The 55347-nt window shown below is 59.3% G+C and carries 56 protein-coding genes, 1 tRNA gene and 1 pseudogene (2 of these 58 cut by a window edge); 27 read left to right on the top strand and 31 right to left on the bottom strand.

The window, feature by feature from the left end; all coding sequences use genetic code 11:
- A protein-coding gene (gene rimB, locus ACYZUC_RS18960; protein WP_008040149.1) for a retropepsin-like aspartic endopeptidase RimB crosses the window boundary here: on the bottom strand, window positions 1–411 show its 5' portion. It extends 69 nt beyond the left edge of the window; the window shows 411 of its 480 coding nt (coding positions 1–411); its start codon is at window positions 409–411; its stop codon lies beyond the left edge, outside the window.
- Window positions 412–626: 215 nt separating this feature from the next.
- Between rimB and ACYZUC_RS18955 the strand changes: the two genes are divergently transcribed.
- Window positions 627–1034: an RNA-binding S4 domain-containing protein gene (locus tag ACYZUC_RS18955; protein WP_008025063.1), complete on the top strand. Its 408-nt coding sequence runs from the start codon at window positions 627–629 to the stop codon at window positions 1032–1034.
- Window positions 1035–1205: 171 nt separating this feature from the next.
- On the opposite strand, the pseudogene ACYZUC_RS18950 reads toward ACYZUC_RS18955, so the two are convergent.
- Window positions 1206–1434, bottom strand: a pseudogene (locus tag ACYZUC_RS18950) (phosphatase PAP2 family protein); the annotation flags it as partial.
- A 102-nt stretch (window positions 1435–1536) separates the two neighbouring features.
- Between ACYZUC_RS18950 and hslO the strand changes: the two are divergent.
- Together hslO and ACYZUC_RS18940 are read left to right on the top strand one after the other, a co-directional pair.
- Window positions 1537–2439, top strand: coding sequence for an Hsp33 family molecular chaperone HslO (gene hslO / locus ACYZUC_RS18945; protein WP_008025061.1), 903 nt, complete (start codon window positions 1537–1539; stop codon window positions 2437–2439).
- Window positions 2440–2618: 179 nt separating this feature from the next.
- Window positions 2619–4160, top strand: a complete 1542-nt coding sequence (locus tag ACYZUC_RS18940) for a phosphoenolpyruvate carboxykinase (RefSeq protein WP_461989653.1) — start codon at window positions 2619–2621, stop codon at window positions 4158–4160.
- Between the two features lie 131 nt (window positions 4161–4291).
- Here ACYZUC_RS18940 and ACYZUC_RS18935 read toward each other — a convergent pair whose 3' ends face one another.
- The 4 genes from ACYZUC_RS18935 to ACYZUC_RS18920 all read right to left on the bottom strand — a co-directional run bounded on the left by ACYZUC_RS18935 (window position 4292) and on the right by ACYZUC_RS18920 (window position 6031).
- Window positions 4292–4657: a DUF1493 family protein gene (locus ACYZUC_RS18935; protein WP_461989652.1), complete on the bottom strand. Its 366-nt coding sequence runs from the start codon at window positions 4655–4657 to the stop codon at window positions 4292–4294.
- A 219-nt stretch (window positions 4658–4876) separates the two neighbouring features.
- Window positions 4877–5176: a hypothetical protein gene (locus ACYZUC_RS18930; protein WP_280162667.1), complete on the bottom strand. Its 300-nt coding sequence runs from the start codon at window positions 5174–5176 to the stop codon at window positions 4877–4879.
- Window positions 5177–5508: 332 nt separating this feature from the next.
- Entirely contained in the window at window positions 5509–5709 is a 201-nt protein-coding gene (relB, locus tag ACYZUC_RS18925) for a type II toxin-antitoxin system RelB family antitoxin (protein ID WP_081501747.1), read from the bottom strand.
- A 46-nt stretch (window positions 5710–5755) separates the two neighbouring features.
- Window positions 5756–6031: a hypothetical protein gene (locus ACYZUC_RS18920; RefSeq protein WP_008025051.1), complete on the bottom strand. Its 276-nt coding sequence runs from the start codon at window positions 6029–6031 to the stop codon at window positions 5756–5758.
- Between the two features lie 297 nt (window positions 6032–6328).
- Here ACYZUC_RS18920 and ACYZUC_RS18915 point away from each other — a divergent pair, with 297 nt between their 5' ends.
- From ACYZUC_RS18915 to ACYZUC_RS18900, 4 genes are all read left to right on the top strand, one after another.
- Window positions 6329–6832, top strand: coding sequence for a polysaccharide deacetylase (locus tag ACYZUC_RS18915; RefSeq protein WP_461989651.1), 504 nt, complete (start codon window positions 6329–6331; stop codon window positions 6830–6832).
- Window positions 6833–7119: 287 nt separating this feature from the next.
- Window positions 7120–9054, top strand: a complete 1935-nt coding sequence (locus ACYZUC_RS18910) for a RecQ family ATP-dependent DNA helicase (RefSeq protein ID WP_461989650.1) — start codon at window positions 7120–7122, stop codon at window positions 9052–9054.
- Between the two features lie 228 nt (window positions 9055–9282).
- The gene (locus ACYZUC_RS18905) at window positions 9283–10509 is read left to right on the top strand and encodes a 3-hydroxyacyl-CoA dehydrogenase (protein ID WP_461989649.1); all 1227 of its coding nucleotides are present in this window, start codon (window positions 9283–9285) and stop codon (window positions 10507–10509) included.
- A 180-nt stretch (window positions 10510–10689) separates the two neighbouring features.
- Window positions 10690–11121: an acyl-CoA thioesterase gene (locus ACYZUC_RS18900; protein ID WP_461989648.1), complete on the top strand. Its 432-nt coding sequence runs from the start codon at window positions 10690–10692 to the stop codon at window positions 11119–11121.
- Between the two features lie 69 nt (window positions 11122–11190).
- Here the strand turns inward: ACYZUC_RS18900 and ACYZUC_RS18895 are convergent, their stop codons facing one another.
- The 4 genes from ACYZUC_RS18895 to ACYZUC_RS18880 form a co-directional block, all read right to left on the bottom strand.
- On the bottom strand, window positions 11191–11673 hold the full coding sequence (locus ACYZUC_RS18895; protein WP_461989647.1) for a glycine zipper domain-containing protein: 483 nt from the start codon (window positions 11671–11673) through the stop codon (window positions 11191–11193).
- Between the two features lie 352 nt (window positions 11674–12025).
- The gene (locus ACYZUC_RS18890) at window positions 12026–14374 is read right to left on the bottom strand and encodes an FdhF/YdeP family oxidoreductase (RefSeq protein WP_461989646.1); all 2349 of its coding nucleotides are present in this window, start codon (window positions 14372–14374) and stop codon (window positions 12026–12028) included.
- Window positions 14371–15210, bottom strand: coding sequence for a formate dehydrogenase accessory sulfurtransferase FdhD (gene fdhD, locus ACYZUC_RS18885; protein ID WP_207285590.1), 840 nt, complete (start codon window positions 15208–15210; stop codon window positions 14371–14373). The genes ACYZUC_RS18890 and fdhD overlap by 4 nt, the downstream gene beginning before the upstream one ends.
- 94 nt (window positions 15211–15304) lie before the next feature.
- Window positions 15305–16192, bottom strand: coding sequence for a LysR family transcriptional regulator (locus ACYZUC_RS18880; RefSeq protein WP_461989645.1), 888 nt, complete (start codon window positions 16190–16192; stop codon window positions 15305–15307).
- 135 nt (window positions 16193–16327) lie between these two features.
- Here ACYZUC_RS18880 and lysM point away from each other — a divergent pair, with 135 nt between their 5' ends.
- Window positions 16328–16768, top strand: coding sequence for a peptidoglycan-binding protein LysM (gene lysM / locus ACYZUC_RS18875; RefSeq protein WP_461989644.1), 441 nt, complete (start codon window positions 16328–16330; stop codon window positions 16766–16768).
- Window positions 16769–16887: 119 nt separating this feature from the next.
- Here lysM and yrfG read toward each other — a convergent pair whose 3' ends face one another.
- Window positions 16888–17550, bottom strand: coding sequence for a GMP/IMP nucleotidase (yrfG, locus tag ACYZUC_RS18870; RefSeq protein ID WP_223434911.1), 663 nt, complete (start codon window positions 17548–17550; stop codon window positions 16888–16890).
- Between the two features lie 90 nt (window positions 17551–17640).
- Here yrfG and nudE point away from each other — a divergent pair, with 90 nt between their 5' ends.
- Window positions 17641–18207: an ADP compounds hydrolase NudE gene (gene nudE, locus ACYZUC_RS18865; protein ID WP_008040117.1), complete on the top strand. Its 567-nt coding sequence runs from the start codon at window positions 17641–17643 to the stop codon at window positions 18205–18207.
- On the top strand, window positions 18204–19031 hold the full coding sequence (cysQ, locus tag ACYZUC_RS18860; protein ID WP_461989643.1) for a 3'(2'),5'-bisphosphate nucleotidase CysQ: 828 nt from the start codon (window positions 18204–18206) through the stop codon (window positions 19029–19031). Before nudE ends, cysQ begins: the two co-directional genes overlap by 4 nt.
- A 123-nt stretch (window positions 19032–19154) precedes the next feature.
- Here cysQ and ACYZUC_RS18855 read toward each other — a convergent pair whose 3' ends face one another.
- From ACYZUC_RS18855 to rfbB, 7 genes are read right to left on the bottom strand one after another with little or no spacing between them, the layout of a single operon-like run.
- On the bottom strand, window positions 19155–19610 hold the full coding sequence (locus ACYZUC_RS18855) for a thioesterase domain-containing protein (RefSeq protein ID WP_414911098.1): 456 nt from the start codon (window positions 19608–19610) through the stop codon (window positions 19155–19157).
- 40 nt (window positions 19611–19650) lie between these two features.
- Entirely contained in the window at window positions 19651–21036 is a 1386-nt protein-coding gene (locus tag ACYZUC_RS18850; protein WP_461989642.1) for a sigma-54-dependent transcriptional regulator, read from the bottom strand.
- The gene (locus ACYZUC_RS18845) at window positions 21033–22841 is read right to left on the bottom strand and encodes a sensor histidine kinase (RefSeq protein WP_461989641.1); all 1809 of its coding nucleotides are present in this window, start codon (window positions 22839–22841) and stop codon (window positions 21033–21035) included. The genes ACYZUC_RS18850 and ACYZUC_RS18845 overlap by 4 nt, the downstream gene beginning before the upstream one ends.
- 36 nt (window positions 22842–22877) lie before the next feature.
- Window positions 22878–23747: a dTDP-4-dehydrorhamnose reductase gene (rfbD, locus tag ACYZUC_RS18840; RefSeq protein ID WP_461996732.1), complete on the bottom strand. Its 870-nt coding sequence runs from the start codon at window positions 23745–23747 to the stop codon at window positions 22878–22880.
- A gap of 8 nt (window positions 23748–23755) precedes the next feature.
- Entirely contained in the window at window positions 23756–24301 is a 546-nt protein-coding gene (rfbC, locus tag ACYZUC_RS18835; RefSeq protein WP_461989640.1) for a dTDP-4-dehydrorhamnose 3,5-epimerase, read from the bottom strand.
- The gene (gene rfbA, locus ACYZUC_RS18830; RefSeq protein WP_461989639.1) at window positions 24298–25173 is read right to left on the bottom strand and encodes a glucose-1-phosphate thymidylyltransferase RfbA; all 876 of its coding nucleotides are present in this window, start codon (window positions 25171–25173) and stop codon (window positions 24298–24300) included. The genes rfbC and rfbA overlap by 4 nt, the downstream gene beginning before the upstream one ends.
- A complete protein-coding gene (gene rfbB, locus ACYZUC_RS18825; RefSeq protein WP_461989638.1) occupies window positions 25170–26252 on the bottom strand; it encodes a dTDP-glucose 4,6-dehydratase in 1083 nt (360 codons plus the stop codon). The genes rfbA and rfbB overlap by 4 nt, the downstream gene beginning before the upstream one ends.
- Window positions 26253–26429: 177 nt before the next feature.
- On the opposite strand from rfbB, the gene ACYZUC_RS18820 reads away from it, so the two are divergent.
- From ACYZUC_RS18820 to ACYZUC_RS18805, 4 genes are all read left to right on the top strand, one after another.
- Window positions 26430–29342 (top strand): aminotransferase, encoded by a 2913-nt coding sequence (locus ACYZUC_RS18820; protein WP_461989637.1) that lies wholly within the window; start codon window positions 26430–26432, stop codon window positions 29340–29342.
- A gap of 288 nt (window positions 29343–29630) precedes the next feature.
- A complete protein-coding gene (aguB, locus tag ACYZUC_RS18815; protein ID WP_008025021.1) occupies window positions 29631–30509 on the top strand; it encodes an N-carbamoylputrescine amidase in 879 nt (292 codons plus the stop codon).
- A gap of 4 nt (window positions 30510–30513) precedes the next feature.
- A complete protein-coding gene (gene aguA / locus ACYZUC_RS18810; RefSeq protein ID WP_461989636.1) occupies window positions 30514–31620 on the top strand; it encodes an agmatine deiminase in 1107 nt (368 codons plus the stop codon).
- Between the two features lie 245 nt (window positions 31621–31865).
- Window positions 31866–32081 carry a hypothetical protein gene (locus tag ACYZUC_RS18805; protein ID WP_008040104.1) on the top strand — a complete coding sequence of 72 codons (216 nt, stop codon included), beginning with the start codon at window positions 31866–31868 and terminating at the stop codon, window positions 32079–32081.
- 210 nt (window positions 32082–32291) lie between these two features.
- Here the strand turns inward: ACYZUC_RS18805 and ACYZUC_RS18800 are convergent, their stop codons facing one another.
- Complete coding sequence (locus ACYZUC_RS18800) at window positions 32292–34385, bottom strand: TonB-dependent receptor (RefSeq protein ID WP_461989635.1); 2094 nt, start codon at window positions 34383–34385, stop codon at window positions 32292–32294.
- 260 nt (window positions 34386–34645) lie between these two features.
- Between ACYZUC_RS18800 and ACYZUC_RS18795 the strand changes: the two genes are divergently transcribed.
- From ACYZUC_RS18795 to ACYZUC_RS18760, 8 genes are all read left to right on the top strand, one after another.
- Window positions 34646–35317 carry a DsbA family protein gene (locus ACYZUC_RS18795; protein ID WP_461989634.1) on the top strand — a complete coding sequence of 224 codons (672 nt, stop codon included), beginning with the start codon at window positions 34646–34648 and terminating at the stop codon, window positions 35315–35317.
- An 18-nt stretch (window positions 35318–35335) separates the two neighbouring features.
- Window positions 35336–35731 carry a nuclear transport factor 2 family protein gene (locus tag ACYZUC_RS18790; protein ID WP_461989633.1) on the top strand — a complete coding sequence of 132 codons (396 nt, stop codon included), beginning with the start codon at window positions 35336–35338 and terminating at the stop codon, window positions 35729–35731.
- A 239-nt stretch (window positions 35732–35970) separates the two neighbouring features.
- Entirely contained in the window at window positions 35971–37257 is a 1287-nt protein-coding gene (locus ACYZUC_RS18785; RefSeq protein WP_008025011.1) for an OprD family porin, read from the top strand.
- A 286-nt stretch (window positions 37258–37543) separates the two neighbouring features.
- Window positions 37544–38557, top strand: coding sequence for a 2-keto-3-deoxygluconate permease (locus tag ACYZUC_RS18780; protein ID WP_192226783.1), 1014 nt, complete (start codon window positions 37544–37546; stop codon window positions 38555–38557).
- Window positions 38554–39834 carry a four-carbon acid sugar kinase family protein gene (locus ACYZUC_RS18775; RefSeq protein ID WP_461989632.1) on the top strand — a complete coding sequence of 427 codons (1281 nt, stop codon included), beginning with the start codon at window positions 38554–38556 and terminating at the stop codon, window positions 39832–39834. The genes ACYZUC_RS18780 and ACYZUC_RS18775 overlap by 4 nt, the downstream gene beginning before the upstream one ends.
- A 5-nt stretch (window positions 39835–39839) precedes the next feature.
- Window positions 39840–40841, top strand: a complete 1002-nt coding sequence (gene pdxA, locus ACYZUC_RS18770; RefSeq protein ID WP_032828579.1) for a 4-hydroxythreonine-4-phosphate dehydrogenase PdxA — start codon at window positions 39840–39842, stop codon at window positions 40839–40841.
- Between the two features lie 55 nt (window positions 40842–40896).
- Window positions 40897–41670, top strand: a complete 774-nt coding sequence (locus ACYZUC_RS18765) for a DeoR/GlpR family DNA-binding transcription regulator (protein ID WP_192226787.1) — start codon at window positions 40897–40899, stop codon at window positions 41668–41670.
- A gap of 257 nt (window positions 41671–41927) precedes the next feature.
- Window positions 41928–42275, top strand: a complete 348-nt coding sequence (locus ACYZUC_RS18760) for a type II toxin-antitoxin system RelE/ParE family toxin (RefSeq protein WP_461989631.1) — start codon at window positions 41928–41930, stop codon at window positions 42273–42275.
- On the opposite strand, the gene ACYZUC_RS18755 is transcribed toward ACYZUC_RS18760, so the two are convergent.
- Window positions 42272–42595, bottom strand: coding sequence for a helix-turn-helix domain-containing protein (locus ACYZUC_RS18755; protein WP_461989630.1), 324 nt, complete (start codon window positions 42593–42595; stop codon window positions 42272–42274). The genes ACYZUC_RS18760 and ACYZUC_RS18755 overlap by 4 nt on opposite strands.
- 226 nt (window positions 42596–42821) lie before the next feature.
- Between ACYZUC_RS18755 and ACYZUC_RS18750 the strand changes: the two genes are divergently transcribed.
- Genes ACYZUC_RS18750 through ACYZUC_RS18740 form a run of 3 tightly spaced genes read left to right on the top strand, consistent with a single transcriptional unit; the run spans window position 42822 to window position 44450 of the window.
- Window positions 42822–43043 carry a tautomerase family protein gene (locus tag ACYZUC_RS18750; RefSeq protein WP_008025002.1) on the top strand — a complete coding sequence of 74 codons (222 nt, stop codon included), beginning with the start codon at window positions 42822–42824 and terminating at the stop codon, window positions 43041–43043.
- On the top strand, window positions 43040–43696 hold the full coding sequence (locus ACYZUC_RS18745; RefSeq protein ID WP_461989629.1) for a DsbA family oxidoreductase: 657 nt from the start codon (window positions 43040–43042) through the stop codon (window positions 43694–43696). The genes ACYZUC_RS18750 and ACYZUC_RS18745 overlap by 4 nt, the downstream gene beginning before the upstream one ends.
- Window positions 43697–43739: 43 nt before the next feature.
- The gene (locus ACYZUC_RS18740; RefSeq protein ID WP_008024998.1) at window positions 43740–44450 is read left to right on the top strand and encodes an SDR family NAD(P)-dependent oxidoreductase; all 711 of its coding nucleotides are present in this window, start codon (window positions 43740–43742) and stop codon (window positions 44448–44450) included.
- Between the two features lie 330 nt (window positions 44451–44780).
- On the opposite strand, the gene ACYZUC_RS18735 is transcribed toward ACYZUC_RS18740, so the two are convergent.
- From ACYZUC_RS18735 to ACYZUC_RS18700, 8 genes are all read right to left on the bottom strand, one after another.
- The gene (locus tag ACYZUC_RS18735; RefSeq protein ID WP_461989628.1) at window positions 44781–45503 is read right to left on the bottom strand and encodes a hypothetical protein; all 723 of its coding nucleotides are present in this window, start codon (window positions 45501–45503) and stop codon (window positions 44781–44783) included.
- A gap of 301 nt (window positions 45504–45804) precedes the next feature.
- Window positions 45805–45880 (bottom strand) — tRNA-Thr (locus tag ACYZUC_RS18730).
- A gap of 119 nt (window positions 45881–45999) precedes the next feature.
- Window positions 46000–47241, bottom strand: coding sequence for a nucleoside deaminase (locus tag ACYZUC_RS18725; protein ID WP_461989627.1), 1242 nt, complete (start codon window positions 47239–47241; stop codon window positions 46000–46002).
- A gap of 299 nt (window positions 47242–47540) precedes the next feature.
- Window positions 47541–48770, bottom strand: coding sequence for a methyltransferase (locus ACYZUC_RS18720; RefSeq protein WP_461989626.1), 1230 nt, complete (start codon window positions 48768–48770; stop codon window positions 47541–47543).
- Window positions 48751–49440 (bottom strand): ABC transporter permease, encoded by a 690-nt coding sequence (locus ACYZUC_RS18715; RefSeq protein WP_461989625.1) that lies wholly within the window; start codon window positions 49438–49440, stop codon window positions 48751–48753. Before ACYZUC_RS18715 ends, ACYZUC_RS18720 begins: the two co-directional genes overlap by 20 nt.
- Entirely contained in the window at window positions 49437–50132 is a 696-nt protein-coding gene (locus ACYZUC_RS18710) for an ABC transporter permease (protein WP_461989624.1), read from the bottom strand. Before ACYZUC_RS18710 ends, ACYZUC_RS18715 begins: the two co-directional genes overlap by 4 nt.
- A 78-nt stretch (window positions 50133–50210) precedes the next feature.
- Entirely contained in the window at window positions 50211–50957 is a 747-nt protein-coding gene (locus ACYZUC_RS18705) for an ABC transporter substrate-binding protein (RefSeq protein WP_461989623.1), read from the bottom strand.
- A 13-nt stretch (window positions 50958–50970) separates the two neighbouring features.
- Window positions 50971–51744 (bottom strand): ABC transporter ATP-binding protein, encoded by a 774-nt coding sequence (locus ACYZUC_RS18700; RefSeq protein ID WP_007897462.1) that lies wholly within the window; start codon window positions 51742–51744, stop codon window positions 50971–50973.
- A 553-nt stretch (window positions 51745–52297) separates the two neighbouring features.
- Here ACYZUC_RS18700 and gabP point away from each other — a divergent pair.
- Window positions 52298–53689, top strand: a complete 1392-nt coding sequence (gene gabP / locus ACYZUC_RS18695) for a GABA permease (protein WP_461989622.1) — start codon at window positions 52298–52300, stop codon at window positions 53687–53689.
- Window positions 53690–54058: 369 nt separating this feature from the next.
- A complete protein-coding gene (locus ACYZUC_RS18690; protein WP_017336019.1) occupies window positions 54059–54385 on the top strand; it encodes a hypothetical protein in 327 nt (108 codons plus the stop codon).
- A 77-nt stretch (window positions 54386–54462) separates the two neighbouring features.
- On the opposite strand, the gene vapC is transcribed toward ACYZUC_RS18690, so the two are convergent.
- From vapC to ACYZUC_RS18675, 3 genes are all read right to left on the bottom strand, one after another.
- Window positions 54463–54870: a type II toxin-antitoxin system tRNA(fMet)-specific endonuclease VapC gene (gene vapC, locus ACYZUC_RS18685; protein ID WP_008041030.1), complete on the bottom strand. Its 408-nt coding sequence runs from the start codon at window positions 54868–54870 to the stop codon at window positions 54463–54465.
- Window positions 54870–55100 carry a type II toxin-antitoxin system VapB family antitoxin gene (gene vapB / locus ACYZUC_RS18680; RefSeq protein ID WP_008041029.1) on the bottom strand — a complete coding sequence of 77 codons (231 nt, stop codon included), beginning with the start codon at window positions 55098–55100 and terminating at the stop codon, window positions 54870–54872. The genes vapC and vapB overlap by 1 nt, the downstream gene beginning before the upstream one ends.
- A gap of 179 nt (window positions 55101–55279) precedes the next feature.
- Window positions 55280–55347: the end of a hypothetical protein gene (locus tag ACYZUC_RS18675; protein WP_461989621.1), read on the bottom strand. The gene runs 385 nt beyond the window's last position; only the last 68 of its 453 coding nucleotides appear in the window; its start codon lies off the right edge, out of view — the gene reads right to left on this strand; its stop codon occupies window positions 55280–55282.

Genomic DNA, 55347 nt, shown 5'->3' with positions numbered 1-55347 from the left:
ATTGACCACCAGTTGGCCGTCGATCAGGGCTTTGGAGCCGAGTAGCAGGCGATAACGCATGGATTTACGGCAGGCAAGGGTGAACTCGACGGGCCAGACCCGATCACCGAGGGCCAGGGTCGTGCTGACCACGTAACGCTTCTGCGCCTGGCCGTTGGAGCTTTTGATGGATTTCATCGTCACCAGCGGTGCTTCGCAGCGCCGGTGTCGCAACTGCACCACCGTGCCCAGGTGCGCGGTGAAGCGCACCCACTGTTCGCCGTCGCGCTCGAACGGCTCGATGTCAGTGGCATGCAGGCTGGAGGTGCTGGCACCGGTGTCGATTTTTGCCCGCAGGCCCGCGACTCCCAAACCCGGGAGCGCCACCCACTCGCGCAGACCGACAACGGTCAAATGGTCAAATGTCTTCAAAGGTACTCAACCGGTGGATACCGCTGGGGCCGCACGCGGCCGGATTCGCGGTATTCACGCAGAATAATGGTTAAAAGGCGACAGATATCTACAGCCCGGAATGCCACCCCCTGCAAGCGAGGTGTGGCGTGCGCATTGTAGTACGGGTCGGTGGAAATCCAGGCACGACAGAAACGGTAGTACAGTTCACCAATATTTCAGAATGAGGAAATTCCATGGCACAAAAAAGCGAAGAGGACGACAAGGTCCGTCTCGATAAGTGGTTGTGGGCCGCGCGTTTTTATAAAACACGTGCCTTGGCGAAAGCGGCGATTGAGAGCGGCAAGGTGCATTGCCGTGGTGAGCGTTGCAAGCCGGGCAAGGAGCCGCGGATCGGCGACGAGTTTCAGATTCGCGCAGGGTTCGAGGAGCGTACGGTGGTGGTCCAGGCGTTATCGATCGTGCGCCGTGGTGCGCCGGAAGCTCAGACGTTGTACGCCGAAACCGAAGCCAGCATCGCCAAGCGCGAAGCGGCTGCGGCGATGCGCAAGGCGGGCTCGCTGGGCGTGAGCACCGACGGCAAACCAAGCAAGAAGCAGCGGCGGGACCTGTTTAAATTTCGTGGGAGCAGCAACGACGAGTGAGGCTGTTGCTTCTGCGTTGTCTGGGCTGACGCCTTCGCGAGCAGGCTCGCTCCCACAAGGGATACGCATTTCAATGTGGGAGCGAGCCTGCTCGCGATCGAGTGCGCAGCACTCGTCAGCCGTCCCCGGATTCAGGCGCTATGCACCACACTTATCCGACCAGCAGTATCCCCCCACCACTGCATCGAACGGGCGCAGACTTGCAATTGCCCGAATGCGCAGCCATATCGGGTGAATCGCCAGCGGCGAATCGAGTGGATGGAAAGCCACTCGTCGAAAATCACACACAGCCTCTGACCTGTAGGCCATAACCAGAAGGCCAGCAGCGCCAGCGGCACAAAATTGCACAACGCCGCCGGCGGACGTTCCACCTTGCTTGGAACAAAACCGGATTGTTCATAAAATGCCTCCCATGGCTGAACAGTGCGCACCAAAACGGTGCTGCAGAGGCGCGATTTTCTCGTTTGTAACCTTTTATCATTTACTTCAGATACCCAGACCTATGACCGATCTACCGGATACCGACTACACCCAACGCTTCATCTTCGATGACAGCGACACCCGCGGCGAGCTGGTTTCGTTGGAGCGCAGCTACGCCGAGGTCCTTGCCAAACACCCGTATCCGGAGCCGGTCGCGCAACTGCTTGGCGAACTGATGGCCGCCGCGTCGTTGCTGGTCGGCACCTTGAAGTTTGATGGTCTGCTGATTCTTCAGGCGCGGTCCGACGGCCCGATCCCGTTGCTGATGATCGAATGTTCCAGCGAACGTGACATCCGTGGTCTGGCCCGTTACGAGGCCGACCAGATCGCCCCCGACGCCACCCTCGCCGACCTGATGCCCAACGGCGTATTGGCGCTGACCGTCGACCCGACCGTGGGCCAGCGTTATCAGGGCATCGTCGACCTGGATGGCGAAACCCTGTCCGAGTGCTTCACTAACTACTTCGTGATGTCGCAACAGGTGGGCACGCGTTTCTGGCTGTACGCCGATGGCCGTCGCGCCCGCGGCCTGTTGCTGCAGCAACTGCCCGCCGACCGCCTGAAAGACGAAGAAGAACGCGCCGCCAGCTGGCAGCACATCACCGCGCTGGGCAGTACCCTGACCGCCGATGAATTGCTCGGTCTGGACAACGAAACCGTGCTCCATCGCCTCTACCACGAAGAGCAGGTCCGGCTGTTCGATGTGCAGAAATTGCGCTTCCGTTGCAGCTGCTCGCGCGAACGTTCTGCCAATGCTCTGGTCAGTTTGGGTCTGGAAGATGCGCAGAGCCTGGTCGTCGAACACGGTGGCAACATCGAGGTCGACTGTCAGTTCTGCAATGAACGTTACCTGTTCGACGCCGCCGATATCGTTCAATTATTCGCCGGTGCGGGCGTCGACACGCCGTCAGATACCCGTCACTAAAACGGTTCAGCGCAGGTAAATTCACTGGAAAGTGCCGGAATAACGCCGTTACGACGGGAGGGCCCTACTTTTTTTGGGCGTTTCTGGCATAATCCGGCCCACTTTTTTCGCGGTAGTAGTGCACGACTTTCTACTACAAAACGTTTGGAGCACTCGGCCACTGGCCGACGGGGAACCTCATGACGCAAGCCAATAACGCCGTGTACACCGATCTGAGTGTTGATGATCTGGTTAAAGAAGCCCTGAATCGCGGTGAAGGCGAGCTTGCCGATACCGGCGCGCTGGTTGTTCGCACCGGTCACCGTACCGGTCGCTCGCCAGTCGATCGTTTCATCGTTGAAGAGCCGACCACCCAGGCCGCTATCGCCTGGGGCCCGATCAACCGCAAGTTCCCGGCCGACAAGTTCGATGCCCTGTGGGCTCGCGTCGAGGCCTTCAACAACGCGCAAGAGCATTTCGTTTCCCACGTGCATGTAGGCGCGGCCGAAGATCACTACCTGGCCGTGAAGATGACCACCCAGACTGCCTGGCAGAACCTGTTCGGTCGTTGCCTGTTCATCAACCCGGCCCAGTACAACCCGGCGGGTTGTGCTGAGTGGCAAGTGCTCAACGTTGCCAACTTCGAGTGCGTGCCAGAGCGTGACGGCACCAACTCCGACGGTTGCGTGATCATCAACTTCGCACAGAAGAAAGTGCTGATCGCCGGCATGCGTTACGCCGGTGAAATGAAGAAAGCCATGTTCTCTGTGCAGAACTTCCTGCTGCCAGCTGCCGACGTACTGCCGATGCACTGCGCCGCCAACATCGGCGAAGCGGGCGACGTGACTCTGTTCTTCGGCCTGTCCGGCACCGGTAAAACCACCCTGTCGGCCGACGAAAGCCGTTACCTGATCGGTGACGACGAACACGGCTGGGGCGAAGGCGTTGTCTTCAACATCGAAGGCGGTTGCTATGCCAAGTGCATCGACCTGTCCGAGAAGAACGAGCCGGTCATCTGGAAAGCCATCAAGCACGGCGCAGTCCTGGAAAACGTCGTGATCGACGACGCCAAGCACGCCGACTACGCCGATGTCAGCCTGACCCAGAACAGCCGCGCCGCCTACCCGCTGGAGCACGTTGCCAAGCGTTCCGAGAAAAACCTCGGTGGCGAGCCAAACGCTGTGATCTTCCTGACCTGCGACCTGACCGGCGTACTGCCACCAGTGTCGATCCTCAGCGAAGAACAAGCGGCCTACCACTTCCTGTCCGGCTACACCGCACTGGTGGGCTCGACCGAAATGGGTTCCGGCAGCGGCATCAAGTCGACCTTCTCCACCTGCTTCGGCGCACCGTTCTTCCCGCGTCCGGCCGGCGAATATGCAGAACTGCTGATCAAGCGCATCCGCGGCTTCGGCTCCAAGGTCTACCTGGTCAACACCGGCTGGACCGGCGGCGGCTACGGCGTCGGCAAACGCTTCAACATCCCGACCACTCGTGGCGTCATCGCAGCGATCCAGAGCGGCGCGTTGATCGGTGCTGAAACCGAACACCTCGACACCATCAACCTCGACGTGCCACTGGCCGTACCAGGCGTTGAGACTGGCCTGTTGAACCCACGTAACACCTGGGCTGACAAGGCTGCTTACGATGAAGCCGCTAAAGCACTGGCCGGGTTGTTCGTTGAGAACTTCAAGAAGTTCGAAGTGAGCGACGCGATCAAGGCTGCTGGGCCGAAGTTGTAAGATTGGTTTGATGTAATGAAAAAGCCGCCCTTTGAGGGCGGCTTTTTTGTGGGTGCAATTCAGGCTGTCAGGCAGACCGTAACTGCCATTATTCCAACCGAAAAGGCACTAAACGACCAGAATAATGGCACTTACGCGTTCGGCAAGATGCCTTCCAGTTCCTGTGTATCCCACCGCTGCACTTTGATCGCTTGGTAAAGCATTCCGATAGTCAGCGGAGCTTTATCGCCGCGCCCCTTCGCCCTGCGCTTGAGAAACACATCAAACCCTTCCGGCTGAAAGTAGCGATAGGCATCGTAGTCCACGAAGTCGACCCCGAACTGTTCTTCCAGCGCTTCCATCAAATGCCGGGCGTCAGCGCCGTCGCAGCCCAGATCGAAGTTGATCGAGGTGGTGAGGCTGATGGTTTTTCGTTCGGGCAGGCCGAGTTCTTCGTGAAGCAGCTGCATGAGCAGGTGCATGGTTTGGTCGTCGGGGAAGTTGGAGGCGAGGTTCATTCGGGGGCGTCCGGTTGGGCTTGGACGGATCTTATTGGTCGTCAGGTTTGGTGGGAAGGGCAGGAGGAGATTGTGACGGATTGTCTTCCCGGTATTTGGCGAGCACTTTCTCTCGCGTAGGAAGTGGAGTGACGAGGTCCTCTGGTGACGTGTCGAATCCTGCGAGGCGCAGGCAAGCCAGCTCCCACAAGGGTGCGGCTTACCTGTTAGCGCTTAGCGTCAGGCGGGGGCTTTCCAGCCCATCATTCGTTGCTGGGCGACTTTGAGCAGGTCGCAGCCGTCCTGGGTCAGGAGGTAGAGCGCGTGGGTGATGTGGGGGATGTCTTCTAGATCGCCTTGCTCGAAGGTTTGGCAGTGCAGGGTTCGGAGCAGTTCGCTGGAGGCTCGGATGCGCTGGAGGGCGGCTTCGAGGATGTCTTGCGGGTTGGCCTCTGTGTCGATGATCAGGGGCGGGGAATCGGTGAGGTTGGTTTGGAGTGGAAGGTAGCGATCGTTTGTGAACGGATTCCATTTATTCATTTTTGTGTTCTCAAATGCATCAGATGAAGGCACCACCATCGTGACCAAGCGATGGAGGCGGACTGTGTTCGGGTTGGTCAACCGGAAGAACACACAAGACCGGCACGCACTAAGGCGTCCCAAACACAGCCACCATATAGCGTGCAGACACTTGAAGCGCCGGCAGCATACAACGGATGCGTATGTGTGCTCCATTCGGGTGACCAAGCCCGAGTCGCTGATTTTGCAGCGACGGTCCGACTATAGGTGCGAGTCACCGGTTGGCGATAGGCGACAAGGTGTCTTGTGTTGTAGGACCGGGATGAAGCTTTGATAGGGCGTTGCCTACGGACTTATCGCTTGCGTAATTTTTCGCGTTTGACTGCCATCAGTTGTCTGGCTTCTTCGTCGGGAATGCTTGGGCGTGGGTCGTCGAGACTGGCTTGTACCTGTGCTCTGAACCATGCGTCGTAGGCTGCTTTTTCTCGAGATGATTGGGTTTCGGGGATTTTAGTTTTCATCAGATTCACCGCGTTATCGTTCTTCGCGGGCAAGTCGGGTCGCCGCATCGCTCGCTCCTACAGGGGGTTGTGGTGGGCATTAGCCGGCGGTGAGTTTTGGGAGGCGTTGTCGGGCGATGTCGAGGAGTTCGTTGCCGTCCTGGGTCAGCAGGTAGAGGGCGTTGACGATGTTGGGGATGTCGCTTGCGTCTGCTTGTTTGAAGCACAGGCAATACAGGGTTTCGAGCAGGTCGCTGGCGGCGTGGATGCGTTGGCGGGCGGCGTCGAGGATTTCGTGTGGGTCGGCCTCGGTGTCGATGACCAGGACCGGGGTGTCGCTGTAGCTGCTTTTGAGGGGGCGGTAGCGGTCTTGCATCGGGGGCAGTCCTTTGGGAAGTCGGGCAGGCCGACACACTGTTTCAGCCGCGCCGAAAACTATGAAGGGGACGGCGGGCTGCGGCAATACAGGCGCAATCGACAGAGTGTGTAGGGGATTTACTGGTCTTCGGGCATTGGCCCTACGCGTTTCCCGAGGTTTTTTTGACCGAAACCCTTACAGGTGAAATTTCCTACGTGTTTATCAGGCGTGGCGCGGTAAACCTCTGTATGGTGCGCGCCAGAATCTGTAGGGCATTTCGAAAATGCCTGGTTTGGCACTTAAAGGGAATTAGGTATGCATTGGCTACGTATGGCCTCGGTTTTGTTGTTGTGGGCGGGTGTTTGTCGTTTGACGGGCGCGGCCGACGCCGGCAGTTCGATGATGCTGGCCAACATGGCCCGCACCGGTTGGCCGGACGCCCTCACCACGCAGGCGAACATGGACACTGCGTCCCGCGCTGAGGTGTTGATGTTCGGCAAGGCGTTGCTGGCCAGCGAAGCGCTGGACGAGCAGGGGCTGAAACAGCGTCTGGGCGTGCAGGCAGTGAAGCTCAAGTCTGTGCGACAAGTGCGTGACGGGTTGTGGGATCGGTTGCTGACCACCTACCGCAACGCCAGTCAGAACTGCGACGGCGAACCGTTCTGCCCGCGTGTGCGAAGCGTCGCTGATTTGCGTCAGTTGGCGGCGGCATTCACCGGCGAAATCAGCCCGGCTCATGCGGTGTGGGCGAGCAAGAGCCAGGTGTTTCATGAGCAGATGTTGAATGAACAGCTGCGGGTGGCGGTGTTGGTGCCCTGAAGGGATCAACCATGATTTTTTGGTGAGGCTGCAGGCCTCATCGCTGGCAAGCCAGCTCCTACAAGGGGCAGGTGCGCCTATAAAATCGCTGTCCGCCGAAGCTCAACTGTAGGAGCTGGCTTGCCAGCGATGGCGATCTATCAGCCGCCATATTCCTCAAGCCCCACCATCCCTACCGCGCCATCCGCTGTATCATCCCGTATCGTTTTTGCCCCCGACCTTTTCTCGACTCGCTGCGATCACCGGCTAGGCTTTGGGCTTCGCAGCGGTCAACGGAGTGACAGCTTATGCACAACACCCTGGAACAGGTTTTCGGTTATCCACAGTTTCGACCCGGCCAGGAGGCGGTGGTCAGCGCGGTGATGGCCGGGCGCTCGGCGGCGGCGATTTTCCCCACGGGTTCAGGCAAGTCCCTGTGTTACCAGATGTCGGCGGTGTTGTTACCGCACCTGACGCTGGTGGTCTCGCCGCTGCTCGCGTTGATGCAGGATCAATTGGCGTTTCTGCAACGCCATGGCATTTCGGCAGGCAGTATCGATTCGGCTCAAAGCCGCGATGACGCCGGTGACGTGATGGCCCGCGCCAAGTCCGGCGAATTGAAGATTCTGATGATTTCCGTGGAGCGCCTGAAGAACGAGCGCTTCCGCAATTTCTTGCAGCAAGTGCCCATCTCGCTGCTGGTGGTGGACGAGGCGCATTGCATCTCGGAGTGGGGCCATAACTTCCGTCCCGACTACCTCAAACTTCCGGACTATCAGCGTCAGTTCAATATCCCTCAGGCGCTGTTGCTGACCGCCACCGCGACCCCGAAAGTGATCGCGGACATGGAGGCGAAATTCGCCATTGCCCCGCAAGACGTGGTGACCACCGGTTTCTATCGGCCAAACCTCAACTTGCTGGTGGAACCGGTGCGCGGTCAGGACAAACGCCGACGCTTGGTCGAATGGATGAGCGAGCGTCCGGACCAGCCGAGCATCGTCTACGTCACGCTGCAGAAAACCGCTGAGCACATCGCCGAACACTTGGATCGCAACGGTATTCAGGCCGAGGCCTATCACGCCGGTTTACCCCACGAACAACGCGAAGCCATTCAGAAACGCTTCATGGGCGGCCAGTCCAATTGTATCGTCGCCACCATCGCCTTCGGCATGGGGATCGACAAGAGCGACATACGCAACGTGGTGCATTTCGACCTGCCCAAATCCATCGAAAACTACAGCCAGGAAATCGGTCGCGCCGGGCGTGACGGACAGCCATCGGACTGCCTGGTACTGGCCAACCGCGACAGCCTCAACGTGCTGGAAAATTTCGTCTACGGCGACACGCCGGAGTTGGAAGGCATCCGTCATGTGCTCGACGAATTGCAAGCCGCCGTGCCCGAGGGGCATTGGGAGTTTCTGCTAGGGCCGTTGGCCGATCAGAGCAACATTCGCCAGTTGCCGCTCAAGACCTTGCTGGTGCAATTGGAGCTGCGCGGGATCATCGCCCCGCGTTACGCCTATTACGCCGAATACCGTTTCAAGTATTTGCTGGAGCCGGAAGACTTGCTCGCCCGCTTCGAGGGTGAGCGCAAGGATTTCGTCGCGGCCATCGTCCAGACTTCCAGCCGCGCGCGGACCTGGGCAACGGTGAATTTCGATGCGTTGTACGAGCAGCATCAAGCCGAGCGCAATCGGGTGGTCAAGGCGTTGGATTACTTCCAGGAAAAGGGTTGGGTCGAGCTGGAAAGCAAGCAGATGACCGAGGTCTACAGCCTGCTGCAAACGGAATTCAACATTCAGGCGCTGAGTGCCGAACTGCATGATTGTTTCACCCGGCACGAACGCACCGAGATTGCGCGGATTCACGCCATGCTCGATCTGTTTGCCACTGACCACTGCCTGGGTAATCGCCTGGCCGAATACTTCGGTGACGAAAACTCGCCGCAGCAGTGCGGGCATTGTTCGGTGTGTCACGGTCATGTGGCGCGGCTGCCTGCACCGCCAGAGTTGCCGGCGCTTGTGGATAAAAACTTCGAGGCGCTGTGTGGTGGTTTTATCCACAGGCACGAGCAGCACACCGGCAGCCTTCCTCCCGCTGAGCGGGTGACACGGTTTCTGTGCGGGATCAGTGTGCCGCTGTTCACCAAGCTCAAGGCTCGATCGATTCCGGGGTTTGCAACGTTGGAAGAGTATCCGTATGGCGAAGTACGGGCTTGGGTTGAGCAACACCTCTCAGGCTGACCCGTACCCCTGTAGGAGCCAGCTTGCTGGCGATGGCGGCGTGACAGACACCATCGATATTGAATGTGATGGCCTCATCGCGAGCAAGCTTGCTCCTACAGGGATGTCAGCGTTCGGCGGGCGCACATCCATCCGCTGAATGTCCCCCATCACAGGAATAAATTTCAAAAAAGGCGGGTGGCTGACTATGGTGGGGTCTGTCTTTGGATCGCCAACAAGAGAACAACTATGAGCCAGACACCGTTCAACATTCAGCGCGCTGCCGTCATCGGTGCGGGCACCATGGGCCGTGGCATTGTCATGTGCCTGGCCAATGCCGGTGTGCCGGTGCAGTGGGTCGATAACAATCCGCAGATGCTTGAGCAGGCACTGGCCAGCGTGGCTGAGACCTATGCGCACAACGTGCGGCAGGGACGGATTGATCAGGCTGAAGCGGATGCGCGCATTGCACGGGTCACGGCGGCTGCCGATTACGCAGCGATCCGCGAGGTCGATCTGGTGATCGAGGCGGTTTACGAAAACCTCGAGCTCAAGCAGAGAATCTTCCGCGAGCTGGATGGCCTGCTCAAGCCCGAAGCCATATTGGCCAGCAACACGTCGGCGCTGGATATCGACGCCATTGCCGCCGCCACCCGCCGTCCGCAACAAGTCCTGGGCCTGCACTTCTTCAGCCCGGCGCATATCATGAAACTGCTGGAAATCGTTCGTGGCGCACAGACTTCACCGGCGGTGCTGGATGCCGCGCTGGAACTGGGCAAGCGTATGGGCAAGGTCAGCGTAGTGTCGGGCAACTGCGAGGGCTTCATTGGCAACCGCATGCTCAAAACCTACGTGCTGGAAGCGCGCAAGATGCTGCTTGAAGGCGCTTATCCCTATCAGGTGGATGCGGCGTTGCAGGGTTTCGGTTTCGCCATGGGGCCGTTTCGCATGTACGACGTGGTTGGTATCGACCTCGAATGGCGGGCTCGGGAGCTGGCAGGCAAGGGGCAGGATGCGCCGCAGGTTCAAGTGGATAACCGTCTGTGCGAACTGGGCCGTTTCGGGCAAAAGAGTGGCAACGGCTATTACCACTACGAAGCGGGCAGTCGACAGGCGGAGCACGATGTGCAGGTGGATGCGCTGGTGCTGGAGGTCAGCGAAGGTTTGGGCTTCCAGCGTCGCGAGATCGGGCCTGAAGAGATTCTGGAGCGCTGCTTGCTGGCACTGGTCAACGAGGGGGCGAAGATTCTTCAGGAAGGGATTGCGGCGTCGGCGCATGACATCGATCTGGTGTATCTCAACGGTTATGGCTTCCCGGCGGACAAGGGCGGGCCGATGGCCTGGGCGGATCAGCAGGGGTTGGCGGATATTCATCAGCGGTTACTGCAGCTGGAAACCAAACAGGGTGATCACTGGCAGCCGGCGCGGTTGATTGGGGAGTTGGCGGCGGTGGGCAAGGGGTTTGGTGATAGGTGATTTATGTGGCGCCTGCAATGGCGCCTTCGCGAGCAGGCTCGCTCCCACAGTTTATTTTCTGTGAGCACAGAATTTGTGGACGACCGAGATCCCTTGTGGGAGCGAGACCGGCTTGCCGGCGAAGAACGATAACGCGGTTTTCGCCTTAAACTGGCAATCCAACTCCAGGAATCGAACCTGATGTCCAACCCGATGCCCCAACGCACCGACTACCCGCACTTCCAGCCCATCACCACGCGCTGGCACGACAACGATGCCTACGGTCACGTCAACAACGTCACCTACTACAGCTTCTTCGACACGGCGGTGAACACCTACCTGATCGAAGTCGGCGGCCTGGATATTCATGACGGCGAAGTCGTGGGTTTTGTGGTGAGTTCGGCTTGCGATTATTTTGCTTCCATCGCTTTCCCTGACCGGATCGAGATCGGTTTGCGCGTCGGCAAGTTGGGCAACAGTTCGGTGCAATACGAATTGGCGGTGTTCAAGGCCGGTGAAGACGAAGCCTGTGCGGCGGGGCGTTTCGTGCATGTGTTTGTGGATCGGACGTCAAATCAGCCTGTGGCGATTCCTGCCGGGTTGCGCGTTGCGCTGGAGAGGTTGGTGGTATGACGGACAAAAAAAATCGCAGCCCGTGGGCTGCGATTTTTTTGATCTACCGGTAAGCGAGGCGATTCAGCCTCAGTCGCGATAGCGATGTTTGCGATGGCCGTAGTGGTGACCACGATCATGGTGACGATCACGGTAGTAGCGACGGTCGTCACCATGACCGCGATAGGAACGACGATCATCGTCCTCATCATCGCTTTTGTTGCCCATGTAGTTACCCAGCGCGCCACCGGCGCCGCCGCCTGCTGCGGAGCCGATCAGGCTGCCGGTGGTGCCGCCCATGCTGCGGCCGACCACGTTACCGCCTGCTGCGCCCAACGCACCGCCAATGGCCGCTTCGCCACGGCTGCGTTTGTCTGCGCCGACTGCGCTACCACCCGCGCCGCCCAGGGCCGCGCCAATGGTTGAACCTGTGTTGCCGCCTAGCGATTGACCGACGACCGAGCCCAAAACCCCGCCCAATGCGCCGCCCACACCTGCTTCGGTGGTGCCTCCGGCAGAAGCGAAGCCACTGACCAGGCCAAGGGACAACAAGAGAATCGAGGAGAACTTCATTTGAGGAACCTCAAGGGGATGACGGCGCGATCCTGAGGCTGTGTCGTAAGGCTGACAATCGAAATCCGACGAGTAACACGACTTCAACACATTTCTATAAGTTACTGTTTTTTAGCTGGAACTTAAGTGTTTTTCGCGGGTCTTTAGCTACTTCGGAATGGCCGTTTTTGTGAAAAAACGGCCTTTTTTGTGGGCGATTGGAAAGTCATCGGATGGTGCGGATACAGGTGTTGTCGTGTCGGACGCCTTCGCGGGCAAGCCTCGCTCCTACAGGTTTTGTAATGACCGTGAGATCACCGCTGAACCTGTAGGAGCGAGGCTTGCCCGCGAAGAGGCCAGACCTGCTGCCGCGTTAAGCCGACTTTGCCAAAATCAACCCAGTCTCACTCGCCATTTCCAACCGGATCGCCACAAACTTCGACGTCGGCGTATGGCTGCCATCCCCAGTGCTCTCCAATGGCACCAGCGGATTCACTTCCGGGTAGTACGCCGCCGCTTGCCCCGCAGGAATATCAAACGCCAGCAGTGTGAAACCTTTCACCCGACGCTCGCGGCCATCGTCCCAGATCGAAACGATGTCGGCCTTCTGCCCCGGTTTGAACCCCAGGCGAATAATATCCGCCTCGTTCACAAACAACACATCACGCTGACCTTTCACGCCGCGATAACGGTCGTCGAGTCCATAAATGGTGGTGTTGTACTGATCGTGGGAGCGCATCGACTGCATGATCAGGTCCGGCAACACGCCTGTGGAGCGCGTGCGCTCGTGCACCAGGTCCTTGGGCAGGACGTTCGCACGGAAATTCGCCCGGCCCGACGCGGTGTTCCAGCGACGGGAACCGGCACTGTTGCCGAGGTAGAAGCCGCCCGGATTCTTGATCTTCTCGTTGAAGTCCTTGAAGCCCGGAATCGTATCGGCAATCAGGTCACGAATGCGCGAGTAATCGGCCACCAGCCAGTTCCAGTCCACCGGTTTGCTGCCCAGGGTCGCGGCGGCGATACCGGCGATGATCGCCGGCTCGGAGCGCATCTGGTTCGACAGCGCCTGCAACTGGCCGTTGGAGGCGTGGACCATGCTGAACGAATCTTCCACGGTCACCGCTTGCGGGCCTTCGGTCTGGATGTCGATGTCGGTGCGGCCCAGGCACGGCAGGATCAGTGCTTCCTTGCCGTGAGCCAAATGGCTGCGGTTGAGCTTGGTGCTGATTTGCACGGTCAGGTCGCAGTTGCTCAGAGCCTGGAAAGTGCGCGTGCTGTCCGGAGTGGCCTGGGCGAAGTTACCGCCCAGAGCGATGAACACTTTTGCACGACCCTCGGCCATGGCATGAATCGCCTCGACCACGTTATGACCGTTTTCGCGCGGCACTTTGAACTGGAAGCGACGTTCCAGGGAATCGAGGAACGCCACCGGCGGACGCTCGTTGATGCCCATCGTGCGGTCGCCCTGCACGTTACTGTGGCCACGCACCGGGCACAGGCCGGCGCCGGGCCGACCGATATTGCCGCGCAGCAGCATCAGGTTGGCGATTTCCTGGATGGTCGCGACCGAATGGCGATGTTGGGTGATACCCATCGCCCAGCACATGATCACGTTCTTGCCTTTGGCATACATGCGCGCGGCTTGCTCGATTTCCACGAGTGTCAGGCCGGACTGCTCGACGATCTGCTCCCACGGCGTATCGTCGACGGTGCCCAGGTACTCCAGCACGTTGACACTGTGTTCATTGAGGAAGTCGTGGTCGAACACGGCAGGCTCACCGGCCTTCTGCGCATCGCGCTCCCATTGCAGCAGGAATTTCGCCATGCCGCGCATGATCGCCATGTCACCGCCCAGTGCCGGACGGAAGTACGCGGTGTTGGTCGGTTTGTCGCCGTTGGTGAGCATTTCGATCGGGTGTTGCGGGTGCTGGAAACGTTCCAGGCCGCGTTCTTTGAGCGGGTTGATGCACACCACTTGCGCGCCACGTTTCACGGCTTCACGCAGCGGCTCGAGCATCCGAGGGTGGTTGGTGCCGGGGTTCTGGCCCCAGACGAAAATCGCATCAGCGTGTTCGAAGTCGTCGAAGGTTACGGTGCCTTTACCGACGCCAACACTCTGCGCCAACGCGACACCGCTGGCCTCGTGGCACATGTTCGAACAGTCGGGGAAATTATTGGTGCCGTAGGCGCGCACGAACAATTGATAGAGGAAAGCCGCTTCGTTGCTGGCACGTCCCGAGGTGTAGAACTCGGCTTGATCCGGGCTCGACAAACCGCGCAGATGTTTGGCGATCAGGGTGAAGGCGTCATCCCAGCTGATCGGTTGGTAGCGATCGGTTTCGGCGTTGTAGCGCATCGGCTCGGTCAGGCGGCCCTGATATTCAAGCCAGTAGTCGCTCTGTTCCAGCAGCGAGGTGACGCTGTGTTTGGCGAAGAATGCCGGGTTGACGGCCCGTTTGGTCGCTTCCCAGTTCACCGCTTTGGCGCCGTTCTCGCAGAACATCACCATGCCCTTTTCCGGCGAATCGCCCCAAGCGCAACCCGGGCAGTCGAAGCCGCCGTTCTGGTTGGTCTTGAGCATGATGCGCAGGTTTTTTAGCGCGTTGTCGCTGGTCAACCAGGCCTGGGCGACGCTGATCAGTGCGCCCCAGCCACCGGCTGGGCCCTTGTAGGGCTTGTAGCGGGGGACGGGTTTCTGGTCGGCTTGACGGTGTTGACTCACGCTTGATTCTCCAACGCTGGGCTGTAGACCCGCGGCGCATTCTTCTGTGGCAAATGGATAAGGTTCAGGTTGTGACGACGGGCCCATTGCACGGCAAGGCCCGTGGGCGACGACAGGCTGACCAGGGTCTGGATGCCTGCGCGCAGTACTTTCTGGATCAATTCGAGACTGCAACGGCTGGTGACAATCGCCAGGCCGCCGGTGGTCGGGATCTTTTGCCGGATCAGCCCGCCAATCAGCTTGTCGAGCGCGTTGTGCCGGCCGATGTCTTCGCGACCCAGCAGCAATTCACCCTTGGCGTTCATGAACACCGCCGCATGCACCGCGCCGCAATGCTGGCCGAGTGGTTGGAACGCGCCGATACGCTGGCGCAAACCGTCGAGCCATTCGGCGGGCGGCAATGGCGCACCGGGCAACACTTTGAGGTCCGGCAAGGCCTGCTCGACCGCTTCCACGCCGCAGAGCCCGCAACCGCTGGTGCCGGCCAGTTGCCGACGTTGCTGCTTGAGGTTCCAGAAGGCGCGGTTGGCGATGGTCACTTGCGCGTACTGCGCCGACCCCGAACCGCTCAGTTGCAGGTCATAAATGTCAGAGGCGTCTTCGATGATGCCGCTGCCGAGGCTGAAACCGACGATGAAGTCTTCCAGGTCCGTCGGCGTCACCAGCATCACTGCCTGACTGATACCGTTATAGGCAATCGCCAACGCAACTTCCTCGGCGAGCGCAGTGCTGGCCGATTCGGTGTATTGAAAATCGCTGTAACTGTACGTTTGGCTAGCGGCGGGCGCGGGCGTTTCGAGGGCTGGCGCCGCGCAAACAGGGCGCTTGGCGTTCATGAGGCATCACCGACGGTTTGGTCAGGTTTAAGCGTATGCGCGACAAGTTGTCGCGTCTAATCGCTAATACTGATCTACCGATAGATGGCGTCGATCAAGAGTCGATCATTGATTTCTGATAAATCGCAAAACACGCTTCCGCCAACGCCGAGCGCGGTGCGCTGCGCCGCATGATCAGCCCCAGCCGGCCGAGGGTCTGGGCGTTTTCGATCGGTTGCAGGCGCAGATGGTCAGTCAGGTTTTCCAGGCCGCCTTCGAGCGGCATCACGGCGCAACACAATCCACCATGAACAGCTTGCAACAGTTGATGCACGGCATCGGTTTGCAACAACGGCTGCGGAGTAAGGCCGCGGCTGTGGAAATTGTGGTCGATGGACTGACGGAAATGCATGCCGCTGGTGAGCATGCCCAGCGGCAGTTCGATCAGCGACTCCCAACTCAGCGGCGCCTCGCCGAACGTGAAGAAGCGCTGATCGTAGAGCAGGCCCATGCGCGTTTCGCTGAACGCCAGGGAATCGAAACGTTCGGCGTCCAGACGCTCCAGGTACGACACGCCAAGATCCAGGCGATTGTTCGCCAGTTGTTCGAGGATCTGCTCGGAGCTCAGCGCCGAGAGTTCGAAGCGCAGGTTCGGGTGTTCGCCGTGCAAGCGTTGCAGCAGCGGCAGCGGGTCGAAACTCGACAACGGCACCACGCCCAGACGCAGCGTACCGACCAGATTGCCGCGACAGGCGGCGGCTTCGGCCTGCAAACCATCGTAAGCCGCCAGCACCGTGCGCGCCCACGCCAGCACCCGCTCGCCCGGCGCGGTGAAGCCTTCGAAGCGCTGGCCACGGTTGACCAACGGTAACTCGAGTTCTTCTTCAAGGCTGCGCAAGCGCATGGACAGGGTCGGCTGAGTGACGTGACAACGTGCAGCGGCCTGACCGAAATGCCGGGTTTCGTCGAGGGCGATGAGGAATTTCAGCTGCTTGATGTCCATCTTCGCTCCAGGGCGCGGGAAGGTCGGGATTCTAGCGCCTGGGGGCAAGCGGCGTCATTGGTCGGGTCGGAACCGGGTGTTGCAACCTTGGTCTAGGCTTTTGCGTCTGGAACCAAAAACCAAGGAGAGTGCACCATGAGTATTTTTAGCTTTGTGAAGGAAGCAGGCGAAAAGCTTATCGATTTGCTGACGCCGGGTAACGCCAATGCCAGCGAGCAGTTGAAGGAACACATCAGCAAGGTCGGCCTGGGTAATCCGAATGTGCAGGCGACGGTAGATGGCGACAAAGTCACGGTGACCGGTGAGGTGGCGACCCAGGAAGATAAGGAAAAAATCCTGCTGGCCGTGGGCAATATCGCCGGTGTCGGCAGTGTGGATGATCAGATTGCGGTGACCGGGCCGGTGTTGAAGGCTGCAACCTTTGTCACGGTTGTGAAGGGCGACACCCTCAGCGCGATTTCCTTGCGCGTGTATGGCGATGCCAACAAGTATCAAAAAATCTTCGAGGCCAACAAGCCGATGCTCAAGGATGTGAACAAGATTTATCCGGGGCAGTCGTTGCGGATTCCTGAGTAGGGTTTAAGACCGTGTGATGGCCTTCGCGGGCAAGCCTCGCTCCTACAGGTTAGGTGTCGTTCGTGAACGATGCGATAACCTGTAGGAGCGAGGCTTGCCCGCGAAAGGCGCGACTCGGTCTAAAGCCCCGCAATCAACTCCCGATAATCAACCACCGCCGCAAACTCCGCCGTATCCTTCGGCCCCTTGCGGCTGTCCGGCTCCTTCACCGCCAACAAATGCGCCACGCCAAAATCCCGCGCACTGCGCAGGATCGATAACGTATCGTCGATAAACAGACTGCGCGCCGGATCAAACCCGATATCCGCCTGCAATGCCTGCCAGAACTGCGGATTCTCTTTGGGAAAGCCGTAATCATGCGAGCTGATCAACCGCTCGAAATACGGCGCCAGTTCAATTCGTTCCAGTTTCAGTGACAGCGAATCCCGGTGTGCATTAGTGATCATCACCACCCGCTTGCCAGCCTGCTTGATCGCCGCAAGGAACGTATCCGCGTCCGGGCGCAACGCAATCAGGTGCGCGGTTTCCAGTTTCAGCTCGCGCACAGGCAGCTTCAGTTCGGCGCTCCAGAAATCCAGGCAATACCACTGCAACTGGCCGGCATGGCGTTCAAACAGCGGCTGCAATTCCATCTCGGCCATGGCCCGGCTCACCCCGTGCAATTCGGCGTAACGCTGGGGCAAGTGTTCCAGCCAGAAATGGTTGTCGAAGTGCAGGTCCAGCAGCGTGCCGTCCATATCGAGCAGAACGGTGTCGATGTCGCGCCAGGGCAGCAGGGACATAAAAAACTTCTCCAGCGGTAAAAGAGATATCCGAGGTCAACAATCAGGATAGGCCGGGTATAGTAACGCGTTCACGCCAAGGAGCTTTTCATGCGCCAGAAACCCACCATCCTCGCCCGCGAGATCGTCGCCACCAGTCGCTTGTTCTGCGTCGAAGAGCTGAAATTGCGCTTTTCCAATGGCGTGGAGCGCACCTATGAGCGGCTGGTCGGCAAAGGCGCCGGGTATGGCGCGGTGATGATTGTGGCGATGCTCGACGCAGATCACGCGGTGCTGGTCGAGGAATATTGCGGCGGCACCGATGAATACGAGATGTCGCTGCCCAAAGGCTTGATCGAGCCAGGTGAAGACGTGCTGGCGGCGGCCGAGCGTGAGCTCAAGGAAGAAGCCGGGTATGGCGCGCGACAGTTGGAACACCTGACCGAGTTGTCCTTGTCGCCGGGCTACATGAGCCAGAAGATTCAGGTGGTGCTGGCCACCGATCTGTACGAAGAGCGGCTTGAGGGCGACGAGCCTGAACCGATGCGCGTGGACAAGATCAACCTGCGAGAGCTGTCGGCCCTGGCCCAGAACCCGAAATTCACCGAGGGCCGTGCCTTGGCGGCGCTGTACCTGACCCGAGATTTGCTGACTCAGCGCGGAGTGTTCCTGCCATGATTTTCCCTCATCCATTGATGGCGCCGGTGATTGAACTGGCATTGAAGGCTGGCGACGCGATCCTGCCGTTCTGGCGCACCGGCACGACCGTGACCGCCAAGGCCGACGATTCACCGGTCACCGCAGCCGATCTGGCCGCTCATCATCTGATTCTGGCCGGGCTGACCGCGCTGGACCCGAGCATCCCGGTGCTGTCCGAAGAAGACGCCAACATCCCGCAGAGCGTGCGCGCCGGTTGGCAGCGCTGGTGGCTTGTGGATCCGCTGGACGGCACCAAGGAGTTCATCTCCGGCAGCGAAGAATTTACCGTCAACATCGCGTTGATCGAGCAGGGGCGAGTGGTGTTTGGCGTGGTGTCGATGCCGACCAATGGACGCTTCTACGTCGGTGGTGCCGGTCTGGGCGCGTGGCGTGGTGATAAGGGCGCCGAGCCGCTGCCGATTCAGGTTCGCACCGTGCCTGCCCCAGGCGAGGCCTTCACGGTCGTCGCCAGCCGTCGGCATTCGAGCCCTGAGCAAGAGCGCTTGCTCGCCGGGTTGAGCGACAGCCTGGGTGAGCTGCAACTGGCCAATATCGGCAGTTCGCTGAAGTTTTGTTTGTTGGCGGAAGGGGCGGCGGATTGTTATCCGCGTCTGGCGCCGACTTCGCAGTGGGATACGGCGGCGGCCCAGGGTGTTTTGGAAGGTGCGGGTGGTGAGGTGCTGGAGTTGAGCGGCGTGCCGTTCAGCTATCCGGCGCGGGAGTCTTTGCGGAACGAGTTTTTCCTGGCGCTGCCAGCGAAAGCCGCATGGCGCGAAAAACTTCTGAAGCTCGCCACCTTGTAGGAGCCGGTTTGCCGGCGATAGCGGTGTGTCAGACGCACCGCGTTGCCTGGATCGCCAGCAAGCCGGCTCCTACAAAGATGAGATCGTCCCACGCAGAGTGTTGGAACGATCAGCCGCAGAGATTTATCGGTGCAGGACGTACTGCCCGGTAAACCTCACGGCGTCGTCATCGCTATCGGCATTCACAATCCGCGAATGCAGCGTCAACCGCGCTCTTCCATAACGCTGATACATCGCCAGAAACTTCTTCCACACCGCCGCACTCGGCGCCTGGCAAATCGCCGTCGCGTCCATGGTCACCGGCAGCGGATAGCTGATTTGCCCTTCGTGAATCACGATGTGCCCGTCTTCAATCCCTTCTTCGCGCAAACGCAAATGCAGCCAGCCCCAACCCGCCAGCACCGCGCCGCAGTACAGGCTGCCGCCGAACATGGTGCTTTTGTGATTGACGTTGGCTTCCAGCGGCAAGTGCAGGCGCAGTTGCTGGTCGTGCCAGTCGAGCACTTTGATGCCCATGGCTTGCGTCAGGGGAATGTCGCGATGGAGGACTGATTCCAGGTGACGACTGTCGCGGTTCATGACGGGGCCTTTTGTTTGAAGAGGACGGTTTGACGGTCGATCAATCGAGTTCGTCGCTCGGGTGGTGGTCGGCGAAATTCAGCCCGTGCTTGCGCAGTTTGTCGTGCAAGGTTTTGCGCGGAATGCCGAGGGCTTCGGCGAGGCTGCGCACCGAGCTGTGAGAGCGTGCCAGTTCGGCGGCAATCAGCGATTTCTCGAAGTTTTCCACCTGCTCGCTCAAGCCGCCGCTGGCCGCTTCAATCGTTGTGCCCGCCGTGCCATCCGGCGCGCTGTTGTCCAGCGCCAGTTCCAGGCCCAGGGCGAAACGTTCGGCGGCGTTTTGCAATTCCCGCACGTTGCCCGGCCAGGTGTGACGCAGCAGCAGCGCCCGTTGCCCCGGTTGCAGTTCGTGGGGCGGCAAGCCATGGCGAGCACTGGCTTCATCGGCAAAGTGCTGGAACAGCATCAGCGCATCTTCACCGCGCTCGCGCAGCGGCGGAATGCGCAGCGGGGCGACGTTCAGGCGGTAATACAAGTCGGCACGGAAGCGACCCTGATCGGCGGATTGGCGCAGGTCTTCCTTGGTCGCGGCGATGATGCGGATGTCCAGCGGGATCAACTGATTGCCGCCCAGACGCTCGACTACACGTTCTTGCAGCAAGCGCAGCAATTTCACCTGCACGTCCAGGCTCATGCTTTCGATTTCATCGAGGAAAACCGTGCCGCCGCTGGCGAATTCGAACTTGCCGATACGACGCTTCTGCGCACCGGTAAACGCGCCCGGCTCGTGACCGAACAACTCGCTTTCCACCACGGATTCGGCCAGAGCCCCGGCGTTGATCGCCACGAACGGGCCGTTACGCCGGTTCGACAAATCGTGCAGCGCCCGCGCCACGACTTCTTTGCCGGCGCCGGTTTCGCCGAGAATCAGCACGTCAGCCTTGGTCGCCGCCAGTGCGCCGATCTGCTCGCGCAGACGCAGCATCGGCGCCGATTGCCCGACCAGTCTTGTGCTCAGTTCATTGCGGTCGCTGAGGGCCAGACGCAAGCTGCGGTTGTCCAGCACCAGTCGGCGCAGGGCCAACGCGCGGCGCACGCTGTCGAGCAAGGCGTCGCTGGCGAACGGTTTTTCCAGAAAGTCATAAGCCCCGGCACGCATGGCTTGCACCGCCAGCGGCACGTCGCCGTGACCGGTGATCAGCAGCACCGGCAGCTCCGGGTCCTGGGCGTGCAGTTCGGTCAGCAGTTCGAGACCGTCCATGCCAGGCATGCGGATATCGCTGACCACCACGCCCGGCCAGTCGCGCTCCAGTTGCCCGGCCAGGCCCTTGGCTTCGGCGAGCGGCAGGATTTTCAGGCCGGCCAGATCCAGCGTCTGGCTCAGGGCCTGGCGCAGATGGGGATCATCGTCGATCAGCACGACCTGGATGCGGTTGTCGATGGTCATGCACTTCGGTCCTCGGACGGTTGCAGGCTCACGCCCGGTGCGCCTGCGCGCAGTTTCAGGGTAATCAGGGCGCCGCCTTCCTTGTGGTTGGCGAATGACAGTTCACCGCCGAAGGCGCGCATCAGGGTTTCGCAAATTGCCAGCCCCAGACCCAAGCCCTGGGTGCGGGTCTTGGTGGTGTAGAAGGGCTCGCTGGCGCGGCCAAGGGCTTCCATGCAAAAGCCGGGGCCGTTGTCGCGAATGTACAGATTGACGCCGTCGGCGGTGGATTGGGCACTCAACCAGAGTTTACGCGGCGGGCCTTTTTCCGTCAGCGCGTCCAGTGCGTTGGCCAACAGATTGCCGAGCACTTGGCGCAGACGGGTTTCCCCGGCTTCGACCCACAGCGTGGCGGCGGGCAAATCGCGGATCAGCTCGACTTCCATGCTCCGTCGACGCTTGGCCAACAGCGCCAACGCGTCATCCAGCGCCGGTTGCAGCGCCACACTTTCCGGCGCGTGGCGATCACGCCGGGCAAAGGCGCGCAGGTGCGCGATGATCGAAGCCATGCGCCCGGTCAGTTCGCTGATCAGTTTGAGGTTGCCGCGCGCATCGTCGGTGCGCTGATGATCAAGCAGCACTTCGGCGTTTTCCGCGTAGCTGCGGATGGCGGCCAGCGGTTGATTCAGCTCATGGCTGATGCTTGCCGACATGGTCCCGAGCGCCGACAACTTGCCGGCCTGCACCAGGTCATCCTGGGCGCGTACCAGTTCCTGCTGGGCGTGTTCGCGCTCCAGCACTTCCTGTTTCAGTCGGCGGTTCAGGCCTTCAAGGTCGCTGGTTCGTTCCGCGACCCGGCCTTCCAGTTCACGCCGGGCCTTGGCTTCGAAGGCGATCCGTTCAAGGTAGTGACGCCGCCGTTGCATCATCAGGCCGAGCAGCAGCATCAACACCAGCAGCGTCGCGCCGCCGATGGCGACCACCGTGCGCACCGGGCGATCGATCAAGGTGCGCGGTGCAAGAATGCTGACACTCCAGCCGGTTTCGTCGATCTGCCGGGTCTGGGTCAGCCAGGCGTCGGGATTGAGATTCAACGGCTTCGGGTCGCGGGTCGGATAGGGTTGAATCGCGGTGATTGCCTCGCGCTCGCCCTCGCCCAGTGGCCGGGTCGAGCGGAATCGCCATTCTGGCCGCGAGGTGAGGATGACCACGCCGTTGTGGTCGGTGACCAGCAGTTGTTCCGGGGTTTTGCCCCAAAGGCTTTCGGTGTGGTCCAGGTCGACTTTGACCACCAGCACGCCGAGGACTTTCTCGCCGTCGCGCACGGCCGCCGCAAAGAAATAACCGCGCTTGGCCGAAGTGGTGCCCAGCCCGAAAAACCGCCCGAGACGTCCGGCCATGGCTTCGCTGAAGTACGGGCGGAACGAAAAGTTTCGGCCGACGAAGCTGTCGTGTTTGTCCCAGTTGGACGCCGCGAGGGTCTTGCCGGTGGTGTCCATCAGGTACATGACTTCGGCGCCGGTCTGCGCGCTGATGTTCTTCAGCAGGCGGTTGGCATTGCCTTGGGTCACACCGTCGTCGGGGGCGCCGAGCGTGGCGCGCAGGGCCGGCAGGTCGCCGAGGATCTGCGGCAGCACTTCATATCGGTGCAGTGTGCCCAGCAGGTTGGCGACGTACAGGTCGAGGGTCTGCCGGTTCTGCCCGGCCAGTTCGCTGCGGTAATAACGCTCGGCCAGATGCTCCAGCGGCCACAGCAGCGGCGCCAGGCACAGCGCCAGCAGGGCGAGGCTACGCCAGCGGGGTCTGCGGGGGAGGGTCGGAGTCATGAGCATCAGGCGCCTGAGGGTACAGGCGCATTATGCCTAGGCTTGCCCGGCAAGACACTCGCGCAGCGCGGTTTGCCAGTCTGGCTGACTGACGCCCCATTCGCGGAGCAGGCGACTGCAATCGAGGCGCGAATTTAACGGTCGGGCGGCAGGCGTCGGGTATTCGCTGGAAGGGATGGGCAACAGGTGTGCGCAAGGCCTGCCCTGTTTGCGCAGCGCTTCGCCGATGGCCTGGGCGAAACCGAACCATGAGGTTTCACCTTGAGCGGTCAGGTGATAAGTGCCCCAGGCGCCCCGTTCACCGGCCTGCCAGCGTTCGATCAGGGCGAGGGTGCTGTTGGCGATCGTGCCGGCCCAGGTGGGCGCGCCGATCTGATCGGCAACGATGCGCAACTCGGGTTTTTCTTGCAGCAGACGCTGCATCGTCAGCAGGAAATTGCTGCCACTGGCCGAGTAGACCCAACTGGTCCGCAGAATCAGATGCATGCCCCCCACCGCCGTGATGGCTTGTTCGCCGGCCAGTTTGCTCTGGCCGTAGACCCCCAGCGGCTTGGGCGCGTCGGCTTCGTTGTAAGGCTCGCCCTTACTGCCATCGAACACATAATCGGTGGAGTAGTGAATCAGCGGGATGCCCAGCGCCAGTGCTTCTTCGGCCAGAATTCCCGGGCCCGTCGCGTTGATGGCGAACGCCAGCTCAGGTTCGCTTTCTGCCCGATCGACCGCCGTGTGAGCGGCGGCGTTGATGATCAGGTCGGGATGAGCGAGCCGGACCTGTTGGCGAATCTGTTCCGGTTGAGCCAGATCGAGTTGATCGCGCCCCAGCACCATGAGTTCATCAGCCGCGCTCAAGCGGCGCTGCAGTTCGCGCGCGACCTGGCCGTGCTGGCCAATGATGAGAATTCGCAAAGGGATTTTCATGGAAGCAGTTCAGATTCCTGCCAGCTTTTACCGTGTTGGTCCTTTTCTGACAGTTGAGGCGCTTCTTCCAGTTCCCAGTCGATGGCCAGTGTCGGATCGTCCCAGCGAATGCAGCGATCTGACGTCGGGTCGTAATAGTCGGTGGTTTTGTAGAGAAACTCGGCGTACTCGCTGAGTACCACGAAGCCGTGGGCGAAACCTTCCGGTATCCACAACTGGCGATTGTTCTGTGCGGACAAGCGCACACTGGCCCAGCGCCCGAAGTTCGGCGAACTGCGGCGGACATCAAGGGCCACATCGAGCACTTCCCCCGCCGTCACCCGAACCAGCTTGCCCTGGGTGTGTTGCACCTGATAGTGCATACCACGCAGCACGCCTTTTCGCGAACGCGAGTGGTTGTCTTGAACGAACGCTTTCTTGAGGCCCGTGGCATTTTCAAACTCACGGACATTGAAGCTTTCATAGAAAAACCCACGTTCGTCACCAAACACCTTCGGCTCGATAATCAGCACACCTGGCAACTGGGTGGGGGTGACTTTCATTGCGCCTCTCCGGCAATCGTGTAGAGATACTGGCCATAACCGGTCTTGCCGAAATACTTCGCTCGCTCAAGCAAGTGCTCGCGATCAATCCAGCCATTCATGTAGGCAATTTCTTCGAGACAGGCCACTTTCAGTCCCTGGCGGTGCTCGATGGTTTGCACGTATTGCGACGCTTCGAGCAGGCTGTCGTGAGTGCCGGTGTCGAGCCAGGCGAAACCGCGGGTAAAGCGCTCGACCTGAAGATCGCCGCGTTGCAGATAGGCGTTGTTCACATCGGTGATTTCCAGCTCGCCGCGTGGTGACGGTTTGACGGCCTTGGCAATGCGGATAACGTCGTTATCGTAGAAATACAGCCCGGTGACCGCATAGCTGGACTTTGGCTTGAGCGGTTTTTCTTCGATCGAGATGGCGCGGCCTTCTTTGTCGAAGTCGATCACGCCAAAGCGCTCCGGGTCCTTGACCCAGTAGCCGAATACCGTCGCGCCGCTGGTTTGCTGCGCCGCTCTTTGCAACTGACCACCGAAGTGCTGACCGTGGAAGATGTTGTCACCGAGGATCAGGCACACCGGGTCGTCGCCGATGAACTCCTCACCAATCAGAAACGCCTGGGCCAGGCCATCCGGCGTAGGCTGTTCGGCGTAGCTGAAATGGACACCGAACTGACTGCCGTCACCCAGCAGGTTGCGGTACTGCGGCAGATCCTGCGGGGTGGAAATCACCAGGATTTCCTTGATGCCAGCCAGCATCAACACCGAGATCGGGTAGTAGATCATCGGCTTGTCGTAGATCGGCAGCAGCTGTTTGGAAACGCCTAGCGTGATCGGGTGCAGGCGTGTGCCCGACCCGCCAGCCAACACAATTCCTTTCATCATGCGAGTAACTCCTTGATATCGGTGGAGCCTAGTCGTTCACCCTGATAACTGCCATCTTGAACGCGGCGGCACCATTCCAGGTTTTCCAGATACCACTGAACGGTTTTGCGCAGGCCGGTTTCGAAGGTCTCTTCCGGCACCCAACCCAGGTCGCGCTCGATTTTGCCGGCATCGATCGCGTAACGCAGATCGTGCCCCGGGCGGTCCTGGACGAAGGTGATCAAGTCGGCATAGCGCACGACACCGGCGGGTTTGACCGGGGCGAGCTCTTCGAGCAGGGCACAGATGCCGCGCACCACGTCGATGTTCGTCTGTTCGTTGTGTCCGCCAATGTTGTACGTCTCGCCGACGACACCTTCGGTGACTACTTTGAGCAGCGCTCGTGCGTGATCCTCGACGAACAGCCAGTCGCGGATCTGCAGGCCGTTCCCGTAGACCGGCAGCGGCTTGCCGGCCAGCGCGTTGAGAATCACCAGCGGAATCAATTTTTCGGGGAAGTGGAACGGGCCATAGTTGTTCGAGCAGTTGGTCAGCAATACCGGCAGCCCGTAGGTGCGCTGCCATGCGCGGACGAGGTGGTCCGAGGCCGCTTTGCTGGCGGAGTACGGCGAGCTTGGCGCGTACGAAGTCGTTTCGGTGAACAGATCATCGACACCGTGCAGGTCGCCGTAGACTTCATCGGTGGAGATATGGTGGAAGCGAAAGGCGCTTTTTTCCGGCTCGGCCAGCGTGTGCCAGTAGGCGCGGGTGGCCTCCAGCATGCTGTAGGTGCCGACGATATTGGTTTGAATGAAGTCCGATGGCCCATCGATGGAGCGGTCGACATGGGACTCTGCCGCCAGGTGCATGATGGCGTGCGGCTGGAAACGTGTCAGTACGGCGCTCACGGTGGCTTGATCGACAATATCGGCCTGCACGAACTCGTAGCGAGTGTCGGTGGCAATACTGGTCAGCGATTCGAGATTGCCCGCATAGGTCAGTTTGTCCAGGTTGAGCACTTCATGCTCGGTGTGCCGAATCAGCTGGCGAACCAGGGCAGAGCCGATGAAGCCGGCGCCGCCGGTGATGAGAATACGCATGTGGGCCAGCCTTTTTTCCGTCAGACGATATAGCGAATGATCATAGCTTGTCGGCAGGAGAGTGGTGGTGCAATAGGGTTGTGTCTGCAATTTGGGTTTTGTGGCGTAAACAGGGGGTTGATTATCGACCGGTGCAGTGGCGATATAAGCGCCTAATAAAATTTCAGGGGTTGTTGTATGCCGCTCGCCACGTTGATTCATCGCGCCAGTCTGCCCAGCCCGCAAGTGTCTGCGGAGCAAGCGCTAGAGCTGCTCGAGGGGCATTACGGGCTGAGCGCAAAGCTGCAGGCGCTCGGCAGCCAGCAAGATCTCAACTTCCGCGTTGACAGTAAGCATGGGCGTTTCGTCCTGAAAATCTGCCGGGGCGACTATTCGGTGCTGGAGCTGCAAGCCCAGCATGCCGGGCTCAAGCATCTGGCAGAGCACTCCGGTGTGCCGGTGCCGCGAGTGATTGCCGCGCAGAGCGGTGCCGACCTGCTGTCACTGGAAATTGATGGACAAGCGGTGCACGTGCGCCTGCTCGAATACATCGAGGGCCAGTCGCTTACGCATCTCGATCATCTGCCCGGATCCGTGGTGGCCGGTTTCGGCCGGCTCTGCGGCGAAATGGACCTGGCGCTGGCCGCTTTCGATCATGCGGGCCTTGAGCGCACCCTTCAGTGGGACGCCCGCCACGCCAACGCGTTGATCGCGCATTTGCTGCCGGTGATTGAAGATGACCGGCAACGCGCGTTGATCGCCGAAGTGGCCGAACAGGCCGAGCGGCATTTGCAGCCGCTGGTGGACAAGTTGCCGGTACAGGCCATTCACATGGACATCACCGACGACAACGCGGTCTGGCAGCGCGATGCGCAACGCCAGTGGCAATTGCAGGGCGTGATCGATTTTGGCGATCTGGTCCGCACGTGGCGCATTACCGACCTGTCGGTGACCTGCGCGGCGCTGTTGCACCATGCCGGTGGCGATCCGTTTTACATTTTGCCGGCGGTTCAGGCTTATCACGCGGTCAATCCGCTGCAACACGAAGAGCTGCTGGCGCTGTGGCCATTGATCGTTGCGCGGGCGGCGGTGCTGGTGCTCAGCGGCGAGCAGCAGGTCAGCATCGACCCGGGTAACGCCTACAGTCGCGACAACCTGACCCATGAGTGGGAGATTTTCCGCGTGGCCACGTCGGTGCCGTTGACGTTGATGGAAGCGGCGATCCTCACCTCGGTGGGGCACAGCCTGGCGGACATCGGCAGCGAAGGCTTCGCACCGCTGCTGCCGAGCCTGGTCGGGCGCGAATTTGCCTTGATCGATCTGGGCGTATTGAGCCCGCATTTCGAGGCCGGTAACTGGGAACAGGAGGGGATCGATCAGCGGCTGTTGAGCGAAGCGGCTGCGGCCCACGGCTTGGCAGCGAGCCGTTACGGACAATACCGTTTGTCCCGCACCCGCCCGGACAGTGCGACGGAACCAGACACCTACCCGTTGCACGTCGAGCTGCGGGTGCCTCATGGCACTGCGGTCGAATCGCCGTTTGCCGGGGTTGTGCATCAACCGGCGCCGGGTGTGCTGCAACTGGACGGCCCGCAGTTGAGCGTGCGGCTGTGGGGCGTGACGCCGTCGCTGCACACTGGTGCGGCACTGGTCAAAGGCCAGGTGTTGGGTTCGGTCAGCGGCCCGTTGCGGGTGCAGTTATGCCGAGGCGCGGCGCTCGATGCGCCGTTGTTTTGCACGCCTTCGCGCGCGGCGGCCTGGCAAGCATTGTGCCCGTCACCGGCAGCGTTGTTGGGGCTGGCGTGCGATGCCGAAGCAGAGCTTGATTCGCAGACCTTGCTGGCGCGCCGAGACGCCAGTTTTGCCCGGACGCAGAAGCACTATTACGTCGACCCGCCGCGCATTGAGCGTGGCTGGCGCAATCACTTGATCGACATGCAGGGCCGCTCCTACCTCGACATGCTCAACAACGTCGCGGTGCTGGGCCACGGTCATCCGCGCATGGCTGCGGTCGCCAGTCGTCAATGGTCACTGCTCAACACCAACTCGCGGTTCAACTATGCGGCGGTTGCCGAGTTTTCCGAGCGCTTGCTGAAACTGTCGCCGGAGGGCATGGACCGGGTGTTCCTGGTCAACAGCGGCAGCGAGGCCAACGATCTGGCGATCCGTCTGGCGTGGGCCTACAGCGGCGGTCGCGACATCATCAGCGTGCTGGAGGCGTATCACGGCTGGACCGTGGGCGCGGACGCGGTCTCGACCTCGATCGCTGACAATCCCAAGGCCTTGAGCAGCCGTCCCGACTGGGTGCACCCGGTGTCCGCGCCGAACACCTATCGCGGCGAGTTCCGTGGTCCGGACAGTGCGCCGGATTATGTGCGCAGCGTCGAACACAACCTGGCGAAAATCGCTGAGCAGCAACGCCCGCTGGCCGGTTTTATCTGCGAGCCGGTGTATGGCAATGCCGGTGGTATTTCGCTGCCGCCGGGTTACCTGAAACAGGTCTATGCAATGGTCCGTGCGCAGGGCGGCGTGTGCATCGCCGACGAAGTGCAGGTGGGTTACGGCCGCATGGGCCATTTCTTCTGGGGCTTCGAAGAGCAGGGCGTGGTGCCGGACATCATCACCATGGCCAAAGGCATGGGGAACGGCCAACCGCTGGGCGCGGTGATCACCCGTCGGGAAATTGCCGAAGCGCTGGAGGCCGAGGGCTACTTCTTCTCGTCGGCGGGTGGCAGCCCGGTCAGTTGCCAGATCGGCATGGCCGTTCTGGATGTGATGGAAGAGGAAAAACTCTGGGAAAACGCTCAGGTCGTGGGCGGGTATTTCAAGGAGCGTCTTGAGGCGCTGATCGACAGTCATCCGCTGGTGGGCGCGGTGCACGGTTCCGGTTTTTATCTGGGCGTGGAGTTGATCCGCAACCGCGAGACCCTGGAGCCGGCGACCGAAGAGACGACGGCGCTGTGTGACCGGTTGCGGGAGCTGGGGATTTTCATGCAGCCGACCGGTGATTTCCTGAACGTCCTCAAGATCAAACCGCCGATGGTTACGTCGCGCCAGAGTGTGGATTTTTTTGTCGACATGCTGGCGAAGGTGCTTGACGAAAACCTGTAGGAGCCGGCTTGCCGGCGATAGCGGCAGGTCAGTCGACGTAAATGTTGAATGACAAGACGCCATCGCTGGCAAGCCAGCTCCTACAGGAGGTGGGAGTGATTTAGTTCGATTGTTATCGGGTTTAAGTGCTGTTGTTTTCGACAGAAGGAAGATTTGTCGCTTTTAAAGCCGATTTTTATCGGCTATAAAGTCGCCATTGCCGCGGCGTGTCTCATCACGCCCGGCGCTTCCCTTTCTGTCATCGGTCGATGCCAAACTCGACCCACAGCACTTGTCCGGAGATGATTCATGAGCCGTATCGTTACCGTCGCCGCCACCCAGATGGCCTGTTCCTGGGACCTTGAAGCCAACCTCGAAACCGCTGAAAGGCTGGTCCGTGAGGCTGCGGCCAAAGGTGCGCAGATCATCCTGATCCAGGAACTGTTCGAGGCGCCGTACTTCTGCCAGAAGCCGAACCCGGATTACCTGCAACTGGCCACGACGGTTGAAGACAACGTCGCCATCAAGCATTTCCAGAAAATCGCCAAAGAACTGCAAGTGGTGCTGCCGATCAGCTTCTACGAACTGGCCGGCCGCGCGCGTTTCAACAGCATCGCGATCATCGATGCCGACGGCTCCAACCTCGGGATTTATCGTAAAAGCCACATCCCGGACGGCCCTGGCTATCACGAAAAGTATTACTTCAACCCGGGCGATACCGGCTTCAAAGTCTGGAACACCCGCTACGCGAAAATCGGCGTGGGCATCTGCTGGGATCAGTGGTTCCCGGAATGCGCGCGCAGCATGGCGTTGCTGGGGGCGGAAATTCTGTTCTACCCGACCGCCATCGGCAGCGAGCCGCACGACAAAACCATTTCGTCCCGCGATCATTGGCAGCGTGTGCAACAGGGCCATGCCGGTGCCAACCTGATGCCGCTGATCGCCAGTAATCGCATCGGCAATGAGGAGCAGGACGGGTACGACATCACCTTCTACGGCTCGTCGTTCATCGCCAACCAGTTCGGCGAGAAGGTTCAGGAACTCAACAAAACCGAAGAAGGCGTGTTGGTTCATCGCTTCGACCTCGACGAACTGGAGCACATCCGCAGCGCATGGGGCTCGTTCCGTGATCGCCGCCCGAACCTATACAATGCGCTCAAAACCCTCGACGGTTCCCTGGAGTCCTGACCGCATGACCACTTTAAACAGCACCCCGCGCGCCGACGGCTTCTACATGCCCGCCGAGTGGGCGGCGCAAACCCAGACCTGGATGATCTGGCCCGAGCGTCCGGACAACTGGCGCCTGGGTGGCAAACCGGCGCAAGCCGCACACGTGGCGGTGGCCAAGGCCATCGCGCGTTTCGAACCGGTGACCGTGGCGGTGTCCGCCGGCCAATACGAAAACGCTCGGGCGCGTCTCGACGTGCCGAATATTCGTGTGGTCGAGATGTCCAGCGACGACGCCTGGGTCCGCGACACCGGCCCGACATTCGTCATCAATAACAGCGGTGAAGTCCGCGGCGTGAACTGGGACTTCAATTCGTGGGGCGGTTTTGACGGTGGGTTGTATTCGCCTTGGAACCGCGACTCGCAGGTCGGCGGCAAGATCCTCGAGATCGAACGCAGCCCGCGTTATCGCACCGAGGGTTTTGTGCTCGAGGGCGGTTCGATTCACGTGGATGGCGAAGGCACGCTGATCACCACTGAAGAATGCCTGCTCAACCGCAATCGCAACCCGCACCTGAACCGTGCGGAAATTGAAGCGGTGCTCAGCGCGAACCTGGCTGTGGATAAAATCATCTGGCTGCCGGACGGTTTGTTCAACGACGAAACCGACGGCCATGTGGATAACTTCTGCTGCTACGTGCGTCCGGGCGAAGTATTGCTGGCCTGGACCGACGACCCGCAAAACCCGAATTACCCGCGCTGCCAGGCGGCGATGAAAGTGCTGGAAAGCAGCACCGACGCCAAAGGTCGCCCATTCACGGTGCACAAGATGCCGATTCCGGGGCCGCTGTATGCGACCGAAGAAGAGTGCGCCGGTGTCGATCCGGTGGACGGAACTCAGGAACGCAATCCGACCGTTCGTCTGGCCGGTTCCTACGTGAACTTCCTCATCGTCAACGGCGGCATCATCGCGCCAAGTTTCGACGATCCGCTGGATGGTCCGGCCAAAGAGATTTTGCAGAGTCTGTTCCCGCAACACGAAGTGGTGATGGTGCCGGGCCGCGAACTGTTACTGGGAGGCGGTAACATCCACTGCCTTACCCAACAGCAGCCCGCGCCGCACAAGGAGTGAGTGGGGTTGTAACAGCTTGAGTTGATTGCTAAATCGCTCAGGCAAACGTTTTCCCCGTACGCCTCGCAGAAAGCCCGCAGCCCGTCAGGACTGCGGGCTTTTTTTGTATCCGCTCGTCGACCATCCAGACACATTGGCACAGCTCTTGTATCTCTCCAGGTGTAGACAGGGAGGGGGAGGACTTCGATGTTCTGTCATAAACCTTGGATAAGTTAGCCGCTCACAAACCAGGAGAGAGCGCGGAAATGAACGCCGAAATGAATGTGGTGAGCGAGCGGGCATTGCATCCCCTGGCAGTAAAGAACAGCGATTCGCTCCAGATTCTGGCGCACTGGTTGAAGTCCAATGGAACGCGTCAGATCAGGGAACCTGATCCGCGCCGGATGATGATCGAGCGTTACCCCGCTGGTTTATTCAGCGAAGCGGAACTGGAAGCGTTGTGGGATGTGATGGAAGGATAAGAAGAAAAACAACGGATTGATAAAAGCGCTGCCGGGAGGGCGGCGCTTTTTTTTGGGCGGAGAGTTTGCAGGAATTACGCAGAGCCCCGTGTAGGAGCCGGCTTGCTGGCGATAGCGGTGTAACAGTCAGCGTAATTGTTGAATGTTAAACCGCTATCGCCAGCAAGCCGGCTCCTACACGGGGCGGCGTGATGTCGGAATCCGGGGTGTTTAGAAGCTGTAAGTCCCGGTCACTACCACGCTGCGCGGTTCACCCGGTTGAATCTGCGCCGCGCTGGTGGCCGACGAGTAATAGGTTTTATCGCTGATGTTGTTCAGCGCCGCGCGCAAATCCCAATCCTTCTGACGGAACCCGGCCAACGCATCCCAACGACCATAACCCGGTAGCACGGTGGTGTTGAGGTTATCGGCGTAACGCTGGCCCACCAGGGTCAGACCGGTTTCGGCGTACCAGCCCATTTCCGGTTTCCAGGTCAGGAACAGGCTGCCGTTGTGCTTGGCGACGTTGCTGATGCGCTTGCCTTCAAAGCCGTTGTTGTCCTTCTCGACCGTCGCGTCCTGCACGCCCACGCCACCGCGCACGTACCAGTTGCCGACAATCTTGCCGGTGCCGGTCAGCTCGATCCCGCGGGAACGTTGCTTACCGGAAAGCAAGGTAATGGTCGGGTTGAGCGGATCGCTGGTGCGGCGGTTGTAGAGTTCCAGTTCGTAGATCGCCAGCGTGGTGCTCAGGCGATCATCGAGCCAGTCGCTCTTCACGCCGATTTCCTTCTGCTTGGTCAGCTCGGGGCTCAGGTCGTTGGTGTTGCCGGCAGCGCCAGGGGTGATGCCGATCAAGCCACCGCCCGCCGGGGAAAAGGTCTTGGTCCATGACGCATAGAAGGAATGATCCTGCAGTGGCGTCCAGACCAGTCCTACACGTGGGCTGGTGCTGTGGCTGTCGCGGTCCTCGGAAATGCCCCGCAGGTTGTTGGTCGATTCGATGTCGAAGGTGTCGTAACGCAGTCCGCCCAATAGTTGCCATTCATCGTTCAGGCGCAGTTGGTCCTGCACGTACACCGCACGGCTTTCGACTTCGGTGTGGTTGTCGCTGGACACCTGCATGCGTCCGGTGTGACGCAAATTGCGATTAGGGTTGTTCAGGTTCAGCGCCGGAACGGGCCGACTGCCGGGGCCGGTCGTGGCGGCGGTGTACAGGATCGGGTCGCGGCGCTGGCTGCCGATTTCGATGCCGGTCAGCAATCGATGCTCGAGGCCGAAGGTATCGAAACCACCCTCCAGCTCAACGTTGTTAAACACGTTGCGGGTGTTCAGGTCCTGCTGCCAGTGTTGGCGCGTGACCGAGTTGGTCGCCGGGGTGTAGCCCGTCAGGTAGGTGTTGTCGAAATCGCTGTTGAGCTTGAACACGCCCAGGGTCTGACGCAGTTGCCAGTTCTCGTTGATGTCATAGCTGAGTTTCGAGCGCAGGGATTGCGACTTGTCATCGATGAAATCGTTATCGCTGCCGTAGGTCGTATCCCGTCCGACATCTGCCGGGCGTCCGTTGACACCGGGAATTCCGCGATCCGGCGTACGGTTGTAGCGGCTGTATTCGTACTGCACCAACCAGTTCAGGTCGGGTGTCAGTTGCCAGCTCATCGACGGCGCGAACAACTGGCGATTGCCGCTGACGCCATCGCGGAAACTGTTCTGATCCATGTTGCCCATGTTCAGGCGCAGGCTGATGTTCTCGCTGGGGTCGGTGCTCAGGTCCGCGTAAAGGCTGCGCAGATCGTTGCTGCCACCTTGGGCTTCGATGGTCGAACGGCGACCGAATTCCGGCAACTTGCTGACCCGGTTGACGATCCCGCCCTGACTGCCACGGCCGTACAACACCGCCGCCGGCCCCTTGAGGACTTCGATGCGCTCGATGTTGTGCAGGTCGCGCACGTACTGGCTGTCGTCCCGAATACCGTCCAGGTAAAAGTCGTTGCTGGCGTCGAAACCGCGAATGCGCAAGCTGTCGAAGCGGGTGTCGGCGCCGCTGCTGACGTTGGGGATACCGCTCAGCGCCGTGCCCAGATCGTTGGTCCCGTAATCGACGACGTTCGAGGTTTTTATCGAGTCGATGGCTTGTGGCACGTAGCGTACCGGCGTGGCCGTGCGGGTTGCTGTGCTGGTTTCTTTCACGCGTGGATCGTCAGCCTCTGCTTCGGCGCTGATCGAGGTTGCCGGCAGGGTTGTAGGCGCGGCGTAGGAAAAACCGGCAGATAGCAAGGCAGAGAGCCCAAGACTGAAGGGCGTAAGACGAAATGGGGCAGGCATTTAAGGACGCATCCGTAGGATTTTTGGGTAGTATCGCGAAAGATGCAAATGGTAATGCTTGATATTTACTTTCGTGAGTTATTCCTGAGAAGTTCCGCTGTTTGATTGTTTCAATTTGTGTCGGAGTTGTTACAGGAAGGATTTGCAGCATTCGACCGATTCATGAAACAGACTGAAAGCCATTCCGGCGTTTTTCAGAAACTGTCGCAGGGCTAACCTGCCGGCATCGATTTTTCCTGACTTTTCGCCGGAGCCTTCCCATGATCCTTCACTACATTTACGACCCGTTGTGCGGCTGGTGCTACGGCGCAAAACCACTGGTGCAAGCCGCTCAGGCCGTTCTGCCGGTGATTGCCCATGGCGGCGGCATGATGACCGGCGCCAACCGTCAGATGGTCTCGCCACGTTTGCGTGACTACGTGATGCCCCACGACCGGCGCATCGCCGAGTACACCGGTCAGCCTTTCGGCGATGCGTACTTCGAAGGGTTGCTGCGCGATGAGACGGCGGTGTTCGATTCCGCTCCGCCGATTGCCGCCGTACTCGCGGCGCAGCAGGTCGCTGGCCTTGGACTGGAGTTGTTGGGCCGTTTGCAGAGCGCGCATTACGTGGAAGGGCGGCGTATCGCCGATGAAGCCGTGTTGATCGAACTCGCCAACGACATCGGTCTGGAAGCCGAAGCCTTCCAGTCAGCGTTTGAAAATGCCGACACCGATCGCCACATCAAGGCCAGTCGCGCCTTGTTGGCCAACGTCGGCGGCCATGGTTTCCCGACCTTCGCCCTGGAGCAGGATGGCCAGTTCACGTTGATCGACATCAGCCCGTGGCTCGGCAAGCCGCAAGCCTTCGCGGCATGGCTGAGTCAATCGCTTCCCGCAGACGCCGCGACATCCGAGTTTCAAGCCTGCGGCCTCAACGGCTGTGCCCACTGAATTCACCCGGAGCCTCTCATGGATAACCTGAGCCTGATCAAAAGCACCTACGAAGGTGCCAACTCCCAGGAAAATGCGCGCAATACAGCCGCAGCCCTGGCCGATGACGTTCGCTGGACCGAAGCCGCAGGCTTTCCCTGCGCGGGTACTTATATTGGCTTTGACGCCATCGTCGAGAACGTCTTCAAGCGTCTGGCCACGGAATGGGAAGGTTTTCAGCTGAAGATCGAGGACTACGTCGCACAGGGAGACAAGGTGTTTGCCTACGGCAATTACAGCGGAGTCTACAAAGCCACCGGCCGCTCGATGAATGCTCGCGTCGCCCATTTGTGGACCATCGCCAATGGCAAAGTTACCCATTTCGAACAGTTCGTCGACAGCCACACCGTGCAACGGGCAATCGTGGACAAGTAATTTCTTAGACGATTTTCACCTAATCACAGACGATTCATGAAATTGACACATGGTTAAGGGCGCGGATAGGATTCGCCCCAACGCCTGTGGCTAACCGCCATGACTCAAAAAAATAAAAGGCCCGCTCCGCGATTTATCGTGGGCGGGCCTTTTTGTTTTCGGGTGAAAAAAGAGTGCGATAGCGCCGTTTCAGCCGTTCGACACAGCGCGTATCAACCCGAAATAAGGAAAAGAACAAAATGTTGAATAAGCGAATCAGCCTGATCGCTCTGGGGATGTTGAGTGCGACACAGGCCATGGCTAACGACCAGGCCGAATCCAAGGGTTTTGTTGAAGACAGCAGCCTCAAAGTGCTGCTGCGCAATGCCTACATCAATCGTGACTACAAAGACAGTCGTGAGGACAAAGCCGAGTGGGGCCAAGCGGCCATCGGCACGTTCTCGTCCGGTTTCACCCAAGGCACCGTCGGTGTGGGTGTGGATGCGTTCGGTCTGTACGCACTGCGTCTGGATGGCGGCAAGGGTCGCACCGGCGCGCAAGGCATCGACTTCTTCAAGAAAGGCGACAGTGGCAACGCGGCTGATGACCTGTCGAAGGGCGGCGCAGCGGTCAAATTCCGTCTCTCCAGCACCACGCTGACTTACGGCGACCAGATGCCGGCCCTGCCGGTGCTGAACTACGACAACGCGCGCCTGCTGCCGGAAAGCTACACCGGCACGCTGATCACCTCCAAGGAGATCAAAGGCCTGGAACTGAACGCTGGTCGCTTCACCGCCGAATCGCGCAAAAGCGCGGAAGGCCGTGACAGCGGTGGCCTGAAGTCGATCAACGTATTGGGCGGTAGCTACCAGTTCACCGAACAGTTCAAGGCGGCGGTGTACGCGTCCGACGTTGAAGACGTGTTGAAGAAGCAATACGTGAACGCCAACTACGTATTCCCGATCGACAAGGATCAGTCCTTGACCCTCGACTTCAACGGCTACCGCACCAAGCTGGACGATTCCTACGTCCGCGAAAGCGGCGCCACCGGCGACGACAACAAGATCTGGAGCCTGGCAGCCACCTTCGCCACCGGCCCGCACTCGTTCACCGTCGCTCACCAGCGCAGCACCGGCGACAGCAACCTGGGCTACGCCTACGGCGGCTATCAGAAGGATCAAGGTCGCGTCGGTGACGGTGGCAACACCATCTACCTGGCGAACTCCTACTGGTCCGACTTCAACGCTGAAGACGAGCGCAGCTGGCAGGTCGGCTACGGTCTGGACTTCAGCACGTTCGGCGTTCCGGGCTTGAGCTACAACGTGGCTTACGTACGCGGCGACAACATCACCACCTCCACCAGCGAGGGCGGTACCGAGCGCGAAATCTTCAACCAGTTCAAGTACGTCGTGCAAAGCGGCCCGGCCAAAGACCTGAGCGTGAAACTGCGCAGCTCGATCCTGCGTGTTTCGCAGAAGTCGAGTGAGTACAACGTCAGCGGCAACGAAGTCCGTGTGTTCGTCGACTACCCGATCAACATTTTCTGATGATCGGTTGCAGTATCGAGGCCTGATTAGAGGCTGAGAACGAAGAAGCCCCGACTGGTTCGGGGCTTTTTTGTGGGCGGCGCGAGGCTCTAGGTCGCGGCAAGCGCATCAGGTGCTCAACTGCTACTGACGCAAAATGATCAAAACGAGCATTCATAATGATTGATTTGCGCAATTTGAAAGGGTGGCATAAGATTATTTTGACTGAATCAATCAATCTTGTGATCGGTTCAGTCAGTTTCGAGGTGAAACACGTCTTACCCCACAATTATAAAAGGAGACCCTCGTGGCCCAATTTCCTATCAAGCGCACCATAGAACGCATTCCGGGCGGCATGATGATCGTGCCCCTGCTGATCGGTTCGCTGGTCGCCACCTTCATGCCTGATACGCCCAAGTTTTTCGGCTCCTTCACCAACGCGCTGTTCACCGGAGCGTTGCCTATCCTCGCGGTGTTCTATGTGTGCATGGGCGCGAGCATCAACATCAAGGCCACGCCTTACCTGCTCAAGAAGGGCGGCACGCTGCTGATTACCAAAGTCGGTATCGCCGTGCTCATTGGTATCGTGCTCGGGCATTTTCTGGGTGAGCAGCCAATTTCGTCAGGCCTGTTCGCCGGCATCTCGACGCTGGCGGTGGTTGCCGCGATGAACGACACGAACGGCGGCTTATACATGGCGCTGATGGGTCAGTACGGTCGCTCCGAAGACGTTGGTGCCTACTCGGTCATGTCCCTGGAATCCGGCCCGTTTCTGACCATGGTCACCCTCGGCATCGCTGGTCTGTCGGCGTTCCCGTGGCCGACATTGGTGGGCAGTATTCTGCCGCTGGCGCTGGGCATGTTGCTGGGCAATCTTGACCGCGACATGCGCGACTTCCTGGCCAAGGCCGTTCCGGTGATGATCCCGTTTTTCGCTTTGGCGCTGGGCGCAAGTCTGGATCTGCACAACGTCTGGCAGGCCGGTTTGCTGGGTCTCGGCATGGGTGTTGCGGTGGTCGTGCTGACCGGCATTCCGCTGTTCTTCGCTGATCGTTTGACCGGTGGCACGGGCGTCGCCGGTGTCGCTGCGGCTACCACCGCCGGGAACGCCGCAGCCGTGCCTGCGCTGATCGCGGCAGCCAATCCGGTTTACGCCGAAGCGGCCAAGAGCGCGACCATATTGGTAGCCGCCTGCGTGGTGGTCACCGCGATTCTTGCGCCGATACTCACTGCAGCCGTCGCCAAGCGCGTACAAAAGCGCAACCCTGTCGTCGTCTCTGAGCAGGAGATCGAACCTCAAAAGCAGGAGGCGTTGCGATGAGGATTCTGATCATCGCGGATGATCTGTCCGGTGCGGCGGATTGCGCCATCGGTTTTGCGAGTGTGGGGCTGCAAACGGTGGTCACGCTCGATCCCTTGAATGACAAGGCCGATGCTCAGGTGATCGCCGCCGATACGGACACACGTCGCCTCTCACCGACGCAGGCTGCCGAGCGCACCGTTGCCGCGTTCAAGGCGCTGCATCAGCCTGGTCAGCGGCTGTACAAAAAAATCGATTCGACTCTGCGCGGTAACTGGGCGGCGGAAGTCGCTGCCCTGCAACCCTTGGCCGGCCTGGCAATCGTTGCCCCGGCATTCCCTGCTACGGGGCGCACGTTGCGCGGCGGTCGGGTCTTCGTGAACGGTCAACCGCTGGAAACCACCGATACCTGGAAGCTCGAAAACGCTGATCGCCCAGCGGATGTAGAAGCGATGCTCATCGCCGCCGGCCTGAGCACCGCGAAACTGGATCTCGAGACCTTGCGCGGCAACGAAAATGCGCTCGCGCAACACATCACCGAAGTCGCCCGCAGCGGCACGCAAGCGCTGATCGTCGATGCACAAATCGAAGACGATTTGCTGACCCTCGCTCGCCTGACCGCGTCGATGGATCTGCCGCTGTTCTGGATCGGTTCGGGAGGCCTGGCGCGGGAAATCGCCAGCCTTCCGGATTTTTCAGAAACACGGTTCACAGCCATCGAACCGACCGCGCAGGAAAAAAGTCAGGCGCCGATTCTGATCCTCGTCGGCAGCCTCTCCGGCGTCTGCGAGCGGCAATGCGCGCTACTCAAGGAGCGCGGCGGTGTCAGCGAACTGGTTGTCCCGCCGGAGGTCCTTCGCCAAGGTAAAACCCATGGCGACTGGGCGATGTGGCAAGCACGCATCGGCGAGCAACTCGATGGCTGGAGTGATCTGCTGCTGCGCATCGGTCGCGATGTCGCTTTCGATCCGCAAGAGGGCGCGCAACTTTCAAGCATGTTGGCCGTGCTGGTCGAACCGCACTTCGCCAAGGTCGGCGGCCTGATCGCCACAGGCGGCGAGACGGCCCGGGCCATATTGACCACTGTCGGCATCGACAGCCTGCAACTCATCACCGAAATCGAGGCCGGCGTTGCCTTCGCCCGCCCGACTGTTTCCCGGCAAGGCCATCGTCCCGGCATCGTGACCAAGGCCGGTGCGTTCGGCACCGATCGCGCTTTGTATGCGGCATGGCAACACCTGAGCGACAGCGCCAATCGCTCCTCGCCCCAACGCACACGAATCCAAGGACTCGAATGAACACTATGAGCAATTACCTCCCCATCATCGGCATCACCATGGGCGACGCCTCGGGTGTCGGTCCGGAAATCGTCGTCAAGAGCCTGACTCACGACATCGTCTATCAACAATGCCGACCACTGGTGATTGGCGATGCGCGCCGTCTCGAACAAGCCAATGTGATCGTCGGCGGCAGCGCCAAAGTGCGCCGCATCAAGGACGCGTCCGAGGCACGCTACGAGACCGGCGTTATCGACTGCATCGACCTCGACCTGATCCCCGACGACCTGCCATTCGGTGAGCTGTCGCCTATCGCCGGTGACGCCGCTTACCAATACATCGCCCGTGCCGTGGAGCTGGCGCAGGCCAATCAGATTGACGCGATCTGCACCGCGCCGCTGAACAAGGAAGCGCTGCACGCCGGCGGCCACAAATACCCTGGCCACACCGAAATGCTCGCGCACCTGACCAACGTCGATGAAGTGTCGATGATGCTGGTGGCACCGCAGCTGCGGGTGATTCACGTCACGACGCACATCGGCATCATCGATGCGATCCGCAAGATCGAGCCGGGCCTGGTCCAGCGCACCATCGAGCGCGGTAACGCGACATTGATCAAAGCCGGCATCGCCCGCCCGCGCATCGGCGTGTGCGGGATCAACCCGCATGCCGGTGAAAACGGCCTGTTCGGTTATGGCGAAGAGGAAGAAAAAATCATCCCGGCGGTGAAGCTGTTGCAGGAGCGTGGCCTCGACGTCACTGGTCCGCTGCCAGCCGATACGCTGTTCTTCCGCGCCGGACGCGGCGACTTCGATCTGGTGGTCGCGATGTATCACGACCAGGGCCACGGCCCGGTCAAGGTGCTCGGCCTGGAAGCGGGAGTGAACGTCACCGTCGGCCTCGACGTGATTCGCACCTCGGTCGACCACGGCACCGCATTCGACATCGCCGGCAAAGGCATCGCCGATGAGCGCAGCCTGCTCGAAGCGCTGCGCCAGGGCGCGGAACTGGCCACGCGACGGGGATGAGCCGCAGGGGCGCTGTCGTGTAAGATCGACCACCGTCCACCGTGCGAGACCCGCCATGAAAGCCTCCGAACGCCACCGCGCCATCCTCGACCTCGTCCGCATCGGCGATGCCAACGTCGAGCAATTGAGCGCGGCCCTCGGGGTTTCGGAAGCCACGGTGCGCCGCGACCTGACCATGCTCGCCAAACAACGGCACCTGGTGCGCACCTACGGCGGCGCCACCGCCGTGGTCGGTGTGCATGAACCGGAAGCCTCCCTCGAAGAACGCAAAACCAGCCAGTGGGAACAGAAAGACGCCATCGCCCAAGCGGCGGCGGCACACGTCCAGGACGGCGACACCGTCTTGCTCGACGGCGGCACCACCTGCGCCGCGCTGGCCCATCACCTGTGCTCGCGACAAGACGTACACGTGGTCACCAACAACCTGCTGGCAGTGATGACCCTGGCCAATGCGCCGGGCATTCGCCTGACCCTGATCGGCGGCGACTTGCGCGGTTCGAGCATGAGCACGTTGGGGCCGTTGGCGGAGTTGACGTTAAGTCGACTGAGCGTCGACAAAGCCTTCCTCGGCGCGGACGGCGTGGTCGCGGAATTTGGCTTGTGCGAAGCGAGCGCGCAGCAGGCGTATCTCAAGGAATGCATCATCAAACGCGCGGCGCAGATTGTGGTGCTCGCCGACACCGACAAACTCGGCCGTGCGCGGCAACAGCACTGGACGCCGATTGAGCGGGAGTGGCGGTTGATTACCGGTGCTACCGCCGATGAAGCTGCTCTCGCACCGTTTCATGCCCTCAAGCAAATCACCGTAGAAACCGTGATCGTCGATTAAACCCCGAACGTGTAGGAGCCGGCTTGCTGGCGTTGGCGTCCTTAAAATCGCCATCGCCGGCAAGCCGGCTCCTACAAAAAGCGATTCCCAAGACGTGTCGCAAAAAGTGAAAAATTGCGCCACGTAACAAGGCGGACTACTTCAAAAGAGGCTGAGTCCTACTGCGGAAACAGCCAGCGATAACTACTAAACAGCGCCTATCAATCGTCTACTGAGACGTTCGGAAAGCAGCGCCTGTTCCAGGTAGGAATCCACTTTTGAAGAGATTTGCTTTTGTAAATGAAGCTGCAACTCGTGAGTACAAAGACTTGCCGAGCTGGGTACAGGATGAGTTCGGGAAAGACCTGATGCGCGTGCAATACAACGCAGATCCAGAACTGGCAATCAAGCAGCTCAGTTCGGTTGGAGCGGGCGCCATTGAGTTGATCATCAACGGTAGCCCTGCATACCGCTGCATTTACATTGCAAAGTATGCGGACACCATTTTCGTCCTTCATTCGTTCGTGAAAACCACGAACAGAACAGATCGTCACGCAATGGCCGTCGCGGAAGATCGGTTGAAAGAGCTGAAAAGAGAGCTTCGGAAAATGGGGCTCAACGTCTAGCCAGCGTGAGCTTGTGAAATGACGATTTGTGGCAAGGCTCCGGGCTCGTTGGACGGCAATGTAAACGTGGTGCGAAAGCCGAGTTTATCCAGCATGTCCATCATTGCATCGATGGTGAATTTCTCGATCTTGCCAGTGGCCAGTTCTGAAATGCGTGATTGAGTCACGCCTAGCTTGTCTGCGGCCTCACTCTGTTTGAGCCCCAGTTTTTTAATGCAGTCAGTGATGAATATCGACAACTCCATTTTCAAGGCCATTTTGCTGGCAACCTCCTCGTCATGCGTGACGTGGAATGGGCTGTCGAAGAATTGAATTGCCATAAAGCTTCACCTCTTTTTAAGCGTTATCTAAAATTTTCGATAAAAAGAGATTAGCCGATTGACGATTTTTGATCCAAGCATTTTTTCTGACTGCGCAGCACTACCCATTACACCACGTAACTAATGATGTTCCCGCCCCTACCTTTATCCCCACCCCCCAAACTCCTACATTGAGCTCCAACACCTACCCATCATCCCGATGAGCAGGTCACTGGAGATCTTCCTCATGCCTTTTGTAAGCGTACGCATTACCCGCGATGGCGTTACCTCTGAGCAGAAAGCTCAGGTGATCGCTGAAATCACTGAAACACTGGAACGCGTCCTCAAGAAGGACCCGCACCTGACCCACATCGTGATCGAAGAAGTCGACACCGATAACTGGGGCTACGCCGGCATCACCACCACCCAGTACCGCAAGCAACTGGCTGAGAAGGAGGGCAAGTCGTGACTGCGTCGGTCTCCATCGATTTCATCTCCGACGTCGTGTGCCCTTGGTGTGCATTGGGCGCGACGGCGTTAGAGCAGGCGATTGAGAACGTGTCGAGTGAAGTCTCGGTGGAGCTGACCTACAAGCCGTTCGAGTTGAACCCGAACATGCCGCCTGAAGGCGAGAAAGCCGTCGAGCACCTGATGCGCAAATACGGGCGCACCGCTGAAGACGTCGCCGCCGGCAAAGCGATGCAGATCGCTCGTGGTGAAGCACTCGGTTTCAAGTTTGACCTGGAGAAGCGCACTCACTTCTACAACACCTTTGATGCTCACCGTCTGCTGTTGTGGGCGTTACAGGAAGGGCGGCAGGTCGCACTGAAGAAGATCCTGCTACGCGGTTACTTCGCCGACGGCCAGAACCCGAGTGATCGCGAGACGCTGGTTCGACTGGCAGCCGAAGCGGGGCTGGATGCAGCGGCGGCTCAAGAGGTGTTGGCGTCCGGAGCGTTCGCCGAGGAAGTGCGTGAACTTGAAGCGTTTTACCAGCAGCACGGCATCAATTCGGTACCGGCCATGATTCTCAACGGTCGCCACCTGGTGTCCGGTTCGCAGTCGGTCGAGTACTACGAGCAAATGTTGAGACAAATGGCGAAGGAACCCGCCGAAGCCTGATTCATTACTTTTTCAAACCATCATTTATTAGTAGAGGTTCATCATGAGCAATTCGAAAAAAGTCATCGTAATTACTGGCGCCTCCCAAGGTCTCGGCGCAGGCATGGTCAAAGCTTTCCGTGATCTGGATTACAAAGTCGTCGCCACTTCGCGTTCGATCAAACCATCCACCGATCCGGACATCCTCACCGTGGCCGGCGACATCGGCAACCCGGAAGTCGCTCAACAAGTGATCCGCGAAGCCATCGCACGTTTCGGCCGCGTCGACACCCTGGTCAACAACGCCGGTATCTTCGTCGCCAAACCGTTCACCCAGTACACAGCTGAAGACTACGCCAATGTGCTGTCGGTGAACCTGAATGGCTTCTTCTACATCACCCAGCTCGCGATCACCGAGATGGAAAAACAAGGCAGCGGCCACGTCGTCAACATCACCACCAGCCTGGTCGACCACGCTATCGACGGCGTGCCATCGGTACTGGCTTCGCTGACCAAAGGTGGTTTGAACGCGGCGACCAAATCCCTGGCCATCGAATACGCCAAGCGCGGGATTCGGGTAAACGCGGTTTCCCCAGGCATCATCAAGACCCCGATGCACGGTGAAGAAACCCACGCAGCACTGGGCGCTCTGCACCCGGTCGGGCACATGGGTGAAATCAGCGACATTGCTCAGGCGGTTGTTTATCTGGATAGCGCCAATTTTGTTACTGGTGAAATCCTGCATGTGGATGGTGGGCAGAGCGCGGGTCACTAAGGCCGGCTTTTTCAAACGGCAGAAACAACAAAACCCTCGTCTTGCTGCGAGGGTTTTTTTTAACCTAGCGCGGGCTCGTCCCCCCGCCACGCCGGCGGGCTAAATGGGTCGTTTTTTCCTCAGCTCTGCATGAGCAGCGGAGCAGGCCTGTCGGGACGCCGTGATGGTAGTCAGTGGACATTAGGAGGCTCCTGGGGAGGCGATACCAGATCAGTGAGCCTTGAGGGTGACGCGCGCGCAAGAGCCGCGAGCGGCGGGCGGTGTAGCGGGGGTGGCTACACCGCAGACATGAAAAAGCCCCGGCTTGGGGGCTTGATGGGGCGGTTTTGCTTAGCTTGCGGTTGCAGAAGGCGCGGGGGGTATCTGTTTGATGAGCCAAATACCAAGCTCAGATATTGAGTAAGTCACAGGTGCTTTCGTGGGGGAGAATTCAATATCGGTCTCAAGTGAGTTGTTGCTGATGAACGAGTCGTTGAGAAGCCCTTTGGCAATAAGATCTGACACACAAGAGTCAATCAGCATTGGGTCTAGATTACTCGGTAGTAGGTCTTCAATTGCACTTGTTGCGAGCGATGGTTTCCTGCCCACAGAAAACATACCTTTACCGGTCTTTGCATTGTGAAGCGTGTTTGCTTCTGTAAGCACCAAAAAATGAACATCTTCTAGATCACGTACTAGGCGCAAGGTTTGAGATGTAGCGTCCCAGTTGCTTGTTTTTTGGTTCCAGAGATTGGCCAGAATGGATGCGAAAACTCGGACTTTCTCTTTACTTAGTGACTCTTGAATTGCGTTAAGAGAGATCCGAAATGCAGGGATGAGGTCTGGTGAATCTGAGGGTGTGGTACTTAGCGAGAATTTTTTAAGCTCGGAGATGAGTAGGTGGATTTGTCGTAGCTCGAAATCCATTGCTTTTTTAGATAGGTAGCGGTCAAGAAAACCAAGGCCACTTGCATTCAGAATCAAGCACAGTGGCCCCCATAGTGGGTGATCATTCTCGTAAATTTGGCCAACTTTTTCAGGTAGGCTTGCATTATCCAGCTTGGATACGTCCACGACTTTCTCCTTAATTGAAGCGTCAAAATCGATTGTTTGTACTGTCCCGCCCTGAATAAGGTCAGTCCCGGCATCACAAAATCCGCGATGCACAACGAAGGAAACACATGAGGCGCTCGAGAATTTGCATCAGCAAATGGGCGAGATCAGCGAAATTGCGCAGGCGGTTGTGTATCTGGACAGCGCCAAGGACGTTACTGGCAGAAATTCTGCACTGGCAGAGCACAGGCCACTAAAACCGGTTTCTCCAAACCCCAGAAACAACAAAGCCCTCGTATTTCTACGAGGGCTTCGTTTTGTATGGTGCCGGCACCAGGAGTCGAACCCGGGACCTACTGATTACAAGTCAGTTGCTCTACCAACTGAGCTATACCGGCGTGTTAGGGCGACGATTATAGCGATTGGATAGCTTCTGTAAACCCCTGAATTCAGACTATTTTTACACAGCCTTCAGACCAGCCCCACAGACGCATCTGCGGGGCTGGTAAGTGAAGCATCACACGCCGTTTTTAACCGCGTTGATCAGGTCCTGACTTAGCACCTGCGCAGGCGCCACTTGCACGCTTTGCGTATAGAACGGCGGCAGGTTCTGGGCCAGTGTCGACAACGCTTGCGGAGTGGTGTTGCCCGGCAGCAACACGTATTGCAGGTTCGACGGATAGCTCTGCGGCACGGGGCCTTCCATGGTTGAACCGTAGGCGCCGAAGGTCATCACGGCCTGGGGCGTTGTTGGATCGGGCGCATAGAGGAAGACGAAGGTGCCGTACTTCGGATGGGTCAGGTATTTCGCTGCCTGGTCGCGAACCACCGGATCCGGGTCGTTCATCAGGGTCCAGCGCATGACCGCATAGCTGCGGGTCGTTTCCATGAACGCTGTACGAATCGGCGACTGGTTCTCGACGCCTCCCAGGCACACCAGCAGGTTACCGAACGGGTCGATCAGCGCCACTGAGTTGAACACCGTGCTTTGCTGCGCGGTTTTCAGCAGGGGAGGCGCGAGTTCGGCGCCAGGATCACGTGGGTTCGCCGATTGCACGGTCAGTGCGAATGGGCTGAGCGCCGTGAGTGCCTGGCGCACTTTGCTGTTGGCCGGCAGGGTGGCGGGGTTTTGCAGTTGATCCGGCGGCAGGCCGCTGTTGTTGCTGGCATCGCGCACCGTGTTAACGCTGGCGGAGAAGATCGAGCTGCACAGGAAATACGCCGCCGAGTCGATGGTCTGGCCGCCGAACACCGGGCTGTTCGAACCCTGATAGGCGCGGCTGACTGGCGCTGCAATCGCGTAATAGCCCCAGGTGTTCTGCGCCTGTTGGCGGATCTGCGGCGGCAACGATGGAAAGGTGAACTGGCTGTTGTAGTTGATACCCGCGTAGTCATCGATCGCACTGACGGCGACGTTGAATCCTGCGGTCAGCAGCGAACCGGCGCACATGGCGCACGGGTCGAGCGTGGTGACGACGGTCAGTTGATTGGGCGGTGGCAGGTTCAGTGGCGCGACGTTTTCGTAGTACCAGTCCACCAGTTGCCGTTCGCCGTGGGCGGTCGGGTCGTGGGGTAGAAAGTAAGTCGTGCCGCTGCCAGGGAAAGGCATCAGTACGTTGTTGTGCAGCGCGGCGATGACCTCGCCCGTTGCGTTGTTGATGATGGCGCCGCCTACCGCGAAGGTTTGCTGCAGCGCAGCGACGATGGCTTCGTTGGCGACGGTATCGACGGCTTCCTGTGCACTGTTCAATGTGCTCATGTTTTCCCAGCTCCTTGCTGTCCCTGACGTCAGAGAATTCTGACGCTTGGCAAAGATAGTTGAGGATTTCCGGGGCGTTTATGTTCTTTTGAATTAATGCTTATGCACAACGGGGAATGCGATGCACGCGGCTAAGATCGAAAATGTGGATCCAGTCTCATTTTCTTGCAAATGCCTGTTTTTCCGGTTTTTTATTCGAGTGTACGAAAATTGAACAGTTTAGTTTCAGCCCTGAAACAGGCGTGGACATTGGATCCACGATATTTCATCAACAGAGTTATCCACAGGCTGTGGCTGTTTTAGGCACGTTCCGCCAGCAACAGGAAGTTACGCGGCGTGAGTGGGGTTTCACAAAAGGTGCCGAGACGAACGGTATAACCCTGCTCGGCTAGGAATAGTGCTCGATCGAGTACCAGCCAAAGCTCCAGCGGACGTCGGAAAAGTCCACGTAGCAGTTCCAGATTGCGTACTTCGGCCAGTCGCTGCCAACCGGCGGCTTCGAGCGCTAACCAGTCTTGCGGGCCGACTGTGGATAACTCTTTGAATGCGGCCAGATGATGGCAGTAGTCGGCGAAAGATCTGTCCAGCCAGGCGCTCGGCAGGGAAGGCGTGGGCAGGTACTCATCTACACCGCGAAGTTGCCGTTGCAGCAGGTCGAAAGCCAGGCGTCGGGCCATGGACGTGTCGCGCTGACGTCGGACGCGGGCACCTGCGGTGACGGTTTCGCTCATCGGGAGTGAGAGATCGTCGAGTGACAGCTGTAGGTCGGAGCGCAAACCGACAGAGGAAACTGGCAGGTATGCAGGAAGACTGATCCTGTTATAGCAGCACGGCGCAACGGCCATTTGTTTGCACCCGGCGGCGCTGGCGAGCTGGATCAATCGCACATGCAGATCGCCACAGGCATGCAGTGCGACCGGTGTGTGATCGGCGTTCAGCAAAGAGGCGGCGTCAGGCGCGAGTACATCCTGCTCGACATGCAGCGCATGCAGTTGATGGCGCTGGCTGAGTGCCTGACCGCTGAGGACCAGTGCAGGATCATGTTCCAGGCACGTGAGCTGCTGACCGGTTTGCAGCAGGCGTCGACCCAAGTGACCTTTGCCCGAACACCAATCCAGCCAATGCATCGGTGGCGCAGCAAACGACAACCGGCTGGCAAACGCCTCGATCTGCTGCCACTTGCGCCCCGGCACATCGACATTCAACCGATGTCCTGCGGTCTCCAGCGTATGTGCCGGCAGCTCACCCACCGAACCCAGTTCAAGGGATAGCGCCGCCAGCGAAGCAAACGGTTCCGGCGCATCCAGCAGACAAGGTTGGTTATGACTGTTTTCCGCGTCTTCCAGCGATCGCCCGCGTAGCCATACAGCCAGCTCCGGGTAGGACGCTTCCCAAGGAAGTTGCAGATGAGTAAACGGTCGAGGCTTCCACAGCGCCTGATGCTCGATCAGAAAAGCATCCAGCGCCATGAAGCGGGCGAGCAGGGCCTCGCCCGTCAACACGTGGGAATCAACGCCCTTGGCAGGCATCGACGCGCAACCAGCGCTCCAGCAGCTTGAAGCCGCGAACCAGCACGTAAGCCATCAGCAGGTAGAACATGCCTGCGGCGAAGAAGATCTCCACCGGCAAATACGTCCGGGCAATGATGGTGCGAGCCATGCCGGTCAGTTCCAGCAGGGTCACGGTACTGGCCAGCGCGCTGGCCTTGAGCATCAGGATCACTTCGTTGCTGTACGCCGGCAGGCCGATGCGGGCGGCACGGGGCAGGATGATGTAGAACAGCGCCTTGGCCCGGGACATGCCCAGCGCCCGCGCCGCTTCGATCTCGCCCGGTGGAATCGCCTGGATCGCACCGCGCAGGATCTCGGCGATGTAGGCCGCGGTGTGCAAGGTCATGGTCGCCGTGGCGCACCAGAACGGATCGCGCAGGTACGGCCACATCGAGCTGTTACGGACTGCATCGAACTGCGCCAGGCCGTAGTAGACCAGGAACAGCTGAACCAGCAACGGCGTGCCACGGAAAAAGAAGATGTAGCCGTAGGGAAATGCCCGTACCCACCACAGGCGCGACGAGCGTGCGATGCCCAGCGGAATCGCCAGCAACAGGCCGGCAATCACGGCGATGGCCACCAGTTCCAGGGTCAGCGTTGCGCCCTGAGCCAGTTTCGGCAGCCACTTGATGATGATTTCCCAGTTCATTGGTTGCTCCTCGCGAAGCCGCGAGCGGCGCGTTTTTCCATGAAGTGCATGCCCGTCATGGCCAGAATCGTCAGGCCCAGGTACATGAACGCGGCCACCATATAGAAGGTGAACGGCTGTTTGGATACGGTCACGCCGATTTGCGCGTGACGCATGATCTCTTCCAGGCCGATCACCGACACCAGCGCGGTGTCTTTCATCAGGATCATGAACAGGTTGCCCAGGCCGGGCAGGGCGATGCGCCACATCTGCGGCATGATCAGCTTGGTGAAGATGCGAAACTTCGAAAGACCCAGTGCCACACCGGCTTCACGGTGGCCTTTGGGGATCGCCAGAATTGCACCGCGGAACACTTCCGTGGCGTAGGCGCCGAAGCACAGGCCCAGCGCAATTACACCAGCGGCAAAGGCATTGAGTTCAAGGTCGGGGTTGCCGAAAAACTCGCCCAAGGCACGCATCAGGTTGACCGTGCCGAAGTAAATCAACAGCACCCAGAGCAGTTCCGGGATGCCACGAACCAGTGTCGAATAAGTGCCGCCAAGCCATTGCAGTGGCTTGTACGGGGAAGTCTTGGCCAAGGCGCCGAGCAAACCGAGCACCAGCCCGAGACACAGGGCCGAGAGTGCCAGTTTCACAGTCATCAGCGCGCCAGCGGCGAGCGCCGGGCCGAATCCGTAGAGGTCGATAATCATGGATTTCTTTTCAAATCGCGGCAGGCAAGGCCGGGGACCGGCGCCGTCAGAAGGCGGCACCGGTCCGGCAGGTCAGTATCAATAGATGCTGAACGGGAAGTACTTGTCGTTGATCTTCTTGTAGGTGCCGTCAGCAACGATTTCTTTCAGTGCGACGTTCAGCTTCTCGCGGATCGCATCACCTTTACGCACAGCGATACCGATCTTGTCGCTTTCTTCCACCGGGTCGCCTTTGAATTCGTAAGGCTTGCCGGCGTCGCTTTTCAGCCACTCGTAGTTGACGTATTTGTCCGCCAGGATGCCGTCCAGACGACCGGAGGTCAGGTCGAGGTAAGCGTTTTCCTGGGTGTCATAAAGTTTGGTTTCAACACCAGGCATGTTGTCTTCAAGCCAGGTGCCGGCCAGTGTCGCGCGCTGGGCGCCGATCACTTTGCCTTTCAGCGCATCCTTGTCGGTCTTGAAGTCGACATCTTTCTTGGCGATGAATTGCAGCTTGTTCGAGTAGTACGGGTCGGTGAAGTCGACGGCTTGCTTGCGCTCGTCGGTGATCGACATCGAGGAGATCAGGAAGTCGAACTTCTTGGCGTTCAGGGCCGGAATGATGCCGTCCCAGTCGGAGGTGACCACGGTGCATTCGACTTTCATCTTGGCGCACAGGGCGTCGCCGATTTCCTTGTCGAAGCCGACGACATTGCCACTGGCATCTTTGTTGTTGAACGGCGGGTAGGCCGCTTCGATGCCCATCTTCAGGATTTCGGCCATGGCACCGGCGCTGAACGCCAGGGTGACGGCGGCTGCCAGGAAGACCTTTTTGTAGTTCTGCATGCGGGTAGCTCCGTTAGCGGTTGCTGGACATGAATTGTTTGCAGCGCGCCGAAAGCGGGTTTTCGAACACCTGCTGTGGCGATCCTTGCTCTTCTACCAGGCCCTGGTGGAGGAACACCACTTCGCTGGACACCTGACGGGCGAAACCCATTTCGTGGGTGACCAGCAGCATGGTGCGGCCTTCTTCGGCCAGTGCGCGGATGACATTAAGTACTTCCTGGACCATTTCCGGGTCAAGGGCGGAGGTGGGTTCGTCGAACAGGATCACCTTGGGTTGCATCGCCAGCGTGCGGGCAATGGCCGCGCGTTGTTGCTGGCCGCCAGACAGTTGCGCCGGGTATGCATGACGCTTGTCGGCGATGCCGACCTTGGCTAGCAGGGCTTCGGCGACTTCGATGGCTTCGGCCTTGCTCTGGCCGAGCACACGGCGTGGGGCCTCGATGATGTTGTCGAGCACGCTCATGTGCGGCCACAGATTAAAGTTTTGAAACACAAAACCGATCTCGCTGCGCAGGCGGTTGATCTGCTTGCCGTCGGCCGCGACCAGTTCGCCGTTCTTGGCGGCTTTGAGCTTGAGTTCTTCGCCGGCCACCAGGATCTGGCCCTGGTGCGGGTTTTCCAGCAGGTTGATGCAACGCAGGAACGTGGACTTGCCGGAACCGGAGGAACCCAGGATCGAGATCACATCGCCGTCGCGGGCGGTCAGCGAGATGCCTTTGAGCACCTCAAGCTGTCCGTAGCGTTTGTGCAAGTTGCGGATTTCAAGCGCGGGCGTGGCCTCAGCCATGTGCGTTCCTCATATATGTTGCGCTCCTGCTGTTGGCGGGCCTTCCTGGCGAGGCGGCCAACCTAGCATAGCGTCTGAATGGCAGCCAACAGCGCTACGGGCGGTAAACGGGTGGCATGTGACAGGTTGTCGCATCGGTACAGCAGACTGTCGCGCTGCTATCAACCGAACAGCCGTTTGAACCCGGTGTGGCGCGGCTGTCCCGTAAAAAAGGGCGCGATGTTGCCAGCTTTGGCGGGGTGTTGGAAGCGCTAACCGGCCAAACGTTCCTGATCTGCACTTTTATTGTGCGTTGAGCATTTGTTGGGTGTGTTTCCGGTGCGCAGATTCGTTCCTCAAGTGAGTCGCAGGGTAACGCTCTGGCAAAGTGCCATTGCTTTCAATGACTTGCGATGACTGTCCGGTCAGGAGGAGATCGCCGGGTTAGAGGGTTTTGAAACATTTTGGCGCAATTATTGCGTGCAGATTCCGGAACGCCCCGTTGGTTTCTTTTTACAGAAGAGAATTCACGACGGGATGCACGCATTCGCTTTTCCTTACAAAGGTAGTTTCAATGAGCAATACCCAAAGCTCTAACGGCCTCGAACAGGGGCTCAAACCGCGTCATGTGACCATGCTGTCGATCGCCGGTGTTATCGGCGCCGGCCTGTTCGTTGGCTCGGGCCACGCTATTGCTGCGGCAGGCCCCGCCGTGCTGTTGGCTTATGCCGCCGCCGGTATGCTGGTGGTGCTGGTGATGCGCATGCTGGGTGAAATGGCGGTTGCCTCGCCAGACACCGGCTCCTTCTCGACATACGCCGATCGCGCGATCGGTCACTGGGCCGGTTTCACCATCGGCTGGTTGTACTGGTGGTTCTGGGTGCTGGTGATCCCGCTGGAGGCCAACGCCGCCGCGACCATCCTGCATGCCTGGTTCCCTGGCGTGGACATCTGGGCTTTCGCCCTGGTCATCACGATGCTGCTGACCGTCACTAACCTGTTCAGCGTGAAGAACTACGGCGAGTTCGAGTTCTGGTTCGCCCTGCTCAAGGTTGTGGCGATCATTGGTTTCATCATTCTGGGCATCGCGGCGATCTTCGGTTTCCTGCCGAATAGCCAGGTGAGCGGCGTTTCGCACATTTTCGACACTCAGGGCTTCCTGCCAAACGGCATGGGCGCGGTACTGGGCGCGATCCTGACCACCATGTTTTCCTTCATGGGCACCGAGATTGTGACCATCGCGGCCGCAGAATCGAAGAACCCTGGCAAGCAAATCTCCAAGGCCACCAACTCGGTGATCTGGCGGATCGGTTTGTTCTACCTCGTTTCGATCTTCATCGTGGTGGCCCTGGTGCCATGGAACGACCCGGTTCTGGCCAGCGTCGGTTCCTACCAGACCGTGCTTGATCGCATGGGTATCCCGAACGCCAAGATGATCGTCGACATCGTGGTACTGGTCGCTGTGACCAGCTGCCTGAACTCGGCGCTGTACACCTCGTCTCGCATGATGTTCTCCCTGGGCAAACGCGGTGATGCACCGGCCGTGTCCACGCGCACCAACAAAAGTGGCACGCCATACTGGGCGGTGATGCTGTCCACGGGCGCAGCGTTCCTGGCAACATTCGCCAACTATGTGGCTCCGGCCGCCGTGTTCGAATTCCTGCTGGCCAGCTCCGGCGCCATCGCGTTGCTGGTGTACCTGGTGATCGCGATCTCGCAACTGCGCATGCGCAAACAGCGTATGGCTCGCGGTGAAAAAATCGCCTTCAGCATGTGGCTGTTCCCGGGCCTGACCTACGCGGTGATCGTCTTCATCGTCGCGGCCCTGACCATCATGCTGTTCCAGGACGCCCATCGCGTGGAGATCCTCGCGACCGGTTTGCTGAGTCTTTGTGTGGTGGCTACCGGTATGTTCGTGGCGCGCCGTCGTCGCAATGAGCAACTGGTTGGCGCAGTGGCGCGTTAAGCTTTACGCCTACTGTCGATGTACCGAAAACGACCGCCATCAGCCATGATCGCGGTCGTTTTTGCTTTCATTCAGGGGCTTTATCGGTTGGCTCTCTGATGGACACGATGATGTCGAGATAGTAGCCTCCCTGCCGAATGTGTATCTCGCTGTTGCGGGATGCAATGGAGTTTCAGGACATGGATTGTTCGACGCCCCCAGCCTTTCCGGCTAAAGCCCCTCGACCCTTTCTTGCCTGCTCCCTCATCTGATGCGTTTCACAGATGCATTTGCGTGCGCCTGCCGTTTGCGCGACAGCCACGAGCCAGCGCTGCATGGAGCTAGCCCGGCCATTCAGCTTACCCATTGGGGCATCAAGGAGAGACAGGCATGGCGTTTACATCGGTTGTGTTCAAAAACCCTAATACCGGAGCCATGAAGGAAGCCCCGATCGGCTTCTCGTGGACCGTGTTTTTCTTCGGCTTCCTGCCGCCACTGTTCCGTGGCGACATCAAGTGGGCAGCGATCATGTTCATCGTGGCCTGCTTCACGTTCGGCCTCAGCAACTTCGTGTTCATGTTTATCTACAACAAGCTGTACGTGCGCGACCTGATCGGCGCCGGTTTCAAAGCTCAATCCATCGCCAGCGGTGACCTGAGCTACGCCAGCGCCAAGGTAGGGATGGAAATTCCACGTCTGGATGCTGTGGCTGCCTGATTGTTGTTTTCAGGTTTGTAAAAAAAACGGCCGCTGTCAGTGATGACAGGCGGCCGTTTTTGTTGGCTGCGTTTAATTCAATCCGGATGAGCCCAGTCTTCTACGCGTAAACCTTTGACCCGCTCAAACTCTCGCAGGTTGTTGGTTACCACAATGAGTCCGCGCGAGCGCGCATGTCCGGCAATCATTTGGTCATAGGGGCCTATGGGTGTTCCCGCCTTCGCAAGCTCGGATCGAATCATTCCGGTGTGTGCAGCTGCTTCGTTGTCGAAAGGCCAGACTTCTAGGCGAGCCGCCAAGCCCTCGATCACCGCCAAATTCTTTTCGGGAGTCGCAGATTTTTCGGCGCCGTAGATCAGCTCCATCAGCGTCACCGCACTGATGCACAACTGTCCGTCATGACGGTTGAAAGCTTCTCTTACGATTTGCGGCTTGTTCTTGATGGTGAAGATGCAGATGTTGGTGTCGAGCATGAACTTGATCATCAGAACGACTCGCGCTCCTGATCAGCGGGTTGGTCGCGATCGGTCATAAAGTCTGCACTTGCGCTGTCCCCGTCGAACCAGCTGTCCCATGTCTCGTCTGCCGGTGTGATGATGCGAGCGCGGCCGATGGCGACCACGTTCACTCTTTTTACATCGCTAGGCATTGCAACCGCTTTGGGAAGGCGAACGGCCTGGCTTCGATTGCTCATGAAAAGCGTTGTCTGTTCCATTTTTGCCTCCTCAAGCAGTGGCGGGTGTAGTAACCCTGAAGAATAGTTTTCTGAAGGGATATGTCAATGGGATATACATTGTCGCTGACGGGAGGTCATTCACATTTTCCGGTTTGCTGCGTACAAAAAAACGGCCGCTGTCAGTGATGACAGGCGGCCGTTTTTGTTTCTGAGGGCGTTTATTCGCCCTTTTCTTCCTGCGCATCCGGCGACTGACGATAGCTGTCCAGCGCATCACCGAAGTCGG

The organism is Pseudomonas sp. GT1P32 (assembly GCF_054897805.1).
This window is presented reverse-complemented; position numbering and strand designations above follow the sequence as displayed.

Excerpts from the sequence above, each read along its gene's own strand:
- ACYZUC_RS18955 (WP_008025063.1), top strand. The coding sequence starts at position 627 with ATGGCACAAAAAAGCGAAGAGGACGACAAGGTCCGTCTCGATAAGTGG.
- hslO (WP_008025061.1), top strand. The coding sequence starts at position 1,537 with ATGACCGATCTACCGGATACCGACTACACCCAACGCTTCATCTTCGAT.
- ACYZUC_RS18940 (WP_461989653.1), top strand. The coding sequence starts at position 2,619 with ATGACGCAAGCCAATAACGCCGTGTACACCGATCTGAGTGTTGATGAT.
- ACYZUC_RS18935 (WP_461989652.1), bottom strand. The coding sequence starts at position 4,657 with ATGAACCTCGCCTCCAACTTCCCCGACGACCAAACCATGCACCTGCTC.
- ACYZUC_RS18930 (WP_280162667.1), bottom strand. The coding sequence starts at position 5,176 with ATGAATAAATGGAATCCGTTCACAAACGATCGCTACCTTCCACTCCAA.
- ACYZUC_RS18920 (WP_008025051.1), bottom strand. The coding sequence starts at position 6,031 with ATGCAAGACCGCTACCGCCCCCTCAAAAGCAGCTACAGCGACACCCCG.
- ACYZUC_RS18915 (WP_461989651.1), top strand. The coding sequence starts at position 6,329 with ATGCATTGGCTACGTATGGCCTCGGTTTTGTTGTTGTGGGCGGGTGTT.
- ACYZUC_RS18910 (WP_461989650.1), top strand. The coding sequence starts at position 7,120 with ATGCACAACACCCTGGAACAGGTTTTCGGTTATCCACAGTTTCGACCC.
- ACYZUC_RS18905 (WP_461989649.1), top strand. The coding sequence starts at position 9,283 with ATGAGCCAGACACCGTTCAACATTCAGCGCGCTGCCGTCATCGGTGCG.
- ACYZUC_RS18900 (WP_461989648.1), top strand. The coding sequence starts at position 10,690 with ATGTCCAACCCGATGCCCCAACGCACCGACTACCCGCACTTCCAGCCC.
- ACYZUC_RS18895 (WP_461989647.1), bottom strand. The coding sequence starts at position 11,673 with ATGAAGTTCTCCTCGATTCTCTTGTTGTCCCTTGGCCTGGTCAGTGGC.
- fdhD (WP_207285590.1), bottom strand. The coding sequence starts at position 15,210 with ATGAACGCCAAGCGCCCTGTTTGCGCGGCGCCAGCCCTCGAAACGCCC.
- ACYZUC_RS18880 (WP_461989645.1), bottom strand. The coding sequence starts at position 16,192 with ATGGACATCAAGCAGCTGAAATTCCTCATCGCCCTCGACGAAACCCGG.
- lysM (WP_461989644.1), top strand. The coding sequence starts at position 16,328 with ATGAGTATTTTTAGCTTTGTGAAGGAAGCAGGCGAAAAGCTTATCGAT.
- yrfG (WP_223434911.1), bottom strand. The coding sequence starts at position 17,550 with ATGTCCCTGCTGCCCTGGCGCGACATCGACACCGTTCTGCTCGATATG.
- nudE (WP_008040117.1), top strand. The coding sequence starts at position 17,641 with ATGCGCCAGAAACCCACCATCCTCGCCCGCGAGATCGTCGCCACCAGT.
- cysQ (WP_461989643.1), top strand. The coding sequence starts at position 18,204 with ATGATTTTCCCTCATCCATTGATGGCGCCGGTGATTGAACTGGCATTG.
- ACYZUC_RS18855 (WP_414911098.1), bottom strand. The coding sequence starts at position 19,610 with ATGAACCGCGACAGTCGTCACCTGGAATCAGTCCTCCATCGCGACATT.
- ACYZUC_RS18850 (WP_461989642.1), bottom strand. The coding sequence starts at position 21,036 with ATGACCATCGACAACCGCATCCAGGTCGTGCTGATCGACGATGATCCC.
- ACYZUC_RS18845 (WP_461989641.1), bottom strand. The coding sequence starts at position 22,841 with ATGACTCCGACCCTCCCCCGCAGACCCCGCTGGCGTAGCCTCGCCCTG.
- rfbC (WP_461989640.1), bottom strand. The coding sequence starts at position 24,301 with ATGAAAGTCACCCCCACCCAGTTGCCAGGTGTGCTGATTATCGAGCCG.
- rfbA (WP_461989639.1), bottom strand. The coding sequence starts at position 25,173 with ATGATGAAAGGAATTGTGTTGGCTGGCGGGTCGGGCACACGCCTGCAC.
- rfbB (WP_461989638.1), bottom strand. The coding sequence starts at position 26,252 with ATGCGTATTCTCATCACCGGCGGCGCCGGCTTCATCGGCTCTGCCCTG.
- ACYZUC_RS18820 (WP_461989637.1), top strand. The coding sequence starts at position 26,430 with ATGCCGCTCGCCACGTTGATTCATCGCGCCAGTCTGCCCAGCCCGCAA.
- aguB (WP_008025021.1), top strand. The coding sequence starts at position 29,631 with ATGAGCCGTATCGTTACCGTCGCCGCCACCCAGATGGCCTGTTCCTGG.
- aguA (WP_461989636.1), top strand. The coding sequence starts at position 30,514 with ATGACCACTTTAAACAGCACCCCGCGCGCCGACGGCTTCTACATGCCC.
- ACYZUC_RS18805 (WP_008040104.1), top strand. The coding sequence starts at position 31,866 with ATGAACGCCGAAATGAATGTGGTGAGCGAGCGGGCATTGCATCCCCTG.
- ACYZUC_RS18800 (WP_461989635.1), bottom strand. The coding sequence starts at position 34,385 with ATGCCTGCCCCATTTCGTCTTACGCCCTTCAGTCTTGGGCTCTCTGCC.
- ACYZUC_RS18795 (WP_461989634.1), top strand. The coding sequence starts at position 34,646 with ATGATCCTTCACTACATTTACGACCCGTTGTGCGGCTGGTGCTACGGC.
- ACYZUC_RS18790 (WP_461989633.1), top strand. The coding sequence starts at position 35,336 with ATGGATAACCTGAGCCTGATCAAAAGCACCTACGAAGGTGCCAACTCC.
- ACYZUC_RS18785 (WP_008025011.1), top strand. The coding sequence starts at position 35,971 with ATGTTGAATAAGCGAATCAGCCTGATCGCTCTGGGGATGTTGAGTGCG.
- ACYZUC_RS18775 (WP_461989632.1), top strand. The coding sequence starts at position 38,554 with ATGAGGATTCTGATCATCGCGGATGATCTGTCCGGTGCGGCGGATTGC.
- pdxA (WP_032828579.1), top strand. The coding sequence starts at position 39,840 with ATGAGCAATTACCTCCCCATCATCGGCATCACCATGGGCGACGCCTCG.
- ACYZUC_RS18765 (WP_192226787.1), top strand. The coding sequence starts at position 40,897 with ATGAAAGCCTCCGAACGCCACCGCGCCATCCTCGACCTCGTCCGCATC.
- ACYZUC_RS18755 (WP_461989630.1), bottom strand. The coding sequence starts at position 42,595 with ATGGCAATTCAATTCTTCGACAGCCCATTCCACGTCACGCATGACGAG.
- ACYZUC_RS18750 (WP_008025002.1), top strand. The coding sequence starts at position 42,822 with ATGCCTTTTGTAAGCGTACGCATTACCCGCGATGGCGTTACCTCTGAG.
- ACYZUC_RS18740 (WP_008024998.1), top strand. The coding sequence starts at position 43,740 with ATGAGCAATTCGAAAAAAGTCATCGTAATTACTGGCGCCTCCCAAGGT.
- ACYZUC_RS18725 (WP_461989627.1), bottom strand. The coding sequence starts at position 47,241 with ATGAGCACATTGAACAGTGCACAGGAAGCCGTCGATACCGTCGCCAAC.
- ACYZUC_RS18720 (WP_461989626.1), bottom strand. The coding sequence starts at position 48,770 with ATGCCTGCCAAGGGCGTTGATTCCCACGTGTTGACGGGCGAGGCCCTG.
- ACYZUC_RS18715 (WP_461989625.1), bottom strand. The coding sequence starts at position 49,440 with ATGAACTGGGAAATCATCATCAAGTGGCTGCCGAAACTGGCTCAGGGC.
- ACYZUC_RS18710 (WP_461989624.1), bottom strand. The coding sequence starts at position 50,132 with ATGATTATCGACCTCTACGGATTCGGCCCGGCGCTCGCCGCTGGCGCG.
- ACYZUC_RS18705 (WP_461989623.1), bottom strand. The coding sequence starts at position 50,957 with ATGCAGAACTACAAAAAGGTCTTCCTGGCAGCCGCCGTCACCCTGGCG.
- ACYZUC_RS18700 (WP_007897462.1), bottom strand. The coding sequence starts at position 51,744 with ATGGCTGAGGCCACGCCCGCGCTTGAAATCCGCAACTTGCACAAACGC.
- gabP (WP_461989622.1), top strand. The coding sequence starts at position 52,298 with ATGAGCAATACCCAAAGCTCTAACGGCCTCGAACAGGGGCTCAAACCG.
- ACYZUC_RS18690 (WP_017336019.1), top strand. The coding sequence starts at position 54,059 with ATGGCGTTTACATCGGTTGTGTTCAAAAACCCTAATACCGGAGCCATG.
- vapC (WP_008041030.1), bottom strand. The coding sequence starts at position 54,870 with ATGATCAAGTTCATGCTCGACACCAACATCTGCATCTTCACCATCAAG.
- vapB (WP_008041029.1), bottom strand. The coding sequence starts at position 55,100 with ATGGAACAGACAACGCTTTTCATGAGCAATCGAAGCCAGGCCGTTCGC.